A 55,517-nucleotide genomic window follows, 5' to 3' on the forward strand; every position below is an offset into this window, starting at 1 on the left:
CGCCTGCTGGAGGCTGGCCAGCGGCAGCATGCGGCGCCATGCAGCGGCGGGCGCGGCCCTGCATACGGGTGCCGCCGGCGCCGCCGTACAGCGGAGGCCGGCATGACGCATCCCGTTTTGAGCCTTCACGATCTGAAGAAGTCCTTCGGTGCGACCGAGATCATCCGGGGCGTCAGCCTGTCGCTTCTGCCCGATGAGCGCCACGCAATCATCGGGCCCAACGGGGCGGGAAAGTCCACGCTGTTTCATTTGATCTCCGGCAATATTCGCCCGAACTCCGGCGAGATACTGCTGGAGGGGCGCTCCATCGTGGGGAAAACGCCTCAAGCCATCAACCGCCTTGGATTGGCCAGGTCTTTCCAGATCACCAATATATTCCCCCGGCTTACGGTGTATGAAAACATAAGGCTTGCGGTGATGCGGGCGCATGGCCTGCAATACTGCTTCTGGCGTTTCGTGAATGCCAACCAGAAAGTCAGGCAGCAAAGCGATCAACTGCTGGAACGGGTCCGGCTGCATCCACGCGCGGCCACGATAGCGGGCGAGATGTCGTATTCGGAACAGCGCTCGCTGGAAATCGCCATGACGCTGGCGTCCGACCCCAAAGTCATTTTGCTGGATGAACCCATGGCCGGCATGTCCAAGGAAGAGACCGCCTACACGACGGCACTGATCAAGGAGGTCACCGTGGGGAGGTCGCTGCTGATTGTCGAGCACGATATGGAAGTGGTTTTTTCCCTGGGCGACAGGATCAGCGTGCTGGTATATGGGAAGCTGATCGCAAGCGGCACGCCGGATGAGATCCGGCGCAACGCGGACGTGAAAGAGGCCTATCTGGGCGAGGAGGTCGCGGCATGACAGCCGACAAGCCTTTGCTGTGTGTCGAGAATCTGCACGCGCACTATGGAAAAAGCCATGTCCTGCATGGCGTATCGCTGCATCTTCAGGCCAATGAAGTGATCAGCCTTATCGGACGCAATGGATCGGGCCGCTCCACGACCCTGAAGGCCATCATGGGCCTGCTGCCTCCTTCCAGCGGCAGCGTCACGCTGCAGGGAAAACGCATGTCCGGATTGAGGCCTTATGAAATCTGCCGCGCGGGCATTGCCTATGTTCCCGAGGAACGCGAGGTATTTGCCAACCTGACGGTCGACGAGAACTTGCGCATGGGCGAACAGCCCGGAGTGAAGGGGCCGCAGCGCTGGACCATGGCCCAGATGTTCGACTATTTTCCCCGGCTCAAGGAAAGGCGGAACACGCTGGCGGGCAGCCTGTCGGGCGGCGAACAGCAGATGCTCACGATCTGCAGGTCGCTGCTGGGAAATCCCCAGGCCATCCTGATCGACGAGCCGACCGAGGGCCTGGCTCCGAAAATCGTGGCCGCAGTCGGTGACTGCATCCAGGATATCCATAAAAAGGGCGTCTCGGTCATTCTGGTCGAGCAGAAGCTGGCGATAGCCCTGAAAGTCTCCACGCGTATATACGTCATGGGGCAGGGGCGCATCGTGTACGAAGGAACCCCGCAGGAAGTGGCCGGCAACGACCAGCTTCTTGCCGAGTGGCTTGCCGTTTAAGTCCTGCCGCATGGCGCAGGCAACTGAAGGTCGAGAGTAAATCAAGATGAAACGAACAAAAGATAAAGTAATCATTACCTGCGCGGTGACGGGCGGCGTGCATACGCCGTCCATGTCGCCCTATCTTCCATTGACGCCGGAGCAGATTGCCGCCGACGCGATCGCCGCCAGCCAGGCGGGCGCCGCCATACTGCATTTGCACGCGCGAGATCCGGCCGACGGCAGTCCGACTCCGGATCCCGCGGTCTTTCAGCAGTTCGTTCCGGTGATCAAGCAGTCCACCGATGCGGTCATCAATATCACCACAGGAGGAAGCACCCGGATGAGCCTGGAGGAACGCCTGGCCTATCCCCTGATCGCAAAGCCGGAAATGTGCTCGCTGAACATGGGCTCGATGAATTTTTCCATTCACCCCGTGGCGCGCAAGATCCCGCACTGGGAGCATGAATGGGAAAAGCCCTATGTCGAAGGCATGGAAGACCTGATCTTCCGCAATACCTTCAAGGACATCAAGCATATTCTCCGCACGCTGGGCGACGCCCATGGAACGCGTTTCGAATTCGAATGCTACGACCTGGGCCATCTCTACAACCTGGCCCACTTCGTGAACGAGGGCCTGATCAAGGGACCCTTGTTCATTCAATGCGTGTTCGGTGTGCTGGGCGGCATGGGCCCGGATCCCGAGAACCTGATTCATATGCGGACCACCGCCGATCGCCTGTTCGGCAGGGAGAACTATCGCTTCTCGGTCCTGGGCGCCGGCCGGCACCAGATGCCGCTTTCGACGCTGTCGGCCATCATGGGCGGGAACGTCCGGGTGGGGCTTGAAGACAGCCTTTTCCTGAACAAAGGCGAACTGGCGCCGTCGAGCGCGGAACAGGTTTTGAAGATCCGGCGGATACTGGAGGAGCTGTCCTTCGATATCGCCACCCCCGACGAGGCCCGTGCAATGCTGGGCCTGAAAGGCGGCGACGCCGTCGGCTTCTAGCGCTTCGCCCGCTTAATCCGCATACGCGGAATGAGCGGGCGGGACGGGATTCATGGCCGAAGCGCGCGGGCCGCGGGTCCGAGATCCCGGCCGCGATCAAAGATATTCGACATTGCCATCGACACTGATGGCCTGGCCCGTGATGTTCATTGCCGCTGGCGTGGACAGGAACAATGCCATCGCGGCAATGTCCTCCATGCTTACCATCCGGCGCAGCGATATCTTTTCCATGTACTGCGCATGCATGGCCTCGTCGCTGATGCCCAGCGCCTTGGCCCGGTCGCGCATGACGCGGTTCATGCGTTCGCCGGCGACCACACCTGGAAGAATCGCATTCACCCTGATGTTATCGGGCCCCAGTTCGTTGGCCAGGGTTTTCATGAGGCCGACGATGGCCCATTTGGTGGCGGAGTAGGGCGTACGGAAGGCGTATCCCAGGCGGCCGGCCACGGATGACATCGCGATGACATGGGGGTTGCTTTCGGACGCCCTCAGCAGGGGCACCGCTTTTCTCAGAAAATAGAACTGGCTGTTCAGGTTGGTGGAAACGGTACGTTCCCAGGCAGGCGCGTCCAGTTCATCGATGCCGCCGGTGGGGCCCGCGATGCCCGCGTTATTGACCAGGACATCCAGGCCTTCCAGTGCGATCGAGGCCTGGTCCATGACGCGATCGACATCGGCCTGAACACCGACGTCCGCGGCGGCGCCGTGCATGCCTGGGTAGTCGCGCAGCATGCGGGTGATGGCGTCCGCGTCGATATCGCAGATGAAGACCCGCGCTCCCGCCTCATGGAAGCCGCCGGCGATCGTGGCGCCTATGCCCGCTGCTCCTCCTGTGATCAGCACCTTCAGCCCCGGGGGCACCTTCAATAAGTCGGTAATCTTCATGGTTGTCTCTGTATGTGAGGGAAGCGCTGGACTTCCTTAAAGGGTAAGGCCTCCGCTGGCCTCGATCACCGCGCCGTTGATGTAGCTGGCCTCGTCGCTGGCCAGGAACGCGTAGATGTTCGCAATTTCCTCGGGCCTGCCCAGCCGCCTCAAGGGCACCTGTTCGCACATCTTGTCCAACACGGCGTCCGGGACGCTGGAAAGCATGGGCGTCTGGATGAAGCCCGGCGCCACGGCGTTGACCCGTATGCCCTTGGGACCCAGTTCGCGGCACCAGGTCTTGGTGAACCCTATCACGCCGAATTTCGCCGCGGCATAATTGGTCTGCCCATAGTTGCCGTAGACGCCGACCACGGAGCTGGCGTTGAGGATCACGCCGCCGCCCTGGGCGATCATCGTGCCGACGACGGCTTGGGCAACATTGAAGACGCCCTTCAGATTGATGTCGATGACCGCATCGAATTGTTCGCTGCTCATCTTTTCAAGGCGTGCGTCCCGCGTGATTCCCGCGTTGTTCACCAGGGCATCTATTCTCTTGTAGCGGCTCAATGTTTGTGCAACCATCTCGTCGACAGCGGGCCGGTCGGCGACATCCAATGAAAATCCAATTGCGTCCGCGCCGGCTTCCTTGCAGGCGGCCACTGTCTTGTTCACCGCGTCCTCGTTCAGGTCGCATGCCACCACGGTTGCGCCTTCGCCGGAAAATTTCAGTGCCGTCGCTTCTCCGATACCCTGGCCTGCGCCGGTAACGATCGCGATTTTTCCTTTTAGTCTCATAAATCCACCGCTGTTGGAAGAGCAAATCAAGGGCATCGAGGGCAGGATGCGCCAGGACGCCAGGTGATGTAGCGTGAGCTTAACGAAGTTTCAAATTGATGATAAGATCATTAAGGGACATGAGCATATCTTTATCGGCGATTACAGGACTCGATGCCATGCGAAATAAAGCACCACTGTTTAATGAGCCCATCTATGCTCCCTATAAAATCGCCGCCTTGGTAGAGGTCTTGAGCGAGCAGGGAATTTCGCCGTCATCCAGCCTTGCGGGCAGCGGCGTCGAAGAGGACCGCATCTACGATGCCACGGCGCTCACGTCCGTTCGTCAATACGTGGCCGTTTGCAATAACGCGATAGCGCTTGGCGCTCATCCGTCGACTCCTTTCGAGACGGGGGCGCGGCTGCATCTGTCGGCCTACGGCATGTACGGCTATGCGCTGATGTCCTGCCTTACGATGCGGGATTATTTCAGGCTGGGCGTGAAATACCATACGCTGGCGACGCCGACCTTGACCATCGAGTGGTCGGAACACGATGGGAAGGCGGTATGGACTTTTCCCGATGCGCTGCTCTTCAACGAGTCCAGGGAAATCCGGCGCTTCCTGATCGAGCAGCAATACACGCAGCATGTCACGCATCTGCAGGACGTTTTCGGCAAGCCCTGCCCGCCGCTCAAGGCGTATTTCTCCTATTCCGCGCCCGCGCATGCGGATCTTTATTCCAAGTACCTGGGGTGTCCTTGCGTCTTCGATCACGAGCAATGCGAACTGCATTACGACGGCGTCATCCTGGACCAGAAACCGCATCTGGCCCACAGGCTTACCGCCGCCGTCCTGCAGCAAACCTGCGAGCGCCTGATCGGACAGGCGAAGGTGTCGTCCGGAATTTCGGGCGAGGTGTATCAGCGGCTGCTCAGAAGGCCGGGCGAATTTCCCAGCATGGAAATCATCGCGCAGCAGCTGGACATGACACCCCGCAACCTGCGGCGCCGCCTGCAAGCGGAAAACAGCTCTTTTGCCGCGATCCTGGACGACATCCGGTGTTCACTGGCCGTCGAATACCTCAAGACGACCAAAATGAATACCGACGATATCGCCTTGTTCCTGGGCTTTTCCGAGCCCACGAACTTCCGGCGCGCCTTCAAGAGGTGGACGGGAAAAACCACGAGCGAATACCGGTCCTGAGCAGCCGGCCGTTCCGCCCGCAGACTCATGCATTGGCGGCCTCCTGGTTCGCGCCCGCCTGCGCGATGGTGGTCAGCTTCTCATCCGTGGCTTTCTCTTCCGCCATGGTTTCCTTGAGCAGGTGCAAGGCGTCCGTCTGGCCGAGCTGCTTGGCAATCGTGCATAAAGTGCCATAGCTGGCGATTTCATAGTGCTCCACCTTCTGGGCCGCGGCAATTAGCGCCGCATCCAGCAAGGGGCCTTTTTCAATTTCATCCATGACCTCCTTGCCCTCTTCGATGAGGCCTTCCATCGCTATGCATTTCATGCGCTTGAGCTTGATCCCGCATGTCTCGACTATTTCGTCGATCCTTTCCACCTGGCCCTGGGTTTCCTCCAGATGCTGCTCGAAGGCGGCCACCAGATCGCTATTGCTGGAAGCTCGCGCCAACTTTGGCAAAGCCTTGGTCAGTTGTTTCTCGGCGCTGTATATGTCGGACAGCATATGGACAAAGAGGTCCTGTAAAGTTTTGGTCGGCATGATGACTCCGGATGATGTGCAGTATGGATGGGAATATGCGGCAGCAATCCACGTGCCGCTTTGCGCGTTGGGTTCGACCGGCCACGGGCACGGCAAATACCGCATCAATGCCGACATCTTTGTCGTCGACGCGTACTGGCCCGATTTCAAGCCCGACCACCTGTACGAGGCGCTTTCCTGGTTCGAGCGGCAAGACAGGACCTTGGGAGGCTAGCTGGCACAAGGAATGCTGAAAGGGCTGCGCTCCCCAAACGGGCGTCGCCTCTTGGTGTGCGGGGCCGCTGTCACATGACCCTCATGCAGGAACCACGCTCCCTTCCTCTCTTCAAAGGTTGATCATGAACCCGGCCACGCCCCCCCTTGCCCGAGCAAGCGAACCTCCCATCCTGCTTTGTTTCTCACATCTGCGCTGGAACTTCGTGTACCAGCGTCCGCAGCATCTGATGTCGCGGTTTGCGCGCACCCATACCGTGCTTTACGTCGAAGAGCCCATGTTCGATTCGCCCCACGGACCCCGCCTGGAAGCGCGCGATGAGCCGGGCGGCGTACGCGTGCTGGTTCCGCATTTGTTTCCGGGACAGCAAGGCGAGCAGGCTGAAGACACGCAACGCGTTCTGCTGGACGGCTATCTGGCCGACCTGGATGCAGGCGGCCGGGGCATGGTGCTTTGGTATTACACGCCCATGAGCCTCGCCATATCGGACCATCTTCATGCAGGCTACATCGTCTATGACTGCATGGACGAGCTTTCCGCCTTCCGGGGCGCACCGCCGCAGATGGTGGCGCGCGAGCAAAAGCTGCTGGCCCTGGCCGACGTGGTATTTACGGGCGGCTACAGCCTATACCAGGCAAAGCGCGGCTTGCACGAGAACGTGTACGCATTTCCGAGCAGTGTAGATATTTCACATTTTGCGCGCGCCAGGGAAACGCTTCCGGATCCGGAGGATCAGGCGGGCATCCCGCATCCCCGCCTGGGGTTTCATGGAGTGCTGGACGAGCGCCTGGACATAGACCTGCTGGGACAACTGGCCGACCTGCGCCCGGATTGGCATCTGGTGTTGATCGGGCCCGTCGTCAAGGTCGACCCCGCCTGCTTGCCCAGGCGGTCCAACATCCACTACCTGGGCGGCAAGGATTACAAGGACCTGCCAGCCTACCTGGCCGGCTGGGACGTTGCGCTGATGCCCTTCGCCCGGAACGAATCCACGCGTTTCATCAGCCCCACCAAAACGCCGGAGTATCTGGCGGGAGGCCGCGCCGTGGTTTCCACGCCTATCGCCGATGTGGTCCGGAGCTACGGGGATTGCGGCATGGTAAGAATTGCCGATACGGCGGAAGCCTTTGCGCACGCCATCGACGCCGAACTGAGCGGTGGCGCCGACCGGGCGGCGCTGTGCCGGCGTGCGGACGCCATCCTGGCCGGCATGTCCTGGGACGGGATATGGTTGCGCATGGCCGAAGTGATGTCGAAGGGCCGCCTCGCCATGGAGGGACTGTCCATCCTACCGGGCGCATTGCGTCCCGGCATGTCGCGGCGTGCCGCCGCCAATGACGACTACGACTACCTCGTCGTGGGTGCCGGCTTTGCGGGCAGTGTGCTGGCCGAGCGGCTGGCGGCGGGGATGAACAAGCGGGTCCTGCTTATCGACCGCCGTCCGCACATTGGCGGCAATGCCTACGATCACCGCGACGAAGCCGGAATCCTGGTTCATGAGTACGGGCCGCATATCTTCCATACCAATTCGGCCCGGGTGATGGATTACCTTTCCCGTTTCACCGAATGGCGGCCGTACGAACACCGCGTGCTGGCCCATGTGGATGGCAAGCTGGTGCCCATGCCCATCAACTTGACCACGCTGCGCATGCTGTTCGACAGGGACTTTACCCCCGGACAGGCGGGCGAATTCCTTGCGGCCCGTGCCGAAGCGATAGATCCGGTCCGGACGTCGGAAGATGTCGTGCTGAGCACGGTGGGCCGGGAGCTGTACGAGAAGTTCTTCCGCGGCTACACGCGCAAGCAGTGGGGCCTGGATCCCAGCCAGCTGGACAAGTCCGTCGCCGCGCGGGTCCCTGCGCGCTCGTCGCTTGACGACCGCTACTTCACCGATGAATTTCAATGCATGCCGCTGCATGGCTATACGCGCATGTTCGAAAAGATGCTGGACCACCCGAACATTACCGTCTTGACGGGCAAGTCATATGACGAAATCCGCCATGTCGCCAGTTTCGGCCATACCATCTATTGCGGTCCCATCGATGAGTTCTTCGGCCACTGTTACGGCAACTTGCCTTATCGTTCGTTGCAATTCCGCCATGTCACCCTGGACCGGGCCCGGTTTCAGCCCGTGGCGGTGGTCAACTACCCATCCGAAGACGTCCCTTACACCCGCATCACGGAGTACAAGCACTTGACCGGGCAGGTGCATGAGAAAACCAGTGTGACCTACGAATTCCCCAGCGCCGAGGGAGACCCTTATTATCCTGTGCCGCGGCCGGAAAACATGAGGCTGTTCCGCAGATACCAGGAATTGGCCGATAAGATAAGCGGCGTCACCTTCGTGGGCCGCCTGGCCACATACCGCTACTACAATATGGACCAGGTCGTGGCGCAAGCGCTCGCCGTCTACGAACGGATCGCGGCCGCCGAGAGAACAAACGCCGGCCCGCCGGACCTCGACAGGCTTGCCGCCCCGGAAGCGCTGAAGCCATGACGGTGCCCACCCTGTTTCGCAGCTACTTCATGGGCGGCTTCGAGTGTTCGACGCATCGCCGCCGGGGCGGCGTACGCCTGGACCTGTTGCGCGCTACGAGACACGATGTCCATGCCTGTCAGGACTACCGTGCACTGGCGAGCCACGGAATCGCCGCCGCCAGGGACGGGCTGCGCTGGCACCTGATCGAGCAAAAACCCGGCCGCTACGATTGGAGCAGCTTTTTGCCCATGCTGCGCGCCTCCCGGAAAGCCGGCATGCAGATCATATGGGACCTGTGCCATTATGGCTGGCCCGACCACATCGATATCTGGTCGCCGGAGTTTCCCGGACGGTTTGCCCGATTTGCCGCGGCGGCAGCGGCAGTGGTCCGCGACGAGACGCCGGAGACGCCATTCTATTGTCCCGTGAACGAGATTTCGTTCTGGGCCTGGGCGGGTGGAGACATGCGGTTGTTTGCGCCGTTCGCGACACGGCGCGGCATGGAGCTCAAGCGCCAGTTGGTGCAGGCCGCCATAGCGGGCATATGGTCGATTCGCGATGTGGATCCGCGTGCGCGGATCGTGAGCGTCGATCCCGTGATCCATGTCGTGCCGAAGTCGCCCCGCAGCCTGGGCCCCGCCTTGCATGCCCGTGCCGCGCAGTATGAGGCATGGGACATGTTGACGGGCAGGCTGCATCCGGAACTGGGCGGCAGTCCCGACTGCCTGGACATACTGGGCGTGAACTACTACTCCGACAACCAATGGTTCCTGCGCGGCGGCACCATTGAGCGGGACCACGCCTTGTACCGGCCCTTCCGGGACATCCTGGCGGAAGTCCATCGGCGCTACCAGCGTCCGCTTTTCGTCGCGGAAACGGGAGCGGAAGGCGACCTGCGCCGGCCCTGGTTCCGCTATGTATGCGACGAGGTCTTTGCTGCCGGCCTGGACGGCGTTCCTTTGGGCGGCATCTGCCTGTACCCGGTCACGGATTACGCTGGTTGGGCGGACGAACGCCACTGCGACTGCGGTCTGCTCGGAATGCCCGATGACCAGGGCAGCCGGACTACGTACGGTCCGCTGGCGGAGGAGCTTTCTTTACAGCAAGAGCGGTTCCGCCAAGCGCAGGAGGCAGGCTGCCGCGCGCCGGGGATCGACAGGGGGGTTGCAGCGGGCGCCGGCGGCGCGCTTGGAGCAGGCGCCTCATGAGCCCGACGCGAATTCCCGACAGGCCCTGGCCGTTCTTGCTCAAATACATAGGCGCGCGGCGCTGGCAGTTCGCGGGGCTGGCCTTGCTGGTGACAGGCGCGGGCTCGTGCGCCGTAGCGGTCCAGTACGGCATGAAGATGATCGTCGACGCCATGGTCGCGGCTGACAGGCTGGCCGCCGCCGTATGGCAGCCCCTGTTGCTTTTCCTGAGCCTGATCGCGCTGGAGAACGTGCTGTGGCGTTGCAGCGGATGGCTGGGCTGCCGGGCCATCGTCGCCACAGGCGCGGACATCCGGGTGGACCTGTTCGAACACCTTATCGGCCATCCGATGCGGTATTTCACGAAGCATATGGCCGGCTCCCTCAGCAGCCGGATAACCGCAACGGCCGGCTCGACCGGCGCAATACTGAGCCGGCTGACCTGGAATATCGCTCCGCCCGCGGTGGATTTCCTGGGGGCGGTAGTGGTGCTCAGCCTCGTCGACTACCGGATGGCCATGGCTCTCATCGCCTTCGTGGCCGTGGTGGCCGCCATCATTACCAGCTTTGGCGTACGGGGGCGGTCGCTGCACCGCGCATACGGCAAGCAGGCGGCGTCCGTGGGCGGAGAACTGGTCGACACCGTTTCCAACGTATGGACGATCAAGGCGTTCTCGGCGCGGGCCCGCGAGCGCGCCCGCCTGGAAGGCGCAATCGGCGTGGAGGCCATGGCCCAGCGCAAGAGCTGGATGTATCTTGAAAAAGCCCGCGTCATCCATGATTTTTTCCTTTGGATCATGGCCGGCACCATGCTCACCTGGGCGATACAGGCCTGGCGCCTGGAAGCCATTTCGCCGGGAGACGTGGTCCTGGTCAGCGCCTTGACCTTCCGCATACTGCACGGTTCGCGCGACCTGGCGCTGGCGCTTGTCGAAATGTCGCAGGAATACGGTGTGATCGCAGAGATGCTGGAGGTGATAGGCGAGCGCCATTCCTTTTCAGACAGTCCTGGCGCCCTGCCCATACGGCCGCGCGAAGGCCGTATCGAATTCCACGACGTATCCTTCCACTATCCGGACGGACACGCCGTCTTCAAGCACCTGAACCTCGCGATACCGCCGGGCCAGAAGCTGGGGCTGGCGGGGCCTTCAGGCGGCGGAAAGTCGACCCTGCTGGCCCTGATACAACGCCTGGACGAGCCGCAGCACGGGCAGATACGGATAGACGGGACACCCATCAACGAAATGGCGCAGGACTGCCTGCGGGAGGGCATTGCCGTGGTGCCCCAGGACATCAGCCTGTTCCGCCGCTCCATCATGGAGAACATCCGCTACAGCCGTCCCGATGCCAGTGACGAGGAAGTACACGTTGCCGCGCGCTACGCGCTCTGCGACGGCTTCATACGCCAGATGCGGCACGGATACGATACCGTGATCGGCGAGCGGGGCGCCACGCTTTCGGGCGGGCAGCGCCAGCGCCTGGCCATTGCCCGCGCTTTCCTCAAGGACGCGCCCGTACTGCTGCTGGATGAAGCCACCTCCGCGCTCGACACGCGATCCGAGCGGGCGGTGCAGCAGGCATTGAGCGACCTGATTCAAGGACGCACCGTCATTGCCGTTGCGCATCGCCTATCGACGCTCAGCGGATTCGACCGTATCGTGATGCTGGCCGCGGGCAGGATTGTGGAGGACGGCTCTCCTCATGAACTGCTTGAACATCCGGGGATGTTCAGTTCGCTCTGGCAGGCCCAGTCAGGCTCGCAACGCGCCAGCGCATAGGCGGACGAGGATTTCGCCCTGCACATGCTGTTCGACGGCAGCACCGAAGATGCGAGCCTGATGAGCACGAGACCATGATCAGGCAGTGATTGAGCAAGGTGGCGCTGCAGGAAGCGACATAAATAGGCGGCAGGTCACGGCCGACGGCGAATCCATGACTTGACGTCCGATTCACTTGCTGTCCTGCTTCTGGTTCAGCGTGTTGGCCATCTTCAAATGTTCCCGCAGCTTGGGCAGGGCTTCGGTGGCCAGGGCCTTGACGTCGGGATCGTCCGCTTCCCGGCTGGCCTCCTCGAACATCTGGACGGTGGATTCGTGCGCCGCGACGCCGATGCGGTTCACATACATCGCGTCGAAGGCGCCGCCGGAAAGCGCCTTCAAGGCGGTGATTTCGGTCACCTGCATGGCGGACGGCCCGGTGGGCGGCGTCACCCCCTTGTCGCTTGCAAGTTTCGCCGCTTCCTTGGCCATTTTTTCATGGTCCTGGACCATCATTTGGGCAAAGTCCTTCACATCCTGACTCTTCGTCTTCTCCAGGGCCAATTGGCTGCCCTGTATCTCGGCAAAGCTGCCTTGAACGGCGTTCTCGAGAAAGCGCCGATCGTCTCCGCTGAGTTCCGAGGGCTGCCCGGCCTGGTTTGCAGCCGGTGCGGCTTGCTGGGCGCCAGGCTGCTGTGTCCGGGACTGCTGGGACGGCTGGCCATCCACGGTGGTCTGGGCATGCGCACCCAAGGCAGCCAGTGCGAAGCCCAATGCAAGGGCAAAGGCGGTATGAGCTTTTTTCATAGTTCCTCCTGGGAATTGGCGGGCACGAAGGCCCGCATTCAACCCTGTCGGCAAGGCTCGTACCTGACCTGGCGGCTACATCCCGTCGGAGGCGCATCCTGCGGCGATATTTTCCGCAAGCGGAATGCTGGCGTGCCGCCCCGACAGCCGCTCGAATTCCCGCATGTCGTGGCTGCAGAACAGCTGCACATCCGTATCGCCTTGCCGGACGAGCTCGCGCAGCCTTTGCTGGTTATGCACGCGTTGGCTCCTGTCCTTGTCCATCATCCACTGATAGAAGCGCAAGCCTGGCGTGCAACACGGCCGGACCGGGTCCATTTCGCCATGGAAAAAATAGGCATCGCCAGCCAGCAGCAGCCACTTGTCGCCCCGGTCGATCGCGATCCCGGCATGGCCGTACGTATGGCCGATGAGGGGCACGAACAGAATTTCCGGGGGCAGGCCTTCAAGGGGGCCGGCACGGTCAAAGCCATTCCACGGCTCTCCCGTATGGGCATCGTAAATTTTCCAGTGCTTCATGCTCGACCACTGTTGGGGGCGAAACCGCTGCCTGTCCAGCCAGGTCTTCTGCAGCAGGGCTGCGTCGCGCTCTTGAGCCAGCATGTGGATCTTGGCTTCGGGGAAATCATCGAGTCCGCCGGCGTGGTCAAAATCCAGATGAGTCAGGACAATATGTCGGACGTCTTTTGCACTGAACCCCAGCCGTTCTATCTGGCGCAAGGCGGTCATCTCCTCGCGAAAATCGGGGCTCAGCAAGGCGAGAAAAAACAGGCTTAGCCGGCTTCTGGGGTTGGCGACATCCCGCAGGCCGAAGCCCGTGTCGCACAGGACCAGTCCGGAGCTGGTCTCAAGCAAGAGGCAATGGCAGGCCAGCGTTCCCCGCGTAAACACGCCCTCGGGCCCCGCATCCATCAGCCGGCCTCCCAATGGGCAGGACGAAATGCAATTCAAATGATGTATGCGCATGTCTCGTTCCTCTTGCGTGGCATCGAAATCCGGCAGCAAGCCTCATACCCATATCGGGAGTCCATGAATCGCTTGGATCGGCGTCCGAAGGCGCATCCCCTTGACGATCCGGCGCGCCGCATGCAGACTTGGCGCATGGAAAATTCCGCTCCAGGCATGAATGCCCGCTGTTGCATCGTCGGTGGCGGCCCGGCCGGCATGATGCTGGGGCTGCTGCTGGCGCGCGCCGGCATTGCCGCCATCGTGCTCGAAAAGCACGCCGATTTCCTGCGGGATTTCCGGGGCGACACGGTGCACCCATCCACCCTGGAAATCCTGGCTGAGCTGGGGCTCAAAGAGCGGTTCGATGCCTTGCCGCAGCACCGGGTTGAGCAATTGGACGGCATGTTCGCCGACGGCATGCACGCCCTGGGCGACTTCCGCAGCCTGCGGCCCTTCCCCTACATGGCGCTGGTCCCGCAATGGGATCTTCTCGATCTGCTGGCCGCCGAAGCGAAGCGCCAAAGCGGATTCCGGCTGTGCATGAGCCACGAGGCGACAGAGCTGTTGCGCGGCCCGGACGGAAGGGTGGCCGGCGTAATGGCCCGGTCGCCCGATGGCATGGTCCAGGTCAATGCCGATCTTGTTGTCGGGTGCGATGGCCGGCATTCCTTGCTCCGTTCCGCCGCGGGCCTGCAAACGAAGAATCTGGGCGCACCCATGGACGTGATGTGGTTCCGCCTTCCGCGCCTGCCCACCGACCCTCCGGGCACGTTCGGAGCGCCAGGCTATGGCAATTTCCTGGTCATGCTGAACCGCAATGAGTACTGGCAGATCGCCAGCGTGATCGCCAAGGGAGATGCAGACCGGTGGCGCCAGCGTCCGATCGGGGATTTCCAGGCCAGGGTGGCTGGAAAGGTGGGCTTCCTGGCCGATCGTGTCCATGGCATTGCTTCGTGGGATAACGTCAAGCTGCTGGAAGTGCGGGTGGATCGCCTGGAGCGATGGCACCGGCCCGGCCTGCTCCTGATAGGCGATGCGGCCCATGCCATGTCGCCCATAGGCGGCGTGGGAATCAACCTGGCCATACAGGACGCGGTGGCGGCCGGCAACATTTTGGCTCCAGCCTTGCTGGCTTCAGGCGTGCCCGATGAATCCGTCCTGGCTGCCGTGCAGCAACGGCGCTTGCTGCCAACAAAGATCATTCAGGGTCTTCAGGTGTTTATCCAGCGGCGTGTGATCGCGCCGGCGCTGGCCAGGCAGGACAGCGACAAGCCGGTCGAGCTGCCTGGAATCGTACGATGGCTGCTAAAGTCTTCCTTCATCCGCTCGATCCCCGCCCGTATCCTGGGACAAGGGTTCCGGCGCGAGCATGTGCGGCCTTTGCGCCGCTGATTTTTTATCGTTGACTGCGAGAGGCATCATGGATCTGTTCATGCAGGCCGCGCTGGAAGAGGCGCGGCTCGGTTTCCAGGAGGGTGGCATTCCCATCGGCTCGGTCATTGTGCACGAGGGCCGAATTCTGGGTCGCGGCCACAACCGGCGGGTGCAGCAGGGCAGTGCCATCCTGCATGGCGAGATGGATGCTTTCGAGAACGCCGGCCGTCAAAGCGCGCAGGTCTATCGCGAGTGCGTGCTGTACACCACACTGTCGCCCTGTTCCATGTGCAGCGGCGCCATACTGCTGTACGGTATCCCGCGCATCATCGTCGGCGAGAACCTGACCTTTATGGGCGAGGAAGAATTGCTGCGTTCGCGCGGTGTCCAGGTCGAGGTCTTGCAGGACCCTGGCTGCATCGCGCTGATGCGGGAGTTCATTGCCGCCAAACCCCGCCTTTGGAACGAGGACATCGGCGAGCCGGACGCCTGATTGGCGTCGCGGACGGCGATAATGTCCCCGCAGGGGTCACTCCGTGGCGGCCAGCCGCGCGATCGCTCCCGCATCGCCAAGCTGCGGCAAGTCCCAGCATGCCTGGATCAGCGCGCTGGCTTGGTCGTCGGGCAATATCGGCTGGACCAGCCCGCGGAATTTTTCTTCCAAGTCCTGTGGCGCAGTTTGTTGTCGGCATCCATCTGGAACATCTCGGCGCTAAGGTGGGGCGAAAGGCACTGAGGCCATCAGGCCCACCGCCCTGAAGTCTTTGTCCAGATTGAAAGACAGGTTTTTGTACAGCGATTGGCTGACGGCGATGGAGGAAGGCGCTGCCAGCAGGGTGTAGCCGTCGGGCGTCGCACGCGCCGCTTCGGCCGCGCCGACGGTGCCGCCCGCCCCGGAGCGGTTTGCAATCACGAAGGGCTGGCTCAATGCGGCAGATAGTTTGGTGGTGACCAGGCGCGTCACGATATCGACCCCGGCGCCGGGAGGGAAGGGAACGATGAAGGTGATGGGTTTGCTTGGGTAGCTTGCCGCTTTCGCAGCCATTCCGGCGAAGGAACAAGAGGCCAGCAGCATGGCGTGCAGCAGCACTTTTACCGTTTTGGTCATTATTGTCTCCTTATATCAGAAGAAACCTCCAGCCATTGGCACAAGGGTTTCAAATGCTAAGATTCGGCTAACCCTTTCTTATCCCCCATTCTTATACCGGTATCCGCTTTGAATGCCCGCCAACTGCTTGGCCTAGTCCTGCTTACGCTGATGTGGGGCGTGAACTGGCCAGTGATGAAGCTGGGGCTGCGCGAATGGAGCCCATTGTGGTTCCGCGCCGTCACCATGGCCGGTGGCGCCTTGGTGCTGCTGGCCTACTACAGGTCGCAAGGGATCTCCGTGTTGCCGCGTGGCGTCAAGCAGTGGCGCAGCATCCTCGTGCTGGCCTTGCCCAATATGATGGGCTGGCATGGCCTGTCCATCATCGGGGTTGCCCATCTTCCGGCCGGCCGCGCCGCCATCCTGGGCTTCACCATGCCGGTTTTCACGGTCTTGCTGACGGTGCTGTTTTATGGCGAGCGTTTCACCGCGCGGCTGGCGCTGGCGGTCACCGCCGTACTGATTGCCATCGCGCTGCTGCTTTGGAACGAGCTTCATGCCTTGGCGGGTAGCCCGGTGGGTATTGCCTGGATGCAGGCCGCCGCTTTTTGCTGGGCTTTGGGCACTGTCTGGATGCAGCGTGCGAAGCTGACGCTGGCGCCCGAAACCCTGGTGATCTGGATGCTGATGGTGGCGTCGCTGGGCTTGGGCCTGGTGGCCAATGCTACTGAGCCGGTGCCGTCCTGGCCTTTCAGTGCAACCACCTGGGCCGTGCTTTTCTGGTCGGTGCTGTTGAACTATGGCGTGGCCCAGGTCATCTGGTTCTCCCTGGCGCGTGCATTGCCGCCGTCAACGAGCGCCATGAGTGTCACCGCGGTGCCCATCGTAGGGGTACTGGGCAGCATCTTTATCGGCGAGTGGCCAAGCTGGCAAGACGGCCTGGCTATTGTATGCGTGGTGGTGGCCATCAGTGCCGTGCTGCTGCGGCGCGATTGAGCGATCGGCCGGGGAAGGCAGCAGTAGCTCTGCGGCATGCGGGGACCATTGCTTTTAATGAGCTCGCCCCGTTATAGCCAAGGGGCCAAGGTCTCGTCGGCGATATCGGCCCAGCCTTGGTTGGCCGTGGGGTTGGCAGGGCTGGGGTGCAGCAGGTAGGCAGTCGGTGTATTGTGGGCTGTGATGATCTGCGCGCGGCCATGGGCAAAGCGCCCGATACCGACCACCACGCGTGGGTTGATCGCATGGACTACGGCGCTCAGTGCTGCGTCGCAGATGCCGAATAAAGGCTCGCGTTCGGCCTTGTGCAGCTGCTCGGGGATCAGATTGCGGTTGTTGCGCAGGAATAGCAAGGGGCAGTAGTTCCAGACGAAGATATCCTGGAAAAACTGTTCCGGGCTACCGAAGCGCTGCCGCGCCCAGCCCCAGAAGCGATCGCCGCTGCCTTCGCTACGGTGGCAGGCAAAGCCGGCTATCGGATACTTCTGGTGTTGGTCTGGCAACGGGCCGCCCAGGGGCTTTTCGATCTTCAGCCAGTCTCGTGCAGCGGAAACCTCGCCAAAGGGGACCCCGGTCTGGGCCATGCCCCATGGGCCGGGGTTCATGCCAAGCAGCAAGATGCGGTTGTTCCGGCTGCCGTAGCGCTGCAAGTACTCACGATGCGCTTCCCACATATAGGTCAGCGGGTTGTAAACGTGGCTGGCGCTAGGAAACATCAGTACCTGCAAGCTGCCGGCGAGTACGCGGGCAATGGCCGTGCAGGTATTGTCGGGATCGGGATCGAGTCTTGCGACCATGTGTTTTGCCTGGGTCAGTTGATCGTATTCCGCCATGTGCTGGAGCCAGGTCCGCATGCGCTGGCTCTCTATGGCGGTGACGATCTGGCTGCGTTGACACTGGCAAAAAAATAGGCGAAAAAAAAGACCAATCAATTAAGATAGGTCTTTGATTTTCAAGAGGGTTCTATGGTGGCCTGGGGCGGAATCGAACCACCGACACAAGGATTTTCAATCCTCTGCTCTACCGACTGAGCTACCAGGCCATCAAGAAGGCGAAATCATACACGAAAAACAAAATGTGTGCTTTCCGCCACGCAAGCCCGCTATTCTTGCACAAGTTTGCGCCAAAGCAAACTGAAATTTCAGGAAAAGTTCAGGGGCGACTATAATCCTGTTTGCATATGCACAGCTTCCGACTTTTGAACGATACATGTCTGTCGACGTCTTGACCTTCGGCTTGAACCACGTCTCCGCCCCGGTTTCGGTGCGGGAACGCGTGTCGTTCCCGATCGATGTCCTCAGGCCCGCGCTGGACGGACTGCGTTCCGCCTTCGGTGCGTCGGTCAAGGAAGCCGCCATCCTGTCCACCTGTAATCGCACCGAAATCTACTGTGCGGCCGAGCCGCAGGTATCCGAGCATCTGCCGGCCTGGCTGGCGGAGTTCAATCGCCTGGAAGCCGGCAGCCTGCAGCCTCACCTGTATCAGTATCAGCAGAACGATGCCGTCCGCCACACCTTTCGCGTGGCCAGCGGTCTCGATTCCATGGTGCTGGGCGAGCCGCAGATCCTGGGGCAGATGAAAGACGCGGTGCGCGCGGCCGAGCAGGCCGGGGCGTTGGGTACCCTGCTGCATCAGCTTTTCCAGCGCACGTTCTCGGTCGCCAAGGAAGTCCGCTCGCAGACCGCCATCGGGGCGCATTCGGTGTCCATGGCGGCGGCGGCCGTGCGCCTGGCCGAACGTGTGTTTGACGACCTGTCCCAAGCCAATGTGCTGTTCATCGGCGCGGGCGAGATGATCGAACTCTGTGCCACGCACTTCGCCGCCCTGAATCCCAAGCACGTTGTGGTGGCCAACCGCACGCTGGAGCGCGCCGAGCTGCTGGCCTCGCGCTTTGTGGCCAAGACCATGAAGCTGTCCGACATTCCCGACAAGCTGGCGGAATTCGACGTCATCGTTTCCTGTACGGCCAGCTCCTTGCCCATCCTTGGATTAGGGATGGTCGAAAGGGCTACGCGCTCGCGGCGCCATCGTCCCATGGTCATGATAGACCTGGCCGTGCCGCGCGACATCGAGACCGAGGTCGGACGGTTGGCCGACGTCTACCTGTATACCGTCGACGATCTGGGCCGCATGGTTCAAAGCGGCACCGATGCGCGTCGCGCCGCGGTGGTGCAGGCCGAAGCCATCATCGAGACGCGTGTGCAGAATTTCATGCACTGGCTGCAAAGCCGCGAAATCATACCGGCCATCATGGACTTCCAGCAGGCGGCCGATCAGGTCCGCCGCAACGAACTGGAACGCGCGCGCCGCATGCTGGCTCGAGGCGAGTCTCCCGAACAGGTTCTCGAACAACTGGCCCACGGCCTGACGCAAAAGTACATGCACGGTCCGCTGGCCGCGCTCAATCGCAGCGAAAGCGACGACCGCCAGCAATTGCTGGCCTTGCTGCCGCGTCTGCTGCCCACGGTGGACCGCCGCCGTTAGCGACGCTCTCTTTCGGGCTTCGCCCGACTGTCTTGCCGCGTCCGCTTTCTTCAACTGCCTGATTTTCTTTTTTCTATGAAAACATCCATGCGCAATCGGCTGGAGCAGCTTGCCCACCGATTAATCGAGGTCGATGCTTTGTTGGCCGAGCCCGAGATCGCCGGCGATATGGACCGCTACCGCAAGATATCGCGCGAGCGGGCCGAGCTGGATCCGGTGGTGTCGGTATTCAATGCCTACACCGCCACGGAAGAGGACATACAGGCCGCGCAGGACATGGTTTCCGATCCGGAAATGCGCGCCATGGCCGAAGAGGAACTGAAGCTGGGCAAGGCCCGGCTCGACACCCTGGCCGATGAGCTGCAGGTACTGCTGTTGCCCCGCGATCCGGACGATGGCCGCAGCGTATTCCTGGAAATCCGGGCGGGAACGGGCGGCGACGAAAGCGCGCTGTTCGTCGGCGACCTGCTGCGCATGTACAGCCGCTATGCGGAGCACAATGGCTGGAAAGTGGAGCTCATGTCGACCAGCGAATCCGAGATAGGCGGCTACAAGGAAGTGATTGCCCGGGTGGATGGCGATGGGGTGTATGGCCGCCTGAAGTTCGAGTCGGGAGCGCACCGCGTGCAGCGCGTGCCCGAAACGGAAACCCAGGGGCGCATCCATACCTCGGCCTGCACGGTCGCCGTGCTGCCCGAGGCCGATGCCCAAAGCGACATCGTGATCAATCCGTCGGACCTGCGCATCGATACCTTCCGCGCCAGCGGCGCCGGCGGGCAGCACATCAACAAGACCGATTCGGCGGTGCGCATCACCCACTTGCCGACCGGCCTGGTTGTGGAATGCCAGGACGACCGCTCGCAGCACCGCAACAAGGACAAGGCCATGCAGGTGCTGGCGGCCCGGCTGAAAGACAAGCAGCAGCAGGAGCAGCACGACAAAGAGGCGGCGCAACGCAAGAGCCTGGTGGGCACGGGGGACCGCTCCGAGCGCATACGCACCTACAACTATCCGCAGGGCCGCGTAACGGACCACCGGATCAACCTGACGCTGTACAAGCTGGGCGGCATCATGGAGGGCGACCTGGACGAGCTGACGGGGGCACTGCTGGCCGAGCACCAGGCCGAGCTGCTGGCGTCCCTGGGACAGGACTAGCCGCCATGGAAAGCCTGCGCAGCCTGTCGCGGGACAGCGCGCTGCCTCGGCTCGAGTTCCAGATGCTGTGGCAGCATGTGCTCCAGGTGCCGCGCGTCTGGCTGATCGCCCACGACGGCGACCCGGTCGATCCGGCAAAGGCGGCCCGCTTCCGCGAACTCCAGGCGCGCCGCCTGGCCGGCGAGCCCATGGCGTATATCCTGGGCGTCCGCGAATTCATGGGCCGGGATTTTCACGTTTCGCCCGCCGTCCTCATACCCCGTCCCGAGACCGAATTGCTGGTGGAGGCCGGCTTGCGCCACCTCGAGGGGCTGAAGTCGCCGCGAGTGCTGGATCTGGGCACGGGGACCGGCGCCATCGCCATCTGCATCGCCCTGGACCGTCCCGATGCGCGGGTGGCGGGATCCGATTCAAGCGCCCAGGCGCTTGACGTGGCCAAACGCAATGCGCAAACCCTGGGCGCCGCGGTCGATTTTTTCCATGGCAGTTGGTACGATGCCCTGCCGGCCATTGGGGGCTTTGACCTGATCGTCTCGAATCCGCCGTATATTGCAGCGTCCGATCCGCACCTGAAGCAAGGCGATTTGCGTTTCGAGCCGGCTTCGGCGCTGACCGACCATGGCGATGGGCTGGCCGCCTTGCGCGAGATCGCGCAGGGAGCCGGGCAATGGCTGGCGCCGCAGGGCGCGCTGCTCATGGAGCATGGCTGGGACCAGGCGGCGGCGGTACGTGGAATAATGGAGTCGTCCGGCTTCGGCCGGGTGACCAGCCTGCCCGACCTGGCCGGCGTGGAAAGGGTGACAGGCGGTATCTATAATGAAGGATAGCCATCCAGGCTGTCCGCAACTTTTTTTCTGAAGACGAGAGCACCATGAGCGAAGTTCAAGATTTTATTCGTGAAACCGTCACGGCCAACCCCGTTGTGCTGTTTATGAAGGGCACGGCCCAGTTTCCTCAGTGCGGCTTCTCGGGCCGTGCCATACAAGTGTTGAAGGCATCGGGCGTGACCAAGCTGGTTACGGTCAATGTGCTGGACGACGACCTGGTGCGCCAGGGCATCAAGGACTACTCCAACTGGCCGACCATCCCGCAGCTGTACGTGTCGGGCGAATTCGTCGGCGGTTCCGACATCATTGCCGAAATGTATGAAAACGGCGAACTGGTCACCGTGCTGAAAGAGGCCGGGGCGCTTGCGTGATCCCGAAACGCCGGCTGGTCGTCGGGGTAACGGGCGCCACGGGCGCCATTTACGCCGTGCGCATGCTGCAGGCGCTGCAGGCTGTTCCCGATGTTGAAACGCACTTGGTGGTGTCCCCGCCGGGTGTGCTCAATATCAAGTACGAGCTGAACCAGACCCGCCAGGACGTCCATGCTTTGGCGGATCGGGTCTACAGCTTCCGCGACGTGGGCGCCACGCTGTCCAGCGGCGGCTTTGCCACCGCGGGCATGGTGGTGGTGCCGTGTTCCATGCGCACGCTGGCCGCCGTGGCCCACGGCCTGTCGGATAACCTGATCACCCGCGCGGCCGACGTCACGCTCAAGGAACGCCGGCGCCTGGTCATGATGGTGCGCGAGACGCCGCTGAATCTGGCGCACCTGCGCAATATGACGGCCGTGACCGAAATGGGCGGCGTCATCTTCCCGCCGCTGCCGGCCTTCTACCATCATCCCAAGACGCTGGATGATATGGTCGATCACACCGTGGCTCGCGTGCTCGAGCTGTTCGATATCCATGTTCCTGGGCCCCGGTGGGACGGCATTGCGCCTGAATCGGGGGGGAAGGCCGCCTCCGAATAGATGGAACCGCCAGGCCTACGGCCTGGCCGCTCCGGTCTGCCGCCTCAGTCAGTTGCCTTCGTCCAGGGCCGGCCGCATGGTCTGCCCGGGCGCGGGTGTCGTGCCCGCCGAATGCTTCAGGGCATCGACCCCCCTTACGTCCACCGGCGCGGCATAGCCCAGTTTGTCGCGTCCGAAATGCAGCACGGTTTGCGGGTACGGCAGCTCGATGCCCGCGGCGTCGAAGCGCTGCTTGACCAGCCGGTTGAAGCCGCGCTGTATGGCCCATTGGTTGCCGGGAGTGGTCTTGATCAGTACCCGTATGGTGAAGCCGCGCTCGGTCAGGCCGGTCACACCCGGTATGGAGATGTCTTCCAGCACTTCGCGCGACAGTTCCGGGTCCTGCATCAGATCCTTGAAGGCCAGCTCCAGCTGCGCAATGGCCTCGTCGACGTTCTCCCGGTGCGCGATGTTGTATTCGCCATAGTGGTAGCCGAAGTCGCGCGTGTGATTGGTCAGCTTGTCGATGGTCGAGAAGGGGATCAGGTGATAGCCCCCGTCCAGGGTGCGGATCACGACCGAGCGGATGGTTATCTTTTCCACCGTGCCGAAAATGCCGGCCAGCTCGACCACGTCGTTCTGGTTCATGCCGTTTTCAAGCTGGATGAACACGCCGGTAATCACGTCCTGGACCAGCTTCTGGGCGCCGAAGCCGATGGCCAGGCCGGCCACGCCCGCCCCGGCGATCAGCGGACCGATGTCGATGCCGATTTGCGACAGCACGATCAGCGCCGTCATGGTGGCGATGACCACCGCCGCCGCGTTGCGGAACAGCATGAGCAGTGTTTTCTCGCGCTCGCTGGGACGATGGATGCCGCCGGACAGGCTCAGGCGATGTTCGATGAGGCTGGCCAGCACGGTCCAGCTCAGCGCGGCCATGGCCAGAATGATCCCTACCCGGAAAACCAGCGCGACGGTGGCGCGGCCGTTGGCCGATTCCAGCCAGGCAAGCAGATCGAAGGCGCGCCAGGCATCCAGGACGACCAGCGACACCGTGATCAGGATCAACAGGCGCAGGGCTTTCAGGGTGGCGGGCACATAAGCGTTGATGCGGGATTCCAGCAGGGGCAGGGCGCGGCGCCAGTCGTCGGGCAACTGGATGCGGCGCGACAGCAGGGATGACAGTGTCGCCGCCAGGGCCAGTCCGATCACCACGGCGGCAACGGTTTGTATCGTGGCGCGCGTCATGAAAACCAAGGCCTGGTCCTGGTCCGCCTGGCTGACCGCCAGCAGCATCGTGAAATAGGCCAGCGCTATCAGGTGCCAGATCCGGCCCAGGACGCGAAGCAGGGTGCCGAATACGGCGGTGCTTGATTGTTCGGCCCGCCGCACCAATCCCGCCCGCACCGCATGGCGGTTCTTCCAGACCACGCGGACGCCATAGATGTAGACCCCCAGCATGATGATCAGGCCAAGCACCTTGGCGGCCGCGGGCAGGAAGACCGCTTCGGCGACCGGCACGGCCACCATCAGCCCGTAGCCGGTCAGGCCGATCAGCAGCGTAAGCCAATGGTTCCAGTAGGCGGCCGCCTCGGGCGACAGGGGCAGCAGCCGCAGCTGATCGTAGCGGGTGGCGAATACGCCTCGCGAGACCGCCTTGGCGATTTCGATCATGACAAAGGCGGTCAGGAATTGCAGTGCGAACAGGGTTTTGCCGCCGGTGCCGTCCGCCAGGATCGTGGACAAGACATAGCCGGCCAGCGCCGCCGACAGGCTGGCCGCCACATCGATCAGGAAGGCGGCAAGCACGCCAAGCAGCTTGCGGCTCAGTGTTAGCGAGGCATAGCGGTAGCGCTTGGCGGCCGGTCCCGGATCGGGCTGCGGGCCGACCTTTCCCTTGCTGTCGTCAAGGATCCAGGCATTCAGGCGGGCAAAGCCGAAGCCGGCCAGCACGCGAAAGGCGGCATAGGCCAGCAGCGTGCCCACTATGGTGAACAGCAGCACGCTCAGGGCCGGCAGGGATGCGCGCAGGCGGTTGCCGGGAACGGGTTCGCCGCTGAGGGCGGCGCGCACGGCCGTCATGGTCGCGGCCGTGTCGTGCAACAGGCCGGCCGTAAAGGTCTGCAGGTCTATGGCCAGGCGTTGCGACAGGGGCAGGCCGGCGGGATCCCGGCTGGGCTCGGCCCGGGTCGGCTGGGCGACGCCGGCCGCCGGGGCTTGTGCGCCTTCCGGCGCCAGGCTGCGCAGCTGTTCAATGAGCTTGTCGCGCGCCTTGTCGTTCTCGAGCAGGTCGGCCAGCGCGGCATAAGAGGGGGTGTTGTCCGCCGGCGCTGTGGCCGGGCCGGTCTGGGCGACGGCGCGGGTGGTGAACACCGCAGCGGCCAGCAAGATCAATACAGCGTAAAAAGAAGAGAAGAAAACGTGATGGATGAAAGAGTGTCTGTTTCTTGGCGCCACTAGGCAGACTCCTTGCAGGCAGTGGGCGGCGCGATGCCGCGCCTTACGGTTGGGGTATGGTCCAGATCGGGATGCAGGCCGATGGGCGGTTCAAGCGGTTCTTCATCGAAAGCCTTGTCGCCATTGTCGTCGGCGTGGCCCGTGGCGACAAGGCCCGCAAAGTCGAACAGGTCCTTGTCCATCAGGTGCGTGGGCACCACGCGCGACAGGGCGCCGAATACATTCCATGAGCGCCCCGGGAAGTGCTTGTCCCATTCGGCGATCATGCGGCCGACTTCCTTGCGCTTCAGGTTCTCCTGGGACCCGCACAGATTGCAGGGAATGATCGGAAATTGCTTCAGCTGGGCATAGGCGATCAGGTCTTTCTCGGGCACATAGGCCAGCGGGCGGATCACGATGTGCTTGCCGTCGTCGGACATGAGCTTGGGCGGCATGGCCTTCATGCGCCCGCCGTAGAACAGGTTCAGGAAAAAGGTGCCCAGGATGTCGTCGCGATGGTGGCCCAGCGCGATCTTGGTGGCGCCCAGCTCGCTGGCGACGCGATACAGAATGCCCCGGCGCAACCGGGAGCAGAGCGAGCACATGGTCTTGCCTTCCGGTATGACCCGGGTGACGATGGAATAGGTGTCCTGCGTCTCGATATGGAAGGGCACGTTCAGCGAGCGCAGGTAGTCGGGCAGCACGTGGTCGGGAAAGCCTGGCTGTTTCTGGTCCAGGTTGACCGCGACAATGTCGAAGTCGATGGGCGCGCGCGCTTTCAGCGTCAGCAGGATGTCCAGCATGCCATAGGAATCCTTGCCGCCCGACAGGCACACCATGACCTTGTCGCCATCCTCGATCATGTTGAAGTCGGTAATGGCCCGGCCCGTTTCGCGCACAAGGCGTTTGGCCAGCTTGTTCTCATTGACGCGCTGCTTCTGCGCGCGGCGGCTGTCCGGGTCGGGGTCGTGTTCCAGGGTTTCGGGGCGGATGGTGTCGGTTTGCATGGTAGGGGTAGACAGGTTCAGCGGCTGCGTTGCAGTTCGATGCCCACGGCGGCGCAATCGGAAAATGCCGATGGCTTGCTGATGCGGATGCGTGCGGACATCACTTCGGGGAACTCCCGCAGGATGCGGTCGATCACGCGCTCGCTGAGCGTTTCCAGCAAATTCACATGAGCCCGGGTGCATTCGTCCACGATGGCGCTGCGCAGCATGCGGTAGTCAAGGACGGTCGCAATATTCTGGTCGTGCACTTCCTGGGCAATGTCCACGTCGAACTCGGCATCGATGTGCAGCGGCTGGGTGGCCCGCAGTTCGTGTTCCAGGATGCCTATGCGCGCGTCCAGCGCCAGTTGATTAAAGAATATGCGTCGGGTGGGCATAATGATGGCCTTGTAGAATTGTTGGAATTGTAGTGCTTTAGCATGGCAGGTATGGAACTGATGACGAATTTCCCGAAACCGGTCCGCGCCGGCGGCCCGAACTACGACGCCGCGATCATCGGCGGGGGGCCGGCCGGCGCCTCCTGTGCCGTATGGCTGGCGCGGCTGGGGTTTTCGCCGGTGCTGCTCGAAGGCAGGGATGTGCTGGGCGGCCTGTGCCGCGTCAATCCCTTCCTGGACGAATGGAACGCCTCGCTGCCCGGCATGACCGGTGCGCAGGTGGCCGATAACCTGGCGCTCAGCCTGCGGCGTGCCGGCGTGCCCGTATACCTCTCCTGCACGGTTAAGCATGTCGAGGCGGCGGACGGAGGCTTTGCCTTGACCGGATCGGGCCTGGCCGAACCGCTGTGGGCGAGCCACCTTGTGCTGGCGACCGGTGTGCGGGCGCGTCCGCTGGCTCCCGGCATGGACGGCGTCCCGTCGGGGGATGCCGCCGCGGCGGCGGGACGGTGGACCGAAGGGGTGCTGACCGGTCCGGGCGAGCATGTCGTGGCGCAGGACTTCCGCGGCAAGCGGGTGGCGGTGCTGGGCGGCGGCGACAACGCCTTCGAGAACGCCCTGTATGCGCTGGAAAAAGGAGCAGCCAGTGTCCGGCTATATGCCCGCAATGTGCGGGCCCAGCAGCAATTCGTCAGCAAGCTGCCTGGGGACTGCGTCACCCTGGGGCCTTATTCGGTGGATGCGCGGGCGCGCACGGTCGACGGCCGGGACTACGACCTGATCATGGTGTTTTACGGATGGGAGCCTTGCGTGGACTTCGCCGATGCGCTGGGGCTGCAGCGCAGCGCCCAGGGCTTCATCGCGACCGACATGCGGACGGCGCAAACCGGATGCCCGGGCGTCTATGCCATAGGCGAAGTCGCGCAGCGCCAGCATCCCTGCGTGGTCACGGCCCTGGCCGACGGGGTGGCGGCGGCCAAGGCGATCCAGGCCAGGATAGAAGCCCGGGCCCGGTGACCTGGCCGCGCCTCATCCGGCCGCCGCCGGGCGCTCCAGCACGCATTCCGTAGCGCCCGGAGCATTCAGCACAAGCTGGAAGGCGCGCAGTTCGTCGCGCCGGAATACATGGACGGCCACGGTGTCGCCCGGCTGGTAGGCGGCCAGCAAGCGGTCCACTCCGGCGGCGCCGTTTACCTTCAGGCCGTCGATGGCCACCAGCGCGTCGCCGGCGGACAAGCCGCCGCGATGGGCGGAGCCGCCTTCGTAAACTGTGGCAATCTGTGTTTCGCCATGGCTGTCGCGCAGCCGCAGGTCCAGCGTCGGTCCGCCCGATGCCGGCTTCCAGTTCAAGGCAATGCCCAGCAGGGGCAGCAGGCTTTCCAGCGGCACGTCTTCCCGGCCGTAGGCATGCCGCTCGATGAAGTCCCGCGTATCCACGCCGGTCGCTTCCCGTATCAGGTCCGCCATCGCGTCTTCGGGCACGCCCGTTCCCGCTCCGGTATAGAAGTCGCGGCCGTAGCGTTCCCACATCAGCCGCATGACATCGTCCAGCGAACGCCTGCCGGCACTGGCATGGCGTATCGTGATGTCCAGGCCCAGAGCGACCAGCGAGCCCTTGGTGTAGTAGCTGACCAGCGCATTGGGCGAGTTCTCGTCCTGCTTGTAGTAGCGCGTCCAGGCGTCGAACGAGCTTTCCGCCACGCTTTGCTTGAATCGCCCGCCGGCACGCTGCACGCCGCTTATGGTCTTGGCCAGCATGCGCAGGTAGTCGGCCTCGTCGATGACGCCCGAGCGCAGCAGCATCAGATCGTCGTAATACGAAGTAAAGCCTTCGAATACCCAGAGCAGGCGGGTGTGGTTCTCGCGCCCCAGGTCATAAGGGGCAAACGCGGCCGGCTTGATGCGCTTTACGTTCCAGGTGTGGAAGTATTCATGGCTGACCAGGCCCAGGAAGGTCTGGTAGCCCTCGCCCGCATTGTCGCGGCCCAGCACGGGCAGGTCGCGGCGCGAGGTCATCAAGGCGGTCGATGCCCGGTGCTCCAGGCCTCCGTATCCGTCGCCCGTGACCATGGTCATGAAGACGTAGCGGCCGGCGCTGTCCAGGAAGGGCGCGCGCCGGGTCCGGGGCTCGAACAGGGCGATTTGCGCGGCGCATATCTTCTGCACGTCGGCGGCGATGCGCTTCAGGTCCAGATTGGGCGCCACGCCGGTAAACACCATTTCATGCTCGGCGCCATGCGCCTTGAAACGCACGACCTGCGGCGTGCCCATTTCAATCGGGTGGTCGATCAGCGCATCGTAATCGGGGGCGATATACATGCCGTAGCCATGGCGCCGGGCGCAGCGAGGGTGGCCGGCGGCTTCCGGAAGACTGGTGTACACCTTCCAGTTCCGGGCCTGCGGGGGAGGGCAGAGCTCCACATGGCAAGGCTCCTGGCTTCTTCCGTCGGGGCACAGGAAGATGCTGGTCCCGTTCAGGAAAGCATGTGTCTCGTCGACATGTGCGCCGCGCACGGACAGATCCCAGGCGTATACGGTGTAGTCGATGTCGAGTTCGGCCTTGCAGGGTTCGCACAGCCATGTGTGATTGGCGGTCTTCCTGATGCCGACCGGCTTGCCGCGGCTGGATGCCTGTATGGTTTCTATCTGCCGCGAGAAATCTCGAATAAGATAACTGCCTGGAATCCAGGCAGGCAGGGAAAAGGACTGCCCGCCGGGGTCGGGATTGCGCAGGGTCAGGCGGACCCGGACTCGGTGACCGGAAAGATCGAAAGGCGTTACGCTATAAAGTAAGGGTTCTTTTTTCATTCCACTATATTACTGTGCAACAAGGAGACGGCATGGAAGCCCCATTGGTTAAAGTAGAGGTTCATGGCCGCGTTGGCGTACTGACGCTGGACCGGCCCAAGGCATTGAACGCGCTCAGCAACGAAGTCATCGACCAGCTGGCTGAAGCCATGAGGGCATTCGATGCCGACGACGGCATCGGGGCCATCGTGCTGACCGGAAGCGAGAAGGCGTTTGCCGCCGGCGCGGACATCGGCGCCATGCAGGGCTGGTCCTACATGGACGTGTACAAGCAGGACTACCTGGGCGGCAACTGGGAGTCGCTCAAGCGCATACGCAAGCCCGTCATCGCGGCGGTGGCCGGCTATGCGCTGGGCGGCGGATGCGAATTGGCCATGCTGTGCGATTTCATCATCGCGGCCGAGAACGCACGCTTCGGCCAGCCCGAAATCAAGCTGGGCGTCATTCCGGGCTATGGCGGCACGCAGCGCCTGCCGCGCGCGGTCAGCAAGTCCAAGGCCATGGACCTGGTGCTGACCGCCCGCATGATGGATGCAAACGAGGCCGAACGCGCCGGACTGGTCTCGCGCGTGGTGCCGCTGGAGCGCCTGATGGACGAAGCCATGGAGGCGGCCACCATCATCGCCTCCATGTCGCTGCCGTCGGTCATCATGGCCAAGGAGTGCGTCAACATGGCTTACGAAGGTACGCTGAACGATACGCTGATGTTCGAGCGGCGCAATTTCCATGCCCTGTTCGCCACCGAAGACCAGAAGGAAGGCATGAAGGCCTTCGTCGAGAAGCGCAAGCCCGACTTCAAGCATAAATAGGGTGGCGGCGCTGCCGCGATCCTACAAAGCGACAGCCCCTGGCCGGATGTTCGGTCCAGCCAGGGGCTTTGTCGGGTGCTGCGGTCAGGTGCCGGTGCGCCTCAATACAGCCAGCGGGCCGGCACGGTGATCAATTGCGGCACAAAGACGAATGCCGTCAGCAACAGGATGAAGGCCAAAAGGAAGGGCCAGACGCCGACAATGACCTGGTCCAGGGTCTGCTTCGACACACCCGCCACCACGTTCAATACGGTGCCCACTGGCGGGGTCAGCAGCCCGATGGCATTGTTCATGATGAACATGACGCCGAAGTAGACGGGATCGATGCCCGCCGCAATGACGGTGGGCATCAGCACCGGCGTCATGATCATGATGGTCGGTATAAGGTCCAGGGCGGTGCCCACGACCACGATCAGCAGCATGATGATGAACATCAGCAGGATGGGGCTGTCCATGAATGGCGACAGCAGGTGGGTGACCTGGTCCGGAATTTCCGCGATGGTGATCAGCCATGCCGAAGCCAGCGAGCAAGCCATCAGGAAGAGCACGGCGCTGGAGGTCTTGGCGCTGTCGAGCATGGCCTTGTAAAGCGCGCTCAGCGTCAGTTCGCGGTGCACGAGCATGCCCGTGACCAGTGCGTAGATCACGGCCACGACCGCGGCTTCCGTAGGCGTGAAAAAGCCGAAACGCATGCCGCCGATGATGACGATGGGCAGCAGCAACGCCCAGATGCCGTCGGCCAGCGCGGCAAACAGCTCCGTCTTGCTGAATCGCCCCACGGTGACCGCTGTTTCTTTCTTGGCGCAAATGGCCCAGGTGACCGTCAGTACGACGGCCATCATCAGGCCGGGCGCGATCCCCGCCAGAAAGAGCTTGGTAATGGAAACTTGCGCGGTCACGCCGAAGATAATGACTGCAATGGATGGCGGGATCACGGGGGCGATGACGCCGCCCGACGCAATCAGGCCGGCGGCTCGTGGGACCCGGTAGCCGGCATCGCGCATCATGGGGATCAGCAATGCGGCAACGGCCGCGGAGTCGGCGACGGCGGAGCCCGACAGGCTGGCGATGAAGGTGGCGGCCAGAATGGCCACATAGCCCAGGCCGCCGCGCACGTGGCCCACCAGCGCGGTTGCGACGCGCACGATGCGGGACGACAGCCCACCGGCGCTCATCAGGGCGCCGGCTAGAATGAAGAAGGGCACGGCCATCAATGGAAAGTTGTTGACGCCTTCCAGCAGGCTTTGAGCCAGTATCTGGGAATCGAAATTGTCCAGATGCCACATAAGGGATACGCCGCATACCAGCAAGGCAAATGCGATAGGCATGCCCAGGGCCATGGCCCCCAGCAGCGAAAGGGTGAATACGAGGATTGTCATTCAGATTGTTTCCTACTCGCCAAGAGAAGAATCTTGGGGGACCAGCTCTTGGGCGCTCATGCGGCCGGTCAGTTGACGGTAAAGAGAATGCGCGAACATCAGGGCCATGCCCACGCTGCAGATCAGCAGCGACAGATAGACGATCCCCATGGGGATGCCGGTTACGGGAGCCCGGTTGTCCATGGCAATCCCCACCAGGCTCCAGGTTCCCTGCGCAAGCAGGACGCAACATGCCAGCGCGATGCCGTCGCTGAGGAAGCGGCAGATGCGCTGGCCGCGCACGCCCAGAAGCCTGACGACCAGATTCATGCCCAGGTGTGCGTTCTCGCGCATGACCACCAGGGCGCCGATCAGGGTCAGCCACATGAAGAGAAAGCGGGAAAGCTCTTCCGACGATACGAACCCGGAATTGAACGCATAGCGCAGCACGACGTTGCCGAACACCAGAACGATCATCAGGGTAAACAGCAAGACAAGAAAATACTCGGATAATTTGACGAAAAGCCGATTCAAGCTGGGTGCTCCTTGGTTGACTGTGGGATGTGCCGGTCTACAGCAAAATCCGGTAGAAGCGGGCGGCGTTGCCGGACCAGATGGCCGTCAGGGCCTCGGATGGCAGGCCGCGTGCGCCGAGCTGGATGGTGTCGATCAGCGTCGGAAAATCCACATTGAGACCCGAGACCGGCAGATTGCTGGCGAACATGCAGCGTTGCCAGCCGAAGATGTCTATGGTTTCACGCAGGAGCGAGGCATTTTCCTGGATGTTCCAGTCCGCATCGCGCAGGCCCAGCTCGGACAGCTTGACGTACACCTGATCGCACTTGGCCAGCGCGGCCATGCCGCGGCGCCAGTGATTCAGGCCCGCTACGCTGCGATCCCAGGGCAGGCCGATGTGGTTGAGCACGATGGGCGTGTCGGGAAACATCGCCGCGACCGTGGCGGCCTCTTCGAGATGCCAGAACGGCACCCGAAGATCCCACGACAAGCCGTGGCGGCCCAGTTCGGACAGGCCCCGCAGCCATTTGTCGTCCTGCATGGTGCCCGCCTGGCCGTGAATGCTGACGTCCGGACTGTGACTGGTGCGCGGCTTGCACCGTATTCCGCGCAGCAAGGGGTAGGCGGCGTGCCGGGCCAGGGCTTCCCCGACGTCGGGTGATCCGAAGTCGACGTAGGACACCACAGCGGCCGGAAAGCCGCTGTCCTTCGCATGCAGTTCATGCAGCCACCGAACTTCGTCTTCGGCTTCGTCGCGGGCCCGCTCCGCTTCGACGTGGACGGTGGCTTTTACCGGGTAGCCGGCGGTGCGCTGCTTGTAGACGTCGGGATCGAAATCCGAGCACATGGCGGAGTAATCGCCCAGGAAGAACTCATTGGGGTCGTACGCCTCTTGAAGCCAGGGGAAATGCCCCTCGTTCAAGTGCCAGAAGTGGTGGTGTGCATCGATGATGACGTCGGGGATGTTCGTGCTCATGGTTTGTGGCTGATAAGGATGTTATTGCTGCGCAGCAACGATCGCGTTCAAGATCTTGTCGCCCTGCTTTTTGGCAAACTCCGCATGGACGGGGCCTTTTGCGATTTTGCGTATGCTTTCGACATCCGGGTTTTCATTGACTTCGACCCCATGTTCCCTCAGCTCCTTCAATGCCGTTTCCTGGTGCTTGGCATTCAGGTCGCGTTCATGGTTGGCGGCAGTCAGGGCTTCTTCAAGCAGCATTTTCTGGTTCTCGGGCGAGAGCTTGTCGAACTTGCGCTTGTTCATGAAGAGCAGGGCGGCGGTATAGGCGTGACGGGTCATCGAAAGGTATTTTTGAACCTCATACATCTTCGAGGACAGGATCAGCGTGGCGGGATTCTCCTGGCCGTCCAGGGCGCCCGATTCCAGGGCCGTATATACCTCGGTGAACGCCATGGGTTGGGGATTCGCGCCCAGCAACTCGAAGGCTTTGATATGTGCCGGATTGGGAGTCGTACGGATCTTCAGGCCCGAGATGTCAGCTGCCGTTTGGATCGGATGCTTGTTGTTGGTGATGTTGCGGAAGCCGATGTCCCAGAAGGCCAGGCCCTTGAGCCCGTAATTGTCCAGGTCGTCCAGCAAGCCGCGGCCGATCGGGCCGTCCAGCACCTGAAAGGCATGCTTTTCATCGTTGAACAGATAGGGCAGGTCCAGCACGTTGAGATTGGGCGAAATGCCGGTCAGGAAGGGATTGCCCGTAACGCCGATATCGATGGTCCCGCTGCGTACACCGGTGACCAGTGTGTTGTCATTGCCCAGTGCGCCATTGGCGAATACGCGGATCTTGATTTTGCCGTTGCTGCGTTCTTCGACGCGTTTGGCGAACTCCTGGGCGGCCACGTGTTGCGAGTCGGTGGCTGGATGGGTGTGCCCGAAGCGGAAGGTGACGGGTTTTTCCTGGGCCATGGCGGCAGCGCTGCCCAAGGACGCGATCGCCAGCAATGCGGTTGCGAAATAGTGTTTGATCATGATTGTCTTGAGGAGGCTGAGGCCTCCAAACCTCCTTTGTTTGTGTATGGGCGGCAAATGCCCGGGGTGCCGCAGGCCAATCGCCGACGTGCCGCGGGCACGGGACGGGCATGGCAAGCAGGCTCGATGGCAGCCTTGCCGCATGACATGTATGCGTTTGGATATACACAGCGAGCCGTTCGAGGGTGACGTCAGGTCGTTGTGGGGCAGATCGCGCAGTTTGGGTGTCTCCGGGCGTCTGTTTTTATGTGCCGGGAGTGATAAAGTTCCGCTGGCACATTGTTGTCGGGCCAGTTTATCGTTCAGCTTTGTCGGGTCGCAAGGCAGAAATATTCACGCTATTGCATAGAAAAACTTGCGCTGGCCCGAATCCCCCGCCACGGCTTGGCTGCACGCGTTTTTTGCCATTGGCCGCCCAAAAAAAAGCCCCTGACAACTTGCTTACATATAAAAAATAAAGCTATACTCTATGAGTTTGACGCCACGTGGGTAATTCATCTTCGGGCAATGGTCTACGGACAGTGATCTACGGACGTCGGGCGGGGGATGGCATAGCAGGTTCGCCGGCCGCATGTTTGCAGTTACCGGGTATGCAACGAATCAAGACTATGAATCAAGATCAGGTGCAACTCGTGCTTACGGATCGGGATCGCGCAGCGATGAACCGGCGTGCAAGCGGTGGAATCGTCCGTACGCTTGCCGCGCAGGCGGTCATGCTGCTTGTGGCGGTGCTTGCGTCCTGGCTGGTTTCCGGCGCAGCGGCTGCGGTTTCCGCCCTGATTGGCGCCGCGGCCTATTTTGTACCCAATGCGTTGTTCGCTTTACGTTTGCTGCTGGGCCTTTGGGGTCCGGTAAAATCCAGCCCGCTTACTTTTTTTGTGGGCGAGGCCTTCAAGCTGGGGTCGGCCATTCTGGTAATGGGTCTGGCCGCATGGCTGGGGCGTAGCTGGCTGGTGTGGCCCGCCATGCTTTTTGGCCTGGTATGTGTTTTAAAAGGCTATGTGCTGTTGCTGGTGTTTCGCAGGCTGCCATAGTTTTTTTGTATGTTAATTTCATGGGCTTTGCACGCTCGTCAACAGGATAAGGGTTCAGATGGCTGCTAGTGATATTTCGCCACAGTCTGAGTATATTCAGCATCACTTGGTTCACCTGAATAACGTTGGTGCCAAGCAGTCGGCCATCGCCAACTTCAGCGTCGTCAACTACGATTCCCTCTTCTGGTCCATACTCATGGGCCTGGTGGTCGTCTTCATGTTGTGGCGCGCCGCCAAGCTGGCCAGCGCCGGCGTTCCGGGCCGCTTCCAGGCTTTCGTCGAAATGATGGTCGACATGGTCGAGGAACAGGCCAAGAGCATCATCCCCAGCGAGGTCTCGCGCCGTTTCGTCTCGCCCCTGGCCCTGACGGTGTTCCTGTGGATCATCCTCATGAACGTGCTCGATCTGGTGCCGGTCGATTTCCTTGCATGGGTCTTCAAGCTTACCGGTCTGGGCGCCGAGCACGGCGATCCGCTGTATTACCACCGCATTCTGCCCACGGCCGACCTGAACGTGCCCATGGGCATGTCGCTGGGCGTGCTGCTGCTCATGTTCTATTACGGTATCAAGATCAAGCACCCGGGCGGTTTCGTCAAGGAACTGTTCACCGCGCCCTTCCATGCGCACGGCCTTGCCGGCCTGGTTCTTGCTCCGTTCAATTTCCTCCTGAACTGCATCGAATACGCCGCCAAGTCGGTGTCCCTGGGCATGCGGCTGTTCGGCAACATGTTTGCCGGCGAACTCATTTTCATGCTGATCGCCCTGCTGGGCGGAGCATGGACCGGATTTAATGGCGCAAGCCTAGGCTTGGGTGTCGGGCATGTCCTGGCGGGGTCGGTGTGGGCAATCTTCCACATCCTGATCGTGCTGTTGCAGGCCTTTATCTTCATGATGCTGACCCTGGTGTATGTGGGGCAGGCTCACGAAGGCCATTAATAGTTTTCGGCTCGGGCCGTCAGGTCCGGCCGGGGTACAAGGCTTTTCTTGTAAAGCAGTTTTTTTGACTTTTTGATTACACGGTTATTAACCAAGGAGTTGTCATGACCAACGTTGCTTTCGTTGCTCTAGCTTGCGGTCTTATTATTGGTCTGGGCGCTATCGGTGCTTGCATTGGTATTGCTCTGATGGGTGGCAAATATCTGGAAGCTTCGGCTCGTCAGCCCGAACTGATGAACGCTTTGCAGACCAAAATGTTCCTGCTGGCCGGTCTTATCGATGCTGCGTTCCTGATCGGTGTTGGTATCGCCATGTTGTTCGCATTCGCCAACCCCTTCGTCGGGTAAGCAGTGCAGCCTGCCGCATGGCGGGTCAAGCAGCCGCAGTCGGCCGTATGGCGCCGGCCTGCGGCATGGACATTAGGTGTCATGCGGCCAGGCCGCCTGGCACGAGTGGTATTAAAGGGAAACGACCGTGAATTTAAACGCGACTCTCTTTTTTCAGATGATCGTGTTTTTCGTGCTGGGCTGGTTTACGATGAAATTCGTATGGCCGCCCCTCACGAAAGCAATGGATGACCGCCGTCAGAAAATCGCCGACGGCCTGGCGGCCGCCGACAAGGGCAAGGCCGACCTGGCCCAGGCCCAGGCGCGGATCAGCCTGATCGAGGCGTCTGCAAAAACGGAAAACCATGCTCGCATGGTCGAGGCCGAGAAACAGGCTGCGGCTCTTATCGACCAGGCTCGTCGCGAAGGCGAGGCCGAGAAAGCGCGTATCGTCGCACAAGCCCAGCAGGACGCGGCCCAAGAGGTTCAGCGTGCGCGCGAAAGCTTGCGTGCCGATGTCGCCGTTCTGGCGGTCAAGGGTGCAGAGCAGATTCTCAAACGAGAAGTTGACGCACAGGCACACGCCGAGCTGCTTAACCAGCTCAAGGCTCAACTTTAAACTCAGGGCAAGCCATGGCTGAACTATCGACTATCGCCAGACCCTACGCCGAGGCGCTGTTTGCGACGGCGCGCAACGACCAGGCTGGCCTGGCGTCGTGGTCGGATCTGGTGTCCGAGCTTGCCCAGGTGGCAAGCCAGGACGACGTGCGCGAGGCGCTGACCGACCCAAGGCTGAACACCGCTCAGCGCACCGAGCTGTTTACGGGTTTGATCAAATCCCCGCTTTCAGCGCAGGCAGGCAATTTCATCGAACTGCTCGTCAGCAACAACCGCATTCTGGTGTTGCCGCAAATCGCCGAGCAGTTCGAGCAGCTGAAGAACCAGCAGGAAGGTACGGCGTTGGCCCAGATCATCAGCGCCTATCCGCTGGCCGACGATCAGGTTCAGCAGCTCGTGTCCGGGCTGGAAAAAAAGTTTGGCCTCAAATTGAAGCCGGCTGTCACGGTGGATGCCGATCTTATCGGCGGCGTGCGCGTGATCGTTGGCGACCAAGTACTTGATACTTCTGTGCAGGCCCAGTTGGCCCGCATGCGCGACACTCTGGCCGCCTGACGCGCGCCAGATAACAGGATTCCAGGAGTCTGAACATGCAACTTAACCCGTCAGAGATCAGCGAACTGCTCAAGAGCCGCATTGAAGGCCTGGGCGCGTCCACCGACGTACGTACGCAGGGCACGGTCGTTTCCGTGACCGACGGTATTACCCGCATCCACGGCCTGTCCGATGTGATGCAAGGCGAAATGCTTGAATTCCCGAATAACGTGTTCGGACTTGCGCTCAACCTCGAGCGCGACTCCGTCGGCGCGGTTATTCTGGGCGACTACACCGGCGTTTCGGAAGGCGATCCGGTCAAGACCACCGGCCGCATTCTCGAAGTGCCCGTCGGTCCCGAGCTGCGCGGACGCGTGGTCGATGCGCTGGGTGCGCCCATCGACGGCAAGGGTCCCATCAATGCCAAGGCCACCGACATCATCGAAAAAGTGGCGCCCGGCGTCATTGCGCGTAAATCGGTGTCGCAGCCCCTGCAAACCGGCATCAAGGCCATCGACTCAATGGTCCCCATCGGCCGCGGCCAGCGCGAGCTGATCATCGGCGACCGCCAGACCGGCAAGACCGCCGTGGCCGTCGACACCATCATCAGCCAGAAGGGCAAGAACGTAACCTGCGTTTACGTCGCCATCGGCCAGAAGGCGTCCACGATCAACAACGTGGTCCGCAAGCTCGAAGAGCACGGCGCGCTTGAATACACCATCATCGTCGCCGCCGCCGCATCCGATTCCGCCGCCATGCAGTACCTGTCGGCCTACTCGGGCTGCACCATGGGCGAATACTTCCGCGATCGCGGCGAAGACGCCCTGATCATTTACGACGATCTCACCAAGCAGGCCTGGGCCTATCGCCAGGTTTCCCTGTTGCTGCGCCGCCCGCCCGGCCGCGAAGCCTACCCCGGCGACGTGTTCTACCTGCACTCGCGCCTGCTCGAACGCGCCGCCCGCGTGAACGAAGAGTACGTCGAGAAATTCACCAATGGCGAAATCAAGGGCAAGACCGGTTCGCTGACCGCGCTGCCCATCATCGAAACCCAGGCCGGCGACGTGTCCGCCTTCGTTCCGACCAACGTCATTTCGATTACCGACGGCCAGATCTTCCTGGAAACCGACTTGTTCAACGCCGGTGTCCGTCCCGCCATCAACGCCGGTATTTCGGTGTCGCGTGTCGGTGGCGCCGCACAGACCAAGGTCGTCAAGAAACTGTCGGGCGGTATCCGTACCGACTTGGCCCAGTATCGCGAATTGGCCGCCTTTGCCCAGTTTGCCTCTGACCTCGACGACGCAACGCGCCGTCAGCTGGAGCGCGGCAAGCGCGTCGTCGAACTGCTCAAGCAGCCGCAGTACCAGCCCTTGCAGGTCTGGGAACTGGCCGTGACCTTGTTCTCGGTCAACAACGGCTACCTGGACGACCTGGAAGTCGACCAGATCCTGGCATTCGAAAAAGCGCTCAAGGATCACCTGAAGTCCAAGCACGAAGGGGTGATCACGCGTATCGAAGAGACCAAAGAGCTGTCCAAGGACGACGAAGCGGAACTGGTTGCAGCCATACAAGAGTTCAAAAAGCACGGTGCTTTTTAAGTTTGACTGGCGAGGGTGATGAAGCGGCAGCTTCAGTATCCAAACGTACGGTGGGGCTGGCGCAAGCAGCCCCGCTATAACGCCCTTTCAGGAAAGAGCGATGGCCGGAATTAAGGAAATTCGAACCAAGATCAAGAGCGTGCAGAACACGCGCAAGATCACCAAAGCCATGGAGATGGTCGCGGCATCCAAAATGCGCAAGGCGCAGGACAGGATGCGTGCAGGCCGCCCCTATGCAACGAAGGTGCGCGAGATCGCCGCCAATCTGATGCAGGCGCATCCCGATTATTCGCATCCCTACATGATCGAACGCAGCAACGTGCGTGCGGTCGGCATTGTCGTCGTCTCGACCGACAAGGGCCTGTGCGGCGGCTTGAACACCAACATCATGCGTCTGGTGCTGGCTCGTCTCAAAGAGTTCGAGCAGAAGGGCATCAAGGTGCAGGCCACCGCCCTGGGCAACAAGGGTGCCGGCGTGTTGTCGCGCATCGGCGCCAACCTGGTTTCGCAGGAAGTCCAGCTGGGCGACAAGCCCAACCTCGAACGCCTCATCGGCGCCATCAAGGTCCAGATCGACGACTTCATCGATGGCAAGATCGATGCCATCTACCTGGCCACGAACCGCTTCGTGAACACCATGAAGCAGGATCCCAGCTTCATCCGCTTGCTGCCCTTGCCCAGCGGCCTGGCCGATCCGTTCCAGGCTGGCGACAGCACGGAAGGCCAGGATGCGCCCAAGTCGAACTATGGCTGGGACTACATCTACGAGCCCGATTCCAAGACCGTCATCGACGAACTCTTGATGCGCTATGTGGAAGGCCTGGTGTATCAGGCGGTGGCGGAAAACATGGCGTCCGAGCAGTCCGCCCGGATGGTCGCCATGAAAGCGGCATCCGACAACGCCAAGAAAGTCATCGGCGACCTTGAGCTGGTCTACAACAAGACCCGCCAAGCCGCCATTACCAAAGAAATTTCAGAAATCGTGGGGGGCGCTGCCGCTGTTTAAGGTTTAACAGAAAGGCATCCCGTCAAAGATATTTAGCAAGGACTAAACATGAGCAACGGTACCATCGTTCAGTGCATCGGCGCCGTGGTGGATATTCAGTTCCCCCGCGACCGCATTCCAAAAATCTACGACGCGCTCAAGCTCGTCGACACCAGCTCGGACTTCGCCGAAGCCGGACTCACCTTCGAAGTGCAGCAGCAGCTGGGCGACGGCGTGGTGCGCACCATTGCCATGGGTTCCTCCGACGGCCTGCGCCGCGGCATGGAAGTGGCCAACTCGGGCGCGCCCATCTCGGTGCCCGTCGGTGAAGGCACACTGGGACGCATCATGGACGTACTCGGTCGCCCCATCGACGAGCGCGGTCCCATCCAGAGCGAAGAAGTGCGCGCCATCCACCAGGACGCGCCCAAGTTCGACGAGCTCTCGCCTTCGGTCGAACTGCTGGAAACCGGCATCAAGGTTATCGACCTGGTCTGCCCGTTTGCCAAAGGCGGCAAGGTTGGCCTGTTCGGCGGCGCCGGCGTGGGCAAGACCGTGAACATGCTGGAACTGATCAACAACATCGCCAAGGCGCACAGCGGCTTGTCCGTGTTTGCCGGCGTGGGTGAGCGTACTCGCGAAGGCAACGACTTCTACCATGAAATGGCTGAAGCCGGCGTCATCCAGATGGACAACCTGAAAGAGTCCAAAGTGGCCATGGTGTTCGGTCAGATGAACGAGCCTCCCGGCAACCGTCTGCGCGTGGCATTGTCCGGCCTGACCATGGCCGAGAAATTCCGCGACGAAGGCCGCGACATCCTGTTCTTCGTCGACAACATTTATCGCTACACCCTGGCCGGTACGGAAGTTTCGGCTTTGCTGGGTCGTATGCCTTCCGCCGTGGGTTATCAGCCTACGCTGGCCGAAGAAATGGGCAAGCTGCAAGAGCGCATTACCTCGACCAAGACCGGTTCCATCACGTCCATCCAGGCCGTTTACGTTCCTGCCGATGACTTGACCGATCCTTCGCCCGCCACGACTTTCCAGCACTTGGACTCCACCGTGGTGTTGTCGCGTGACATCGCCGCCCTGGGTATTTATCCCGCCGTCGATCCGCTCGACTCCACCAGCCGCCAGCTCGACCCGCAAGTCGTGGGCGAAGAGCACTATGCCGTGGCCCGTGGTGTGCAGCAAACGCTGCAGCGCTACAAGGAATTGCGCGACATCATCGCCATTCTGGGCATGGACGAGCTCTCTCCCGAAGACAAGCAGGCCGTTGCCCGCGCCCGCAAGATCCAGCGCTTCCTGTCGCAGCCCTTCCACGTGGCCGAAGTCTTTACCGGCTCGCCCGGCAAGTACGTGCCCTTGACTGAAACCCTGCGCGGCTTCAAGATGATCGTCGAAGGCGAATGCGATGCCTTGCCCGAGCAGGCCTTCTACATGGTCGGCTCCATCGATGAAGCCTTCGAAAAAGCCAAGAAAATCCAATAAGGAACCAACATGGCCAACTTGCATGTTGACGTCGTCAGCGCGGAAGAATCGATCTTTGCCGGTGAGGCAAAGTTCGTGACCCTGCCTGGCGAGTCGGGCGAGCTGGGCATATTGCCCGGCCACACGCCGCTTATTTCGCGCATCCGGCCCGGGACCGTCAAGGTCGTCCTGGCTGACGATTCCGAGGTCAGCATTTTCGTTGCCGGCGGCATACTCGAAGTCCAGCCTGGCGCGGTCACGGTATTGTCCGATACCGCCATCCGTGCCGAGGACCTCGACGAGGCCAAGGCCCTCGAGGCGCGCAAGCAAGCCGAAGAGGCCTTGCGCAATACCAAGGACAAGGCCGATATCGCCGTGGTCGAAGCCGAACTCGCGATGCTGGCGGCCCAGGCCGCCGCTGCGCGCAAGCTCAGCCAGACGCGCCGGTCGCACTGACATCAGGCCGGCTCCGGCCGGTCTCGCCCCAAGGGTGCCCTTTTGTGGGCACCCTTTTTATTGTCCGCCGCATGGCTTGGGCGCCTAGGTAATTTCCGAGTTAAGAGAACTCCGGATTGTTGCCGTTCCGGCGTCTCACTACTCTTGCGCTATCTGTCCGATAACCTGGAGCACACCATGAGAGAACGTTTGGATTGCGCCATCCTGCGCACGGAATGCAGCGACGAATGGGTAGCGCCGTGGCTGGGGTCCCATGCCGGCGGCAGACTGCACTTGCAGGCACTGGGCGACTGCAGCGCCGATGTAGGCGCGCCCGGCTCCGCGCGGGCGCTTGCCGATCTGTCCATGCGCTTACGGCGTTTCGACGCCTGCCTGATTCCCGTGACCGAATCCAGCCTGCCCTGGGTGCGCACCACGCTTTCCACCGCCGGGGGCATTGTCCAGACTCCGCTCATGGCCTTGGTCCGGGGGCTGAAGGCTGCCGCCCTGAACGACCTCTACTCCCTGGGGCTGGCCGACTTCATGCGTGAACCGGTGTGTATCGAAGAACTTCGCGCCCGCATCGAGCGGCTGCTCGACACCCGGCGCTACTTCAGCTCGCAGCCGGCCGGGGCAAGAGCCTTGTCCGAAAGCGAAGCCGGCTATGGAATCGTCGCGGGCGGCGTGGTCAGGTCGGGGCAGGACGCCTTGTGCGACACCATACTCCAGCGCAGCGGCATGGAGCTCGAAGCGTTTGCCATTGCGTCGGCTTCCCGCTGCGCCACGTCGCGCGAATCCTTCCGGGCGGCCAAAAGCCAGGTCATCGAGCGTTTCGAACGCGCCTACATCACCGCGGCGCTGGGGCGCCATTCCGGCAATATCGCCATGGCCGCCAGGGCGGCCCAGAAGCACCGGCGCGCTTTCTGGGCGCTCATGCGCAAGCACGAAATCGATGCGGCTCCCTTCCGCCGCGAACCGACCCCCTCTCACCCCAGAGACGGGTAAAATCAATAGTCTTGAATAAGGATAGACGTGACTGCACCCACTTTAAAGAACGATGTCTTCTTGCGCGCCCTCATGCGCGAGCCGGTTCCCTACACGCCCATCTGGCTGATGCGTCAGGCGGGCCGCTATCTGCCCGAATACAACGAAACCCGGGCGCGCGCCGGCTCATTCATGGGGCTGGCGAAAAATCGCGAGTACGCTTGTGAAGTCACGCTGCAGCCCTTGCTGCGCTTCGATCTGGATGCCGCCATTCTGTTTTCCGACATTCTGACCGTTCCCGACGCCATGGGGCTGGGCCTGGACTTCCTGGCCGGTGAAGGCCCGAAGTTCGCGCATCCCCTGCGCAACGAGGACGACATCAGGAAGCTGACGGTGCCCGATCTCTCCCGCTTGCAGTATGTCTTTGACGCCGTATCGCTCATCCGCAAGGAGCTCGACGGCAAAGTACCCCTGATCGGTTTCGCCGGTAGTCCCTGGACGGTGGGATGCTACATGGTCGAAGGGCAGGGGTCCAGCGATTACCGTCTGATCAAGACCATGCTCTACAGCCGGCCCGACCTGCTGCACCACATTCTTGAGATCAACGCGCAAACGACCCGGAATTACCTGAATGCGCAGATCCAGGCCGGCGCGCAAGCCGTCATGATCTTCGACAGTTGGGGAGGCGTGCTGTCCGACGGCCTGTTCCAGGAGTTTTCCCTGGCCTATACGCAAAAAGTGGTTCAAGGCCTGATCCGGCATCACGAAGGGCGAGCCGTGCCGGCCATCGTATTCACCAAGGGCGGCGCGCAATGGATGGAAGGCATCGCCGCCAGCGGTTGCGACGCCATCGGGCTGGATTGGACGGCCAACCTTGCCCAGGCCCGGCAGCGCCTGGGCGATTCTGTTGCACTGCAAGGCAACCTGGACCCCATGGCCTTGTTCGGCGGCGAAGCCGCCATCCGTGCCCAGGCCCGCAAGGTCATCGACGATTACGGGATGGTCGGAAAGGGCGGCCACGTCTTCAATCTGGGTCATGGAATTTCGCGTTTCACTCCCCCGGCAGCCGTCCAGGCCCTGGTCGACGAGGTTCATACCTACAGCCGTTCCAAGCACTAAATCTGCTTGCAGACAATGGGTAAAACCCTTATTTTTCCTGCCCGAGCATACAGGTTGTTCACAGTTTACGATGCTGTGCAACATGGCCCTTGGGCAGGCTTTCAGACGCCTGTGTTTTAGAAGCAAGCTATTGTTTTAAATAGAATATTATCTTTGTGTGCCACCCGGTTCCAAGAATTTTCTGTTCCGGCCGTTGACTTTTTGAAAGTTGTCATCCGCATTTTCCCCAAAGTTATCCACAGCCTGCTTGGCGGGATATCGAAATCTCGCGGCGACAGGTATTTAAGACGCTAAACAAGAATTCACTTTAAGTACTGATGCCTACATCCAGCCCATCTGAACCCCTGACCTCGCCGTCCGCCGACATCGGCGACCGGCCGGCGTTCTGGATCCAGGTGGCGCTGGATGTTCCCTTGCAAGGGGTATTCGACTATCGGGCCGGCGCGCAGGTCGCTGTGGGCACCCGGGTCATCGTGCCGTTCGGACGTCGCAAGCTGGTGGGGGTGGTGGTGGGACTGCCGCCCCAGCCCGCATTCGATCCCGCTCAGGTCAAGGAGATCGACCAGCTACTGGACGATACGCCGCCTTTGCCCGCCGATTGGCTGCGCCTGGCGTCCTTCGCCGCGCAGTATTACCAGCGTCCCCTGGGCGAAGTCATACTGCCCGCATTGCCGCCGAGCTTGCGCAAGGTTGCCGCCTACCAGGGAAAGCGCTCCGCCGGCGGCCCGGTCCAGCGGCTCGACCGCCGCAAGCCCGCGCCGGCGGCCGCCGTGGCGGCTGATCGGGCCCCTGAGCTGAACGCCGAACAGGCCGCCGCCGCCCAGGCGATTGCGGCGCTGCATACCCACAAGACCGTGCTCCTGCACGGCGTGACCGGCAGCGGGAAAACCGAGGTCTACCTGCATGCCATCCAGGCGGTGCTCGGGCGCGGGCGGCGGGTTCTGTTCATGGTGCCCGAGATCAACCTGACCCCGCAGCTTGAGCAATCCCTAAGGGCCAGGCTGGCCGGCCTGGCGGGGGCCGATGCGCTGGCCGTGATGCATAGCGGCCTTGCCGACGGCGAGCGCCTGCAGGCCTGGTTGCGCATACAGCGCGGGCAGGCCCGGGTGTTGCTGGGCACCCGCCTGTCCATTTTTGCTCCCGTACCCGATCTGGGCTTGATCATTGTCGACGAGGAGCACGACACATCCTATAAGCAGCAGGATGGCTTGCGCTATTCGGCCCGCGACCTGGCCGTCTGGCGCGGCCGCGACCTGGATATTCCCGTGGTCCTGGGTTCGGCCACGCCCTCGCTCGAAAGCTGGAAGCACGCCGACAAAGGCCACTACCTGCGCCATACCCTGGCGCAACGCGCACGCGACGTGGAACTGCCCTCGGTACGTCTGGTCGATACCCGCCGCCTCGCGATGCAGCAGGGATTTTCGCCTCAGCTGATCGAAGCCCTGGGTCAACGGCTGGACAGCGGGCAGCAATCGCTGATCTTCCTGAACCGGCGCGGCTATGCCCCCGTCCTGAATTGCGCCTCATGCGGCTGGGTAAGCCAGTGCCCCCGCTGCACCGCCTATACGGTCTTGCATCGCGGCTCGGGCCGGCGCAATTATCTTCAATGCCATCATTGCGGCCATCAGGCACGCGTGCCGCATGCCTGCCCCGACTGCGGCGACCAGGACTTGAAGCCCATGGGCCGCGGCACGCAGCGCATCGAGGAGCACCTGGCCGAGCTTTTCCCCCAGGCGCGCATCGCGCGCATCGATGCCGACAGCACCCGGCTGAAGGGCAGCGCGGCCGCCTTGTTCGCCAAGGTCCACGCGGGCGAAGTCGATCTGCTGGTGGGCACCCAAATGGTCGCGAAGGGACACGACTTCACGAATCTGGGCCTGGTGGGCGTGCTGAATGCCGACGCCATGCTTTTTGCGCAGGATTTCCGGGCGCCGGAAAGGCTGTTCGCCCAACTGATGCAGGTGGCCGGGCGGGCCGGCCGCCATGTAAAGGGCGGCGAGGTCATCATCCAGACCGATTATCCCGAACAGGCTGTGTACCAGGCCCTGATACGGCACGACTATCAGGGCTTTGCCCGTTATGCCCTGGATGAGCGCGAAGCCATCGGGCTGCCGCCCTACGCCCACCAGGCTTTGCTGACCTCGGAGTCCCGGAAGCTGGCGGACGCGCTGGAATTCCTGGCGCGCGCCCGCGCCTTGCCGCAGGAAGACGCCGCCGGCTATCCCACGGCGCCCTCCCTTACGCTTTACGATCCGGTACCACTGCGTGTTGTCCGGGTGGCCAATGTGGAGCGCGCCCAACTGCTGGTGGAAAGCGCCAACCGGCCGGCTTTGCAGGCGTTTCTGTCGACGTGGGCTCCCGCGGTGGCCGACCTGGCGCGCGCGCACCGCGTGCGCTGCAATCTTGAAGTCGATCCGCTGGAAATATAGGAAGGCCGCCATTGAACACCTCGCGAGGCCACACCGTTGCTCCCGACCTGAATGCCGCGCAGCGCCAGGCGGTGCTGTACCTGGACGGGCCCTGCCTGGTCCTGGCCGGCGCGGGCAGCGGCAAGACACGCGTGATCACCCAGAAGATCGCCTATCTGCTGCGCGAATGCGGCTACCAGGCCAGGCAGGTGGTGGCGCTTACCTTCACCAACAAGGCCGCGCGCGAAATGAGCGAACGGGTCAAGCTGCTGGTCGATTCCAAGCTGGCGAAGGGGCTGACGGTCAGCACCTTTCACTCTCTGGGCTTGCGTTTTTTGCGTGAAGAAGCGGCCCATGCCGGGCTCAAGCCCAGTTTTTCGATTCTGGATTCCAACGATGCCCTGGCCATCATCCAGGAGCTTCTGGCCACGACCGACAAGGCCCGGCTGCGCGCCGTCCAGCAGAACATCTCCTTGTGGAAGAACGCGCTCATGGATCCCGACGCGGCGGAGCGCAGCGCATCGTCGCCCAGCGAAGTGGAGGCGGCCAAAGTCTATCGCAGCTACAGCGCGACCCTGGCGGCCTATCAGTCGGTCGATTTCGACGACCTGATCCGTTTGCCGGCCATGCTGCTGGAGCGCAACGAAGAGGTCAGGCGGCGCTGGCAGGCTCGTGTGCATTACCTGCTGGTGGACGAATACCAGGACACCAACGTCTGCCAGTACCGGCTGGTGCAGTGGCTGACCGGGCAGCGCGCCATGTTCACGGCGGTGGGCGACGACGATCAGGCCATTTATGCCTGGCGCGGCGCAACGGTCGAGAACCTGGCCAACCTGACGACCGACTACCCGGGCTTGCAGGTGATCAAGCTGGAGCAAAATTACCGGTCGGTGCAAAGAATATTGTCCGCGGCGAATCAGGTCATCAGCAAGAATCCCAACCTGTTCGGCAAGAAGCTGTGGTCCGACCTGGGGGTGGGCGAAGCCATACAGGTCACGCCCATGGACGACGAGGAGGTCGAGGCCGAAGCGGTGGCGGTGCGTCTGTCGGCCGCCCGCTTCGAGCGGCAGGCCGAATGGCGCGACTTCGCCGTCCTGTACCGCAGCAATCACCAGGCGCGCATCCTGGAGCAGGCCTTGCGCAACCTGCGTATTCCCTACACGATATCCGGCGGCCAGAGCTTCTTCGAGAAAGCCGAAATACGCGATATCCTGGCGTATCTTCGCCTCATTGCCAACGATAACGACGACCCGGCCTTTATCCGCGCGGCCACGACGCCGCGGCGCGGAATAGGGCAGGCCACTTTGCAGGCCCTGGGGCAGTTCGCCGCCGAGCGGCAGCTATCCCTGTTCGAGGCGGTTTTCGAGATCGACGCGGCGGAGAAGCTGGCCGGCAAGCAGCTGGAGCCCTTGCTTGTGTTTGCCGAATTCATACAGCGCGTACAGGCACGCGCCGGGCGCAAGGCGGGGGCGGTGCTGCTGCGTCCCGCCCAGGCCAGCCTGATCGCCGGAGGCTCCGACGACTCCGGTGCGACCGGCGTGGACGGTGCGGTCCAGGATTCCGCCGGCGCCATCCTGGACGATTTGCTGAACACCATCCAGTACGAACGCTATCTGTACGACACGCTCGAAGAGCGTCCGGCCCAGAATCGCTGGCAGAATGTGCTGGAATTTGTCGGCTGGCTGAAGCGCAAGGCCGATGAAGACGATATGGGCCTGCTGGAGCTGGTCCAGCACGTCGCCCTGGTGACCATGCTGGAACGGGGCGACGACGACGAGCCCGATGCGGTGAAGCTGTCGACCCTGCACGCCTCAAAAGGCCTGGAGTATCCCCACGTCTATCTGGTGGGGGTCGAAGAGGGCTTGCTGCCCCATCTGGGCCGCGAAGAGGAAGATCTGGACCCGGCGACGGCGGCCGAGGCGCTGGTCTTGCGTGTGCAGGAAGAGCGCCGCCTGATGTATGTGGGCATTACGCGCGCCCAGCGCAGCCTGCACCTGACCTGGTGCAAGAAGCGCCGCCGCGCCCGCGAATATGTCGTACGCGAGCGCTCGCGCTTCATCGAGGAAATGGGATTGGGCGACGCTGCCGTGACGGAAGATCCCGCCACTCAGGCCTTGAGCCCCAAAGAGCGGCTGGACATGTTGAAGGCCATGCTGAACAAGTCCTGACCAGGACTCGGTCGCCCAAAAAACAAAAGCCTACCCAGATGGGCAGGCTTTTCGCCTACAGCGCCAGGATCAGCGCTCGATCGAGATTCCTGGGTTTACCACTGCGCCCGGGAAAAACGAGCATCTTTGGCACGGGCCTCGTCCATGGCCTGTGTAACAGCGATCATGTAGTTGGACATGGCTATTACAAACTTCTTCACGGACGCCAGCGCCTTCTTGCCCGCGGTAACGATCGAAATAGACTCTCCATCAGTCAATGCTTTGCGCATCAAGTCGCGCTCGAGAGAGTCACTCAAACGGCTGTACTGGTTGAAAGAAAGATCCGACATAATTACCTCACCTATTCAGGTTGTGTGCTGACAGAACAGAATGTTATGTGCTGACAGAAGTAATTATAGGGTTAACCCTAGGTAAAAGCTAGGGGTAAACCCTAATTTATCGGGAAGTGTGGTTTATAGGTATCACTTGGGAGCGAAAGTCCCGGATTTCAGACATTTTCCTTGTCCTTGAGCGGAGCCGACCCATCCGGCGCCTACTTTCTTTTGTCGAAAAACCGCTGGAAGGCTGCTTGAGCCTCGTCCGAGCGCAGCCTTTCCGCAAAGAGGTCTCTTTCCGCATCAAAGGCCTGTTCAAGCGCGATCCGGCCCGCCCGGCGCAGCAGCCGCTTGGAACCGCGCAAGGCCTGTCCCGGCTGGGTGGCCAATTCCTCGGCGGTTTGCCGGGCGCGCTCCAGCGCCTGTCCCGGCGGCGTCACGGCGGTAATGAAGCCGCTGTCGCAGGCCTGGCCGGCGGTAAACGGCTTGCCCAGCAACAGCCATTCCGCCGTCCGGCGCGGGCCGGCCATCTGCGCCATCAACAAGCTGGAGCCGCCTTCCGGGCAAAGGCCCAGCGAAACGAAGGGCAGGCTGAACAGGGCGTCCTGTGCGGCATAGACAAAGTCGCAATGCTGGAGCAGTGTCACCCCCACGCCGACGGCCCGGCCTTCCACCGCCGCGATGACGGGCACGTCGATGCCGGCCAGCCGGCGCAGAAAGGCAAGGGCGGGGCTGTCCCCATCGCCGCGCGGGGACTGGAATTCGGACAAGTCGTTGCCGGCCGTGAAATGGCCGTCCGAGCCGGTCAGGATGACCGCATTGCAGTCCGGATCCTTCTGCGCCGCCTGCAACGCCAGATCGAGATCCGCATACATGGCATTGGTGAGCGCGTTGCGCCGCTCGGGGCGATCGATGACCAGCGTGACGCAGGCGGGGCCGGGAATGACGCGGATCATGCCTGGCCGCCCTGGAAACGGTCGTCCAGCTGGGCGTGGGCCTGGCGGTACTCGGCCTTGAGGTTTTCCACGATTTCCTGCACGGGAAGGATGCTGTCTATGCTGCCCACGCCGTGGCCCGCGCCCCAGATGTCGCGCCAAGGCTTGCTGCGGCTGGTGCCGAAATTGGTGTGCTCGGCGCCAGGAGCCGGCAGGTTGTCGGGATCCAGCCCCGCCGCGGCAATGCTGGGCTTCAGGTAATTGCCGGGAATCCCGGTAAAGAAGGGCGTGTAGACGATGTCGTTGGCCTGCGACTGGACCAGCATCTGCTTGTAGGCCTCGTCGGCCCGGGCTTCATGGCTGGCGATCAAACGTGTTCCCATATAGGCGAAGTCGGCGCCCATGGCTCGCGCAGCCAGGATGTCCTGTCCGCGCGCGATGGATCCCGACAGGGCGATGGGGCCGTCGTATATTTTCCGCACCTCCGCCAGCAGGGCGAAGGGGCTGAGCGTGCCCGCGTGGCCGCCGGCCCCGGAACACACCAGGATGAGCCCGTCCACGCCGGCATCCAATGCCTTGCGGGCGTGGCGCAGGGTCGTCACGTCATGGAAAACCTTGCCGCCCCAGCCGTGCACGGTATCGACCACGTCACCGGGCGCGCGCAGGCTGGTAATGATAAGCGGTACTTTGTGATGCGCGCATACGTCCAGGTCCTGGGCCAGCCTGTCGTTGGACTTGTGAATGATGTGGTTGATGGCATAGGGCGCGATGGCCCGTTGCGGGTCTTGCGCCTTCAACCGGGCCAGCGCGGTTTCTATCTGCGTAAGCCACTCGGTCAGGACGCCCTGGGGGCGGGCGTTCAGCGCCGGCATGGACCCGATGATGCCGCTGGCGCACTGCGCGATGACGAGTTCAGGCCCCGAAACGATGAACATGGGCGCCGAGATGACGGGTAGCGCAAGATGGCGGTAAAGCTCCTGAACCGTGCTGCGTGGCATGCTGGGTATCTCCTTGGTATGGTCGCCTGTCGGCGTATTGTCCAGTCGTATTCTAGGGCCAAATCACGCTGCGGCCGGGCGTGTGCCCGATGGGCTTGAAACATGTCCGCGCCAGATGAGGCAAAATACCAGTTTTACTTTTCGAGCACGCAGTCGCCATGTCTTTACGTCCAGCACCATTGACCGGAATCCGGGTTCTCGATTTGACGCGTGTGCTGGCAGGGCCCTGGTGCACCCAGAACCTGGCCGACCTGGGCGCCGAGGTCATCAAGATAGAACGCCCGGGCGCGGGCGACGACACCCGCGGCTGGGGGCCGCCCTATATCAAGGACGCTCAGGGCCGCGATACCACCGAAGCCGCCTACTATGCGTCGGCAAACCGCAACAAGCAATCGGTGGCGCTGGACATCTCCAGCAAGCGCGGGGCTGAACTGGTGCGCGATCTGGCCCGGCAGTGCGATATTCTCGTCGAGAACTTCAAGGTCGGCGGCTTGCGCAAGTACGGCCTGGATTACGAAAGCATCAAGGCGATCAATCCGGCGCTGATCTATTGCTCGATCACCGGTTTCGGCCAGACCGGCCCTTATGCCAGCCGCCCGGGCTACGACTTCATGATCCAGGGCATGGGCGGGTTGATGAGCATCACCGGCGAACGCGACGACCTGCCCGGCGGCGGCCCCCAGAAAGCGGGCGTGGCCGTGGCCGACCTGATGACGGGCATGTATTCGACCGTCGGGATACTGGCCGCGCTGCATGAGCGCAGCCGCAGCGGCCTGGGCCAGCACATCGACATGGCGCTCCTCGATTGCCAGGTCGCCATGCTGGCGAATCAGAACCTGAACTACATGACCACCGGTACCGCGCCCAAGAGGGCCGGCAATGCGCATCAGAACCTGGTTCCGTATCAGGTGTTCGCCGCCGCCGACGGCCACCTGATCGTCGCCGTGGGCAACGATACGCAGTTTCAGGCCTATTGCCGGGTCATCGACCGGCCGGGGCTGTCCGATGACCCCCGGTTCAGGACCAACTCGAACCGCGTCATCAATCGCGAGGTGCTGGTGCCCATGCTGGCCGAGGCGATGAAGGCCCAGGCGCGCGATCATTGGCTGCAAGCCCTGGAGAGCGCGGGTGTGCCGGCCGGGCCCATCAACACGATAGACCAGGTATACGACAACCCGCAGGTGCGTGCGCGCGACATGATGCGGACATTGCCTCACGCGGCCGCGGGACAGGCGCCCGTGGGCGCCAGCCCCTTAAGGTTTTCCGACAGTCCGGTCAATTATCGGCATGCGGCTCCGCTGCTGGGCGAACACACCGAAAAGGTGCTGCGCGAACGGCTGGGGCTTTCGGATGAAGAAATCCGCGAAGTGACCTCTTAAGTGGCCTTTTAAGCGAATCCGCGCGGCGCGCAATAAAGAATCAGGAGCAGACGAAATGAAAAGCATCAAGACGGTAGGCATAGTGGGCGCGGGCGCGATGGGGCGCGGAATTGCGCAGATCGCGGCGCAGGCGGGCCTGGATGTGCTGTTGTTCGACCTGAACCTCCAGGCGATCGAGGCCGCCAGGGAAAATCTGCGGCAAATGTGGGGCAAGCTGGTCGCCAAGGGAAAGCTGTCGGAACAGCTGGCGGCGGAATCGCTGGCCCGCATTGCAGCCTGCAACGATCTGCCGGCCATGGCCGGCGCTGACCTGGTCATCGAAGCCGTTGTCGAGCGACTGGACGTGAAGTGCGATCTCTTCCGGCAGTTGGAAGGCATTGTCGCGCCCGACTGCATCCTGGCATCGAATACCTCGTCCTTGTCCATTACCGCGATTGCACAGGCCTGCGAGCGCCCGCAGCGCGTCCTGGGCTACCATTTTTTCAACCCCGTGCCGCTGATGAAGGTGGTCGAGGTCATCGATGGCTTGCGCAGCGACCCTCGGGCCGGCGACGCACTGATGGACCTGGCGCGCCTGATGGGCCATACGCCTGTGCGGGCGAAGGACATGCCGGGATTCATCGTGAACCATGCCGGGCGCGGCATGAATATCGAAGGTCTGAAGACGGCCCAGGAGTCGGTCGCCCCGTACTACCAGGTCGACGCGATCATGCGTGAGCAGGCGGGTTTCCGCATGGGGCCCTTTGAGCTCATGGACCTGACGGCGCTGGACGTGTCCCACCCGGTGATGGAATCCATCTACCGGCAGTTCTACGACGAGCCGCGTTTTCGGCCGTCGCCGATCGCGGCGGTGCGCACGGCCGGAAAGCTGCTGGGCCGAAAAACCGGCGAGGGCTTCTACGCCTACCCCGAGGGCCAGAAGCAAGTGCCCGCGGAACCGCCCGTCCCCGCCTTGCCACAGGGCCTGAAGGTTTGGCTGGCTCCGTATCATTCGATAGGGCACAAGCGCGCGGCGGCCTTGCTGAAGAGCCTGGGCGCCAGCGTCGTTGCGGCCGAGGCGCCGCCCGCCGACGCGCTGATCATCGTAACGCCCTATGGCGAAGACACGGCCACCGTGGTCGGAGAACACCAACTGGACGGGGAGCGCACGGTCGCGCTGGATACCTTTTTCGGCCTGGACCAGAGCCGCCGCCGGGTGTTGATGTGTTCGGTGGCCACGCAGCCGAAATGGCGCGACGCGGCCCATGCCCTGTTCGCCGGTGACGGCAGCCCCGTTTCAGTCATCGACGATTCGGCCGGTTTCGTTGCGCAGCGCATCGTTGCGGCCATCGTGAACGTGGCCAGCGACATTGCCCAGCAGTCCATCGCAACGCCTTCCGATATCGACCTGGCGGTATCGCTGGGCCTGGGCTATCCGAAGGGCGGGCCGCTGTCCATGGGAGACGCCCTGGGCGCCGCCCATGTGCTGGAGATACTTCGGGCCATGCAGCGCGTGACCGGCGACATGCGCTACCGGCCCAGCCCCTGGCTCCAGCGCCGCGTGCAGCTGGGCCTGCCCTTGCGGGCCGAGCCCGCCTGCATCGCTCGTTGACGTGCGCAAGAGGCCCTGTTTCCACGGGGCCTTCCTTGCTTTCTTGTTGACTGGCCGGATTCGGCAGGCCATTCCATCAGTTCCAGGGCCGCTGAAGCAAAAAAGCCGCAGCATTTTCATGCTGCGGCTTTTTGCCGTGGATGCCGATGCCGGTTATTGGGCGGCGTGCACCATGTATTCGACAGCGGCCTTGACTTCGGCGTCGGAAGCTTGCGAGCCGCCGCGGGGAGGCATGGCGCCAACACCGTGAATGGCGTTCTGCACCATGGCGTCCATGCCGGTCTCGACATACTTGGCCCAGGCGGCCTTGTCGCCGAACTTGGGAGCGCCGGCTACGCCGCTGGCGTGGCAGGCGAAACAGACGGCCTTGTACAGTTTTTCGCCGGCGGGATCGATGGCGGCTGCTTGAGCGGCGGGTGCGGCGGGCGCTTCGGCCTTGGCGGCGGGGGCCGCGGCCGGCGCGGCGGGAGCCGCCTCGGCCTTGGGCGCCGGAGCCGCGGCTGGAGCGGCGGCGGCCGGTTTGGCGGCTTCTTCGGCCTTGCCTTCGGCGGCCGGTTCCTTGGGTTCGTCGAACGAAGCCCCGGACTTGTTGGCGATGTAGACGACGGCGCGAGCCACTTCAAAGTCGCTTAGCGAGGGGTTTCCACCCTTGGGAGGCATGGCGCCGATGCCATGGATGGCGTTCTTGACCATGTCTTCGTAGCCGGCCTTGACGAAGGGGGCCCAGGCGGCGGCATCGCCGATCTTGGGCGCGCCGGCCACGCCGGCGGTATGGCACGCGGTACAGGTGGATTCGAACACCTGCTGGCCGGTCTTGAAAACCTTGGGTGCGTTGGCGTCGACCAGGCTGAAGCCGGCGACGGGCTTGATGCGTTGGGCGATGGCTTCGTCCGTCTGGGCGTCGGAGCCGGTGCCCATCTGGGAGCTGGCGGCGACCAGGTTGACCAGCAGCATGATGATGAAAATCGGCACAATGAAGGCCAGAACCACGGTTACGATCAGTTGCTTAGGCGTTTTGATGAGACCTTCGTGCTCCTCGATGGTCTCTTCGACGTGTTCTTCCGTATTGTTCATAATCGAATCCTGCGTGTTCCTAGTCTGAGGGCGCCAAGGCCTGAATTCTGTGATGGTCTGTCTACAGGAGACTGGACTTTGCGCTTGCACGCGGGGTTTCCGGAAGCTCCTGAATAAACGATTATAACTAGACTACTGTTTCAATGCATGGATGGGTGCGCGGCGGCCGCGGCACCGTGTTGCCGCGCTTGTTTTCCGGCTTTGAAAAGTTTTCCCGCAAACACGCTACAATGACGACCCTGCGCCCGTAGTTCAATGGATAGAATGAGAGTTTCCGAAGCTCTTGATACAGGTTCGATTCCTGTCGGGCGCGCCAATGCCGATCCGGATCGCCCAGATGAACGCCGGCCAACGCCAGCCGCTTCATGGGCGCGCTCCTGACTTCTGTGTCGCCGGGTTGATCGACGGCTTTACTCTTTCCGGCTCTTCCTTCTGGATATCGTCGCCCGCCAAGATACGCGAGATGCTTGCAGCCTCTCGGCACACGATCTTGATCAACATGCGGCGGCCTTGTTCGTAGCGCCATGTGGGCGCACCCAGGTTGAGAGCGCCTATGACCCTTCCGTTGGGGCCGAATATCGGTGCCGAAACCCCCGAAGCGCCTTCGACATTTGCATCCATGACTTCAGCGTAACCTTGCTGACGTATCTTGGCCAGCGACTGCCGGATGAGTGCCGGGTCGGTCTGCGTATGTGCCGTAACCTTGGTCAGGTGCTTCGGTTGCAGCCACCGCGCCAGATCGTGTTCGAGGGAGTGGGCCATGATGGCCAGCCCCATCGACGTGCAATGAATCAGTCGCGGATGCTCGAGCGAGGCGTCATACCTGACTTCGTTGGGGCTTACCGCTTTGGCCAGGTACTGTATTTTTCCTTCTCCCGTCAAGCTGCCGATGAAGGCGGATTCCCGGCTCTCTTGCGACATGCTGGCGAGGATGGGGGCGGCAATACCCAATAGCCTGGTGCGCAGTCCGCCTACCCATCCCCCCCGAAGTTCGAGCGGAAGCAGATAGCCGGCTTCGTCGCGCAGAAGATAGCCCCGTCCAGTCAATGTCAGCAATAAGGCCTGCGCGCTGCTTTTGGGGATATCCATTTTGCGTGCCACTTCGGTGACGCCCATC

The 55,517-nt window shown here is 62.3% G+C and carries 55 protein-coding genes and 2 tRNA genes (2 of these 57 only partly in view); 35 read left to right on the top strand and 22 right to left on the bottom strand.

Annotated features, from left to right (window positions below):
* The 4 genes in view from OEG81_RS02120 to OEG81_RS02135 are tightly spaced (at most 46 nt apart) and all read left to right on the top strand, a layout consistent with a single transcriptional unit that may run on beyond the window.
* A protein-coding gene (locus OEG81_RS02120; RefSeq protein ID WP_264131073.1) for a branched-chain amino acid ABC transporter permease crosses the window boundary here: on the top strand, positions 1-106 show its final stretch. Its footprint begins 1,178 nt before the window's first position; the window shows 106 of its 1,284 coding nt (coding positions 1,179-1,284); the start codon falls outside the window, past its left edge; its stop codon occupies positions 104-106.
* The gene (locus OEG81_RS02125) at positions 103-858 is read left to right on the top strand and encodes an ABC transporter ATP-binding protein (RefSeq protein ID WP_264131074.1); all 756 of its coding nucleotides are present in this window, start codon (positions 103-105) and stop codon (positions 856-858) included. The genes OEG81_RS02120 and OEG81_RS02125 overlap by 4 nt, the downstream gene beginning before the upstream one ends.
* Entirely contained in the window at positions 855-1,574 is a 720-nt protein-coding gene (locus tag OEG81_RS02130; protein ID WP_264131075.1) for an ABC transporter ATP-binding protein, read from the top strand. The genes OEG81_RS02125 and OEG81_RS02130 overlap by 4 nt, the downstream gene beginning before the upstream one ends.
* Before the next feature lie 46 nt (positions 1,575-1,620).
* Positions 1,621-2,562 (top strand): 3-keto-5-aminohexanoate cleavage protein, encoded by a 942-nt coding sequence (locus OEG81_RS02135; protein WP_264131076.1) that lies wholly within the window; start codon positions 1,621-1,623, stop codon positions 2,560-2,562.
* Between the two features lie 96 nt (positions 2,563-2,658).
* Here the strand turns inward: OEG81_RS02135 and OEG81_RS02140 are convergent, their stop codons facing one another.
* Positions 2,659-3,450, bottom strand: coding sequence for an SDR family oxidoreductase (locus tag OEG81_RS02140; RefSeq protein WP_264131077.1), 792 nt, complete (start codon positions 3,448-3,450; stop codon positions 2,659-2,661).
* A 36-nt stretch (positions 3,451-3,486) separates the two neighbouring features.
* The gene (gene fabG, locus OEG81_RS02145; protein WP_264131078.1) at positions 3,487-4,227 is read right to left on the bottom strand and encodes a 3-oxoacyl-ACP reductase FabG; all 741 of its coding nucleotides are present in this window, start codon (positions 4,225-4,227) and stop codon (positions 3,487-3,489) included.
* Between the two features lie 158 nt (positions 4,228-4,385).
* Here fabG and OEG81_RS02150 point away from each other — a divergent pair, with 158 nt between their 5' ends.
* Positions 4,386-5,411: an AraC family transcriptional regulator gene (locus OEG81_RS02150; protein WP_264131079.1), complete on the top strand. Its 1,026-nt coding sequence runs from the start codon at positions 4,386-4,388 to the stop codon at positions 5,409-5,411.
* A 25-nt stretch (positions 5,412-5,436) separates the two neighbouring features.
* On the opposite strand, the gene OEG81_RS02155 is transcribed toward OEG81_RS02150, so the two are convergent.
* The gene (locus OEG81_RS02155; protein ID WP_264131080.1) at positions 5,437-5,931 is read right to left on the bottom strand and encodes a ferritin-like domain-containing protein; all 495 of its coding nucleotides are present in this window, start codon (positions 5,929-5,931) and stop codon (positions 5,437-5,439) included.
* On the opposite strand from OEG81_RS02155, the gene OEG81_RS02160 reads away from it, so the two are divergent.
* The 4 genes from OEG81_RS02160 to OEG81_RS02180 all read left to right on the top strand — a co-directional run bounded on the left by OEG81_RS02160 (position 5,930) and on the right by OEG81_RS02180 (position 11,589).
* Entirely contained in the window at positions 5,930-6,145 is a 216-nt protein-coding gene (locus tag OEG81_RS02160) for an undecaprenyl diphosphate synthase family protein (protein WP_264131081.1), read from the top strand. The two genes, OEG81_RS02155 and OEG81_RS02160, sit on opposite strands and share 2 nt — an antisense overlap.
* Before the next feature lie 124 nt (positions 6,146-6,269).
* Positions 6,270-8,642 (top strand): UDP-galactopyranose mutase, encoded by a 2,373-nt coding sequence (gene glf / locus OEG81_RS18060; RefSeq protein ID WP_317135362.1) that lies wholly within the window; start codon positions 6,270-6,272, stop codon positions 8,640-8,642.
* On the top strand, positions 8,639-9,832 hold the full coding sequence (locus OEG81_RS02175; RefSeq protein ID WP_264131082.1) for a beta-glucosidase: 1,194 nt from the start codon (positions 8,639-8,641) through the stop codon (positions 9,830-9,832). Before glf ends, OEG81_RS02175 begins: the two co-directional genes overlap by 4 nt.
* Positions 9,829-11,589, top strand: coding sequence for an ABC transporter ATP-binding protein (locus tag OEG81_RS02180; protein WP_264131083.1), 1,761 nt, complete (start codon positions 9,829-9,831; stop codon positions 11,587-11,589). The genes OEG81_RS02175 and OEG81_RS02180 overlap by 4 nt, the downstream gene beginning before the upstream one ends.
* Before the next feature lie 171 nt (positions 11,590-11,760).
* Here OEG81_RS02180 and OEG81_RS02185 read toward each other — a convergent pair whose 3' ends face one another.
* Both OEG81_RS02185 and OEG81_RS02190 read right to left on the bottom strand, forming a co-directional pair.
* A complete protein-coding gene (locus OEG81_RS02185) occupies positions 11,761-12,375 on the bottom strand; it encodes a DUF4142 domain-containing protein (RefSeq protein ID WP_264131084.1) in 615 nt (204 codons plus the stop codon).
* A gap of 75 nt (positions 12,376-12,450) precedes the next feature.
* Complete coding sequence (locus tag OEG81_RS02190) at positions 12,451-13,341, bottom strand: MBL fold metallo-hydrolase (protein ID WP_264131085.1); 891 nt, start codon at positions 13,339-13,341, stop codon at positions 12,451-12,453.
* 63 nt (positions 13,342-13,404) lie between these two features.
* Here OEG81_RS02190 and OEG81_RS02195 point away from each other — a divergent pair, with 63 nt between their 5' ends.
* Both OEG81_RS02195 and OEG81_RS02200 read left to right on the top strand, forming a co-directional pair.
* Entirely contained in the window at positions 13,405-14,715 is a 1,311-nt protein-coding gene (locus OEG81_RS02195; protein ID WP_264131086.1) for an FAD-dependent oxidoreductase, read from the top strand.
* A gap of 28 nt (positions 14,716-14,743) precedes the next feature.
* On the top strand, positions 14,744-15,190 hold the full coding sequence (locus OEG81_RS02200; protein ID WP_264131087.1) for a nucleoside deaminase: 447 nt from the start codon (positions 14,744-14,746) through the stop codon (positions 15,188-15,190).
* Between the two features lie 36 nt (positions 15,191-15,226).
* Here the strand turns inward: OEG81_RS02200 and OEG81_RS02205 are convergent, their stop codons facing one another.
* Both OEG81_RS02205 and OEG81_RS02210 read right to left on the bottom strand, forming a co-directional pair.
* The gene (locus OEG81_RS02205) at positions 15,227-15,361 is read right to left on the bottom strand and encodes a hypothetical protein (RefSeq protein WP_264131088.1); all 135 of its coding nucleotides are present in this window, start codon (positions 15,359-15,361) and stop codon (positions 15,227-15,229) included.
* Between the two features lie 48 nt (positions 15,362-15,409).
* Entirely contained in the window at positions 15,410-15,805 is a 396-nt protein-coding gene (locus OEG81_RS02210; RefSeq protein ID WP_264131089.1) for a Bug family tripartite tricarboxylate transporter substrate binding protein, read from the bottom strand.
* Positions 15,806-15,913: 108 nt separating this feature from the next.
* Here OEG81_RS02210 and OEG81_RS02215 point away from each other — a divergent pair, with 108 nt between their 5' ends.
* A complete protein-coding gene (locus tag OEG81_RS02215; RefSeq protein ID WP_264131090.1) occupies positions 15,914-16,780 on the top strand; it encodes a DMT family transporter in 867 nt (288 codons plus the stop codon).
* Positions 16,781-16,851: 71 nt separating this feature from the next.
* Here the strand turns inward: OEG81_RS02215 and OEG81_RS02220 are convergent, their stop codons facing one another.
* The gene (locus OEG81_RS02220; protein ID WP_264131091.1) at positions 16,852-17,613 is read right to left on the bottom strand and encodes a uracil-DNA glycosylase family protein; all 762 of its coding nucleotides are present in this window, start codon (positions 17,611-17,613) and stop codon (positions 16,852-16,854) included.
* 133 nt (positions 17,614-17,746) lie between these two features.
* Positions 17,747-17,822, bottom strand: a tRNA-Phe gene (locus tag OEG81_RS02225).
* Positions 17,823-17,989: 167 nt separating this feature from the next.
* Here OEG81_RS02225 and hemA point away from each other — a divergent pair.
* From hemA to OEG81_RS02250, 5 genes are all read left to right on the top strand, one after another.
* Positions 17,990-19,264 carry a glutamyl-tRNA reductase gene (hemA, locus tag OEG81_RS02230; RefSeq protein ID WP_264131092.1) on the top strand — a complete coding sequence of 425 codons (1,275 nt, stop codon included), beginning with the start codon at positions 17,990-17,992 and terminating at the stop codon, positions 19,262-19,264.
* A gap of 75 nt (positions 19,265-19,339) precedes the next feature.
* The gene (gene prfA / locus OEG81_RS02235) at positions 19,340-20,419 is read left to right on the top strand and encodes a peptide chain release factor 1 (RefSeq protein WP_264131093.1); all 1,080 of its coding nucleotides are present in this window, start codon (positions 19,340-19,342) and stop codon (positions 20,417-20,419) included.
* Between the two features lie 5 nt (positions 20,420-20,424).
* Positions 20,425-21,246 carry a peptide chain release factor N(5)-glutamine methyltransferase gene (gene prmC, locus OEG81_RS02240; protein ID WP_264131094.1) on the top strand — a complete coding sequence of 274 codons (822 nt, stop codon included), beginning with the start codon at positions 20,425-20,427 and terminating at the stop codon, positions 21,244-21,246.
* Positions 21,247-21,290: 44 nt separating this feature from the next.
* Positions 21,291-21,617 (top strand): Grx4 family monothiol glutaredoxin, encoded by a 327-nt coding sequence (gene grxD / locus OEG81_RS02245; protein ID WP_264131095.1) that lies wholly within the window; start codon positions 21,291-21,293, stop codon positions 21,615-21,617.
* On the top strand, positions 21,614-22,216 hold the full coding sequence (locus OEG81_RS02250) for a UbiX family flavin prenyltransferase (RefSeq protein ID WP_264131096.1): 603 nt from the start codon (positions 21,614-21,616) through the stop codon (positions 22,214-22,216). Before grxD ends, OEG81_RS02250 begins: the two co-directional genes overlap by 4 nt.
* 48 nt (positions 22,217-22,264) lie before the next feature.
* On the opposite strand, the gene OEG81_RS02255 is transcribed toward OEG81_RS02250, so the two are convergent.
* The 3 genes from OEG81_RS02255 to folB all read right to left on the bottom strand — a co-directional run bounded on the left by OEG81_RS02255 (position 22,265) and on the right by folB (position 26,015).
* On the bottom strand, positions 22,265-24,583 hold the full coding sequence (locus OEG81_RS02255; protein WP_264131097.1) for a mechanosensitive ion channel domain-containing protein: 2,319 nt from the start codon (positions 24,581-24,583) through the stop codon (positions 22,265-22,267).
* A 68-nt stretch (positions 24,584-24,651) separates the two neighbouring features.
* Positions 24,652-25,638, bottom strand: a complete 987-nt coding sequence (ttcA, locus tag OEG81_RS02260; protein ID WP_264131098.1) for a tRNA 2-thiocytidine(32) synthetase TtcA — start codon at positions 25,636-25,638, stop codon at positions 24,652-24,654.
* A 17-nt stretch (positions 25,639-25,655) separates the two neighbouring features.
* Positions 25,656-26,015, bottom strand: a complete 360-nt coding sequence (gene folB, locus OEG81_RS02265) for a dihydroneopterin aldolase (protein WP_264131099.1) — start codon at positions 26,013-26,015, stop codon at positions 25,656-25,658.
* 60 nt (positions 26,016-26,075) lie between these two features.
* Here folB and OEG81_RS02270 point away from each other — a divergent pair, with 60 nt between their 5' ends.
* Complete coding sequence (locus OEG81_RS02270; protein ID WP_264131100.1) at positions 26,076-27,032, top strand: NAD(P)/FAD-dependent oxidoreductase; 957 nt, start codon at positions 26,076-26,078, stop codon at positions 27,030-27,032.
* 12 nt (positions 27,033-27,044) lie between these two features.
* Here OEG81_RS02270 and OEG81_RS02275 read toward each other — a convergent pair whose 3' ends face one another.
* Entirely contained in the window at positions 27,045-28,823 is a 1,779-nt protein-coding gene (locus OEG81_RS02275; protein ID WP_264131101.1) for a M61 family metallopeptidase, read from the bottom strand.
* Positions 28,824-28,855: 32 nt separating this feature from the next.
* Between OEG81_RS02275 and OEG81_RS02280 the strand changes: the two genes are divergently transcribed.
* Positions 28,856-29,632 carry an enoyl-CoA hydratase gene (locus OEG81_RS02280; RefSeq protein WP_264131102.1) on the top strand — a complete coding sequence of 259 codons (777 nt, stop codon included), beginning with the start codon at positions 28,856-28,858 and terminating at the stop codon, positions 29,630-29,632.
* A gap of 101 nt (positions 29,633-29,733) precedes the next feature.
* Here OEG81_RS02280 and OEG81_RS02285 read toward each other — a convergent pair whose 3' ends face one another.
* Genes OEG81_RS02285 through OEG81_RS02300 form a run of 4 tightly spaced genes read right to left on the bottom strand, consistent with a single transcriptional unit; the run spans position 29,734 to position 33,493 of the window.
* Entirely contained in the window at positions 29,734-31,011 is a 1,278-nt protein-coding gene (locus tag OEG81_RS02285) for a TRAP transporter large permease subunit (RefSeq protein ID WP_264131103.1), read from the bottom strand.
* Positions 31,012-31,023: 12 nt separating this feature from the next.
* Positions 31,024-31,524 carry a TRAP transporter small permease gene (locus tag OEG81_RS02290; RefSeq protein ID WP_264131104.1) on the bottom strand — a complete coding sequence of 167 codons (501 nt, stop codon included), beginning with the start codon at positions 31,522-31,524 and terminating at the stop codon, positions 31,024-31,026.
* Between the two features lie 37 nt (positions 31,525-31,561).
* Positions 31,562-32,482 (bottom strand): amidohydrolase family protein, encoded by a 921-nt coding sequence (locus OEG81_RS02295; protein ID WP_264131105.1) that lies wholly within the window; start codon positions 32,480-32,482, stop codon positions 31,562-31,564.
* A 21-nt stretch (positions 32,483-32,503) separates the two neighbouring features.
* The gene (locus tag OEG81_RS02300) at positions 32,504-33,493 is read right to left on the bottom strand and encodes a TRAP transporter substrate-binding protein (protein ID WP_264131106.1); all 990 of its coding nucleotides are present in this window, start codon (positions 33,491-33,493) and stop codon (positions 32,504-32,506) included.
* A 590-nt stretch (positions 33,494-34,083) separates the two neighbouring features.
* Here OEG81_RS02300 and OEG81_RS02305 point away from each other — a divergent pair.
* The 13 genes from OEG81_RS02305 to OEG81_RS02365 all read left to right on the top strand — a co-directional run bounded on the left by OEG81_RS02305 (position 34,084) and on the right by OEG81_RS02365 (position 48,109).
* Complete coding sequence (locus OEG81_RS02305) at positions 34,084-34,527, top strand: ATP synthase subunit I (protein WP_264131107.1); 444 nt, start codon at positions 34,084-34,086, stop codon at positions 34,525-34,527.
* A gap of 58 nt (positions 34,528-34,585) precedes the next feature.
* A complete protein-coding gene (gene atpB, locus OEG81_RS02310) occupies positions 34,586-35,464 on the top strand; it encodes a F0F1 ATP synthase subunit A (RefSeq protein WP_264131108.1) in 879 nt (292 codons plus the stop codon).
* Positions 35,465-35,568: 104 nt separating this feature from the next.
* Positions 35,569-35,811 (top strand): F0F1 ATP synthase subunit C, encoded by a 243-nt coding sequence (gene atpE, locus OEG81_RS02315; protein WP_003815363.1) that lies wholly within the window; start codon positions 35,569-35,571, stop codon positions 35,809-35,811.
* A 127-nt stretch (positions 35,812-35,938) separates the two neighbouring features.
* Positions 35,939-36,409, top strand: a complete 471-nt coding sequence (locus OEG81_RS02320; RefSeq protein WP_264131112.1) for a F0F1 ATP synthase subunit B — start codon at positions 35,939-35,941, stop codon at positions 36,407-36,409.
* Positions 36,410-36,423: 14 nt separating this feature from the next.
* The gene (locus OEG81_RS02325) at positions 36,424-36,963 is read left to right on the top strand and encodes a F0F1 ATP synthase subunit delta (RefSeq protein WP_264131113.1); all 540 of its coding nucleotides are present in this window, start codon (positions 36,424-36,426) and stop codon (positions 36,961-36,963) included.
* A gap of 35 nt (positions 36,964-36,998) precedes the next feature.
* A complete protein-coding gene (gene atpA, locus OEG81_RS02330; protein WP_264131114.1) occupies positions 36,999-38,540 on the top strand; it encodes a F0F1 ATP synthase subunit alpha in 1,542 nt (513 codons plus the stop codon).
* 100 nt (positions 38,541-38,640) lie between these two features.
* Positions 38,641-39,546 carry a F0F1 ATP synthase subunit gamma gene (gene atpG, locus OEG81_RS02335; protein ID WP_264131115.1) on the top strand — a complete coding sequence of 302 codons (906 nt, stop codon included), beginning with the start codon at positions 38,641-38,643 and terminating at the stop codon, positions 39,544-39,546.
* 48 nt (positions 39,547-39,594) lie between these two features.
* Positions 39,595-41,016 (top strand): F0F1 ATP synthase subunit beta, encoded by a 1,422-nt coding sequence (atpD, locus tag OEG81_RS02340; protein WP_264131116.1) that lies wholly within the window; start codon positions 39,595-39,597, stop codon positions 41,014-41,016.
* A gap of 9 nt (positions 41,017-41,025) precedes the next feature.
* The gene (locus OEG81_RS02345; protein WP_264131117.1) at positions 41,026-41,451 is read left to right on the top strand and encodes a F0F1 ATP synthase subunit epsilon; all 426 of its coding nucleotides are present in this window, start codon (positions 41,026-41,028) and stop codon (positions 41,449-41,451) included.
* Between the two features lie 177 nt (positions 41,452-41,628).
* Positions 41,629-42,435: a hypothetical protein gene (locus OEG81_RS02350; RefSeq protein ID WP_264131118.1), complete on the top strand. Its 807-nt coding sequence runs from the start codon at positions 41,629-41,631 to the stop codon at positions 42,433-42,435.
* Between the two features lie 27 nt (positions 42,436-42,462).
* Positions 42,463-43,533: a uroporphyrinogen decarboxylase gene (hemE, locus tag OEG81_RS02355; RefSeq protein ID WP_264131119.1), complete on the top strand. Its 1,071-nt coding sequence runs from the start codon at positions 42,463-42,465 to the stop codon at positions 43,531-43,533.
* Between the two features lie 389 nt (positions 43,534-43,922).
* On the top strand, positions 43,923-45,962 hold the full coding sequence (locus tag OEG81_RS02360; protein WP_412034157.1) for a primosomal protein N': 2,040 nt from the start codon (positions 43,923-43,925) through the stop codon (positions 45,960-45,962).
* A gap of 11 nt (positions 45,963-45,973) precedes the next feature.
* Positions 45,974-48,109: a UvrD-helicase domain-containing protein gene (locus OEG81_RS02365; RefSeq protein WP_264131121.1), complete on the top strand. Its 2,136-nt coding sequence runs from the start codon at positions 45,974-45,976 to the stop codon at positions 48,107-48,109.
* A gap of 95 nt (positions 48,110-48,204) precedes the next feature.
* Here the strand turns inward: OEG81_RS02365 and OEG81_RS02370 are convergent, their stop codons facing one another.
* From OEG81_RS02370 to OEG81_RS02380, 3 genes are all read right to left on the bottom strand, one after another.
* Positions 48,205-48,438: a hypothetical protein gene (locus tag OEG81_RS02370; protein ID WP_264131122.1), complete on the bottom strand. Its 234-nt coding sequence runs from the start codon at positions 48,436-48,438 to the stop codon at positions 48,205-48,207.
* Between the two features lie 203 nt (positions 48,439-48,641).
* Positions 48,642-49,379 carry an enoyl-CoA hydratase-related protein gene (locus OEG81_RS02375; protein WP_264131123.1) on the bottom strand — a complete coding sequence of 246 codons (738 nt, stop codon included), beginning with the start codon at positions 49,377-49,379 and terminating at the stop codon, positions 48,642-48,644.
* A complete protein-coding gene (locus OEG81_RS02380; RefSeq protein ID WP_264131124.1) occupies positions 49,376-50,356 on the bottom strand; it encodes an NAD(P)H-dependent flavin oxidoreductase in 981 nt (326 codons plus the stop codon). The genes OEG81_RS02375 and OEG81_RS02380 overlap by 4 nt, the downstream gene beginning before the upstream one ends.
* Positions 50,357-50,514: 158 nt before the next feature.
* Here OEG81_RS02380 and OEG81_RS02385 point away from each other — a divergent pair, with 158 nt between their 5' ends.
* Positions 50,515-51,735, top strand: a complete 1,221-nt coding sequence (locus OEG81_RS02385; protein WP_264131125.1) for a CaiB/BaiF CoA transferase family protein — start codon at positions 50,515-50,517, stop codon at positions 51,733-51,735.
* Positions 51,736-51,790: 55 nt separating this feature from the next.
* A complete protein-coding gene (locus OEG81_RS02390; protein ID WP_264131126.1) occupies positions 51,791-53,326 on the top strand; it encodes a 3-hydroxyacyl-CoA dehydrogenase in 1,536 nt (511 codons plus the stop codon).
* Between the two features lie 153 nt (positions 53,327-53,479).
* On the opposite strand, the gene OEG81_RS02395 is transcribed toward OEG81_RS02390, so the two are convergent.
* Positions 53,480-54,400 (bottom strand): c-type cytochrome, encoded by a 921-nt coding sequence (locus OEG81_RS02395; RefSeq protein WP_264131127.1) that lies wholly within the window; start codon positions 54,398-54,400, stop codon positions 53,480-53,482.
* A 241-nt stretch (positions 54,401-54,641) separates the two neighbouring features.
* On the opposite strand from OEG81_RS02395, the gene OEG81_RS02400 reads away from it, so the two are divergent.
* Positions 54,642-54,716 (top strand) — tRNA-Arg (locus tag OEG81_RS02400).
* Positions 54,717-54,763: 47 nt separating this feature from the next.
* Here OEG81_RS02400 and OEG81_RS02405 read toward each other — a convergent pair.
* Positions 54,764-55,517: the 3' portion of an IclR family transcriptional regulator gene (locus OEG81_RS02405; protein ID WP_264131128.1), read on the bottom strand. The gene runs 71 nt beyond the window's last position; the window shows 754 of its 825 coding nt (coding positions 72-825); its start codon lies off the right edge, out of view; its stop codon occupies positions 54,764-54,766.

Origin of the sequence: Pollutimonas sp. M17 (assembly GCF_025836975.1) — a bacterium.
Lineage (GTDB): Bacteria > Pseudomonadota > Gammaproteobacteria > Burkholderiales > Burkholderiaceae_B.

Excerpts from the sequence above, each read along its gene's own strand:
- OEG81_RS02375 (WP_264131123.1), bottom strand. The coding sequence starts at position 49,379 with ATGATCCGCGTCATTCCCGGCCCCGCCTGCGTCACGCTGGTCATCGAT.
- OEG81_RS02325 (WP_264131113.1), top strand. The coding sequence starts at position 36,424 with ATGGCTGAACTATCGACTATCGCCAGACCCTACGCCGAGGCGCTGTTT.
- atpB (WP_264131108.1), top strand. The coding sequence starts at position 34,586 with ATGGCTGCTAGTGATATTTCGCCACAGTCTGAGTATATTCAGCATCAC.
- OEG81_RS02370 (WP_264131122.1), bottom strand. The coding sequence starts at position 48,438 with ATGTCGGATCTTTCTTTCAACCAGTACAGCCGTTTGAGTGACTCTCTC.
- OEG81_RS02195 (WP_264131086.1), top strand. The coding sequence starts at position 13,405 with ATGAATCGCTTGGATCGGCGTCCGAAGGCGCATCCCCTTGACGATCCG.
- atpA (WP_264131114.1), top strand. The coding sequence starts at position 36,999 with ATGCAACTTAACCCGTCAGAGATCAGCGAACTGCTCAAGAGCCGCATT.
- OEG81_RS02210 (WP_264131089.1), bottom strand. The coding sequence starts at position 15,805 with ATGACCAAAACGGTAAAAGTGCTGCTGCACGCCATGCTGCTGGCCTCT.
- prmC (WP_264131094.1), top strand. The coding sequence starts at position 20,425 with ATGGAAAGCCTGCGCAGCCTGTCGCGGGACAGCGCGCTGCCTCGGCTC.
- OEG81_RS02350 (WP_264131118.1), top strand. The coding sequence starts at position 41,629 with ATGAGAGAACGTTTGGATTGCGCCATCCTGCGCACGGAATGCAGCGAC.
- OEG81_RS02270 (WP_264131100.1), top strand. The coding sequence starts at position 26,076 with ATGACGAATTTCCCGAAACCGGTCCGCGCCGGCGGCCCGAACTACGAC.
- ttcA (WP_264131098.1), bottom strand. The coding sequence starts at position 25,638 with ATGCAAACCGACACCATCCGCCCCGAAACCCTGGAACACGACCCCGAC.
- atpG (WP_264131115.1), top strand. The coding sequence starts at position 38,641 with ATGGCCGGAATTAAGGAAATTCGAACCAAGATCAAGAGCGTGCAGAAC.
- OEG81_RS02130 (WP_264131075.1), top strand. The coding sequence starts at position 855 with ATGACAGCCGACAAGCCTTTGCTGTGTGTCGAGAATCTGCACGCGCAC.
- OEG81_RS02155 (WP_264131080.1), bottom strand. The coding sequence starts at position 5,931 with ATGCCGACCAAAACTTTACAGGACCTCTTTGTCCATATGCTGTCCGAC.
- OEG81_RS02125 (WP_264131074.1), top strand. The coding sequence starts at position 103 with ATGACGCATCCCGTTTTGAGCCTTCACGATCTGAAGAAGTCCTTCGGT.
- OEG81_RS02135 (WP_264131076.1), top strand. The coding sequence starts at position 1,621 with ATGAAACGAACAAAAGATAAAGTAATCATTACCTGCGCGGTGACGGGC.
- OEG81_RS02275 (WP_264131101.1), bottom strand. The coding sequence starts at position 28,823 with ATGAAAAAAGAACCCTTACTTTATAGCGTAACGCCTTTCGATCTTTCC.
- OEG81_RS02280 (WP_264131102.1), top strand. The coding sequence starts at position 28,856 with ATGGAAGCCCCATTGGTTAAAGTAGAGGTTCATGGCCGCGTTGGCGTA.
- OEG81_RS02305 (WP_264131107.1), top strand. The coding sequence starts at position 34,084 with ATGCAACGAATCAAGACTATGAATCAAGATCAGGTGCAACTCGTGCTT.
- OEG81_RS02395 (WP_264131127.1), bottom strand. The coding sequence starts at position 54,400 with ATGAACAATACGGAAGAACACGTCGAAGAGACCATCGAGGAGCACGAA.
- atpE (WP_003815363.1), top strand. The coding sequence starts at position 35,569 with ATGACCAACGTTGCTTTCGTTGCTCTAGCTTGCGGTCTTATTATTGGT.
- OEG81_RS02295 (WP_264131105.1), bottom strand. The coding sequence starts at position 32,482 with ATGAGCACGAACATCCCCGACGTCATCATCGATGCACACCACCACTTC.
- OEG81_RS02190 (WP_264131085.1), bottom strand. The coding sequence starts at position 13,341 with ATGCGCATACATCATTTGAATTGCATTTCGTCCTGCCCATTGGGAGGC.
- OEG81_RS02380 (WP_264131124.1), bottom strand. The coding sequence starts at position 50,356 with ATGCCACGCAGCACGGTTCAGGAGCTTTACCGCCATCTTGCGCTACCC.
- OEG81_RS02200 (WP_264131087.1), top strand. The coding sequence starts at position 14,744 with ATGGATCTGTTCATGCAGGCCGCGCTGGAAGAGGCGCGGCTCGGTTTC.
- OEG81_RS02160 (WP_264131081.1), top strand. The coding sequence starts at position 5,930 with ATGATGACTCCGGATGATGTGCAGTATGGATGGGAATATGCGGCAGCA.
- OEG81_RS02285 (WP_264131103.1), bottom strand. The coding sequence starts at position 31,011 with ATGACAATCCTCGTATTCACCCTTTCGCTGCTGGGGGCCATGGCCCTG.
- OEG81_RS02185 (WP_264131084.1), bottom strand. The coding sequence starts at position 12,375 with ATGAAAAAAGCTCATACCGCCTTTGCCCTTGCATTGGGCTTCGCACTG.
- hemA (WP_264131092.1), top strand. The coding sequence starts at position 17,990 with ATGTCTGTCGACGTCTTGACCTTCGGCTTGAACCACGTCTCCGCCCCG.
- fabG (WP_264131078.1), bottom strand. The coding sequence starts at position 4,227 with ATGAGACTAAAAGGAAAAATCGCGATCGTTACCGGCGCAGGCCAGGGT.
- OEG81_RS02345 (WP_264131117.1), top strand. The coding sequence starts at position 41,026 with ATGGCCAACTTGCATGTTGACGTCGTCAGCGCGGAAGAATCGATCTTT.
- OEG81_RS02385 (WP_264131125.1), top strand. The coding sequence starts at position 50,515 with ATGTCTTTACGTCCAGCACCATTGACCGGAATCCGGGTTCTCGATTTG.
- glf (WP_317135362.1), top strand. The coding sequence starts at position 6,270 with ATGAACCCGGCCACGCCCCCCCTTGCCCGAGCAAGCGAACCTCCCATC.
- prfA (WP_264131093.1), top strand. The coding sequence starts at position 19,340 with ATGAAAACATCCATGCGCAATCGGCTGGAGCAGCTTGCCCACCGATTA.
- OEG81_RS02150 (WP_264131079.1), top strand. The coding sequence starts at position 4,386 with ATGCGAAATAAAGCACCACTGTTTAATGAGCCCATCTATGCTCCCTAT.
- atpD (WP_264131116.1), top strand. The coding sequence starts at position 39,595 with ATGAGCAACGGTACCATCGTTCAGTGCATCGGCGCCGTGGTGGATATT.
- OEG81_RS02390 (WP_264131126.1), top strand. The coding sequence starts at position 51,791 with ATGAAAAGCATCAAGACGGTAGGCATAGTGGGCGCGGGCGCGATGGGG.
- folB (WP_264131099.1), bottom strand. The coding sequence starts at position 26,015 with ATGCCCACCCGACGCATATTCTTTAATCAACTGGCGCTGGACGCGCGC.
- grxD (WP_264131095.1), top strand. The coding sequence starts at position 21,291 with ATGAGCGAAGTTCAAGATTTTATTCGTGAAACCGTCACGGCCAACCCC.
- OEG81_RS02175 (WP_264131082.1), top strand. The coding sequence starts at position 8,639 with ATGACGGTGCCCACCCTGTTTCGCAGCTACTTCATGGGCGGCTTCGAG.
- OEG81_RS02300 (WP_264131106.1), bottom strand. The coding sequence starts at position 33,493 with ATGATCAAACACTATTTCGCAACCGCATTGCTGGCGATCGCGTCCTTG.
- OEG81_RS02220 (WP_264131091.1), bottom strand. The coding sequence starts at position 17,613 with ATGGCGGAATACGATCAACTGACCCAGGCAAAACACATGGTCGCAAGA.
- OEG81_RS02140 (WP_264131077.1), bottom strand. The coding sequence starts at position 3,450 with ATGAAGATTACCGACTTATTGAAGGTGCCCCCGGGGCTGAAGGTGCTG.
- OEG81_RS02180 (WP_264131083.1), top strand. The coding sequence starts at position 9,829 with ATGAGCCCGACGCGAATTCCCGACAGGCCCTGGCCGTTCTTGCTCAAA.